Origin of the sequence: Streptomyces sp. NPDC007205 (assembly GCF_040634095.1) — a bacterium.
In the GTDB taxonomy this organism is placed as follows: Bacteria; Actinomycetota; Actinomycetes; order Streptomycetales; family Streptomycetaceae; genus Streptomyces.
Genome location: NZ_JBEYEW010000011.1, coordinates 111339 through 166577 on the forward strand (window position 1 = coordinate 111339; position 55239 = coordinate 166577).

Genomic DNA, 55239 nt, shown 5'->3' on the forward strand with positions numbered 1-55239 from the left:
AAGGAGGAGGTGCCGAGCAGCGCGGAGGCGGAGCCGGCGGCGTGCCGGGTGCGCAGCAGGGCGAGGGACTGGGCGTTGGGCAGGGTGATGCCCATGGCGGACATGAGGACGAACAGCGCGGCGGCGACGGGGGCGAGGCCCACCTCGCCGAGGGCGCCGGTGGACATCAGCAGCAGGGCGGTCGCGGCGAGCACGATCACCGTCAGCCCGGTGGCGAGGACTTTGTCCAGGGCGACCCGGCCGACCAGCAGCTTGCCGTTGACCTGCCCGGCGATCACCAGGCCGACCGAGTTCAGGCCGAACAGCAGGCTGAAGGTCTGCGGGGAGGCGCCGTAGATCTCCTGGACGACGAAGGGGGACGCGGATATGTACGCGAACAGCGCGGCGAAGGCGAAGCCGCCGGCCAGCATGTAGCCGGTGAACGGCAGGTCGGCGAGCAGCCCGCGCATCGCCCGCAGGGCTTCCCCGACTCCCCCGCCGTGCCGTTCGCCGGGCGGGAGCGTCTCCGGCAGCCGCAGCCAGACCAGCGCGGTGAGCAGGGCTCCGACCACCGTGAGGACGACGAACACCCCGCGCCAGTCGGTCACCCGCAGGATCTGCCCGCCGATCAGCGGGGCCACGATCGGCGCGACGCCGGAGATCAGCATCAGGGTGGAGAAGAAGCGGGCCATGGCGACTCCGTCGTACAGGTCGCGTACAACGGCCCGCGCGATGACGATGCCGGCCGCGCCCGCGAGGCCCTGGGCCAGGCGGAAGGCGACGAGGGTCTCGACGTTCGGCGCGAGGGCGCACAGGGCGGTCGCGAGGAGGTACACGGCGAGACCGGTGAGCAGCGGGCGGCGGCGGCCCCAGCGGTCGCTCATCGGGCCGACGGCCAGCTGCCCGAGCGCCATGCCCAGCAGGCAGGCGGTGAGGGTGAGCTGGACGGTGGCGGCGGGCGCGTGCAGGGACCGGGTGACCTCCGGCAGCGACGGGAGGTACATGTCCATCGCGAGCGGGGGTGTCGCGGTGAGGCCGCCGAGGACGAGGGTGACGAGCAGGCCGGTGCGGCGGGTGGCGGCGGCCGGTGGCCTGGCGGGGGCGGTGGAAACCTGTTCCGTCTCCGGTGGCGGTGCCGCCGCGTGCTCGGACATCTGTCCCTCCCTGGGTGTGACCGGCACCCATGCTCTCAGCTCGCACACACTGCCGTGGAACCCATGAGCGAGGGCGGGGCGACGAACGGCCGCCGTGACCGTGCAACCGCATGACGGACAGCGGATTCCGTATGACGGATGTTCGGCCTACGCTGCGGAACCATGGATGACAGGCAATCGAAGATCGCGGTGGTGACCGGTGCCGGCTCCGGCATCGGGCGGGCCGTCGCCGTGGAGCTGCTCGGGGCCGGCTGGTCGGTGGCACTGGCCGGCCGGCGCACCGAACCGCTGGAGGCGACGGCGGCGCTGGCCCCGGGGGCCGCCGCGCTCGCCGTGCGCACCGACGTGTCCCGGCCCGAGGACGTGGAGGCACTGTTCACGGCGACGGTGGAGCGGTTCGGCCGGGTGGACCTGCTGTTCAACAACGCGGGGATCAACGGTCCCCGTGAGGTCCCGGTCGAGGAGCTGTCGTACGACGACTGGCGGCACGTGGTGGACACCAACCTCAACGGGGCGTTCCTGTGCGCGCAGGCGGCGTACCGGCGGATGAAGGAGCAGGATCCGCAGGGCGGCCGGATCATCAACAACGGCTCGATCTCGGCCCACACGCCCCGCCCGCTCTCGGTCGCCTACACCACGACCAAGCACGCGCTGACCGGGCTGACCAAGTCGCTGTCGCTGGACGGGCGGCCGTACCGCATCGCGGTCGGGCAGATCGACATCGGCAACGCGGCCACCGACATGACGGCCCGGATGCAGGCCGGCGCACTCCAGGCGAACGGCGAGGTGGTCCCGGAGCCGGTGATGGACGTGGCCGACGTGGCACGCACCGTGCGGCACATGGCCGAGCTGCCGCTGGAGGCGAACGTGCAGTTCGCGACGGTACTGGCGACGGCGATGCCGTACATCGGGCGCGGCTGACCCCCCTTGCGCAAACGGGCTTCGAACATCCGCGGTATTGCGGCCGGTCGAGCACATATGCTCAACTCTCCTCCACAAGAGCTTCACAGTTGGAGCACGTGGATTCCGCAGACCATACCGAGGGGGGAGGCGACGGCCGTTCCACCGGGCCGGAGTTGGGGGCGGCCCCCGCGCGGGACGCGGGGTGCGCACCGGCCGGTGGAACGGCCGCCGCTTGTTTCAGCGCCGGTGCCGGCCGCCGCCCTGCGCCGCCGGTTCCTCGGCCCCCTGCGACGCCTCGGCCGCCGCGGCTGCCGCCACCGCCCTGCGCCGCTTCTTCATCACCAGCACTCCCGCCGCCGCCAGCAGCAGCGCCGTGCCTCCCGCGCCCTCCACCAGCCGCCCGGTGGACGGCCCGCCGGAGCCCGAGCCGGGCGCGCCGGCCGCCGCCCGTACCGCCTTGCGCGCGGGCGCCTGACGCGCGCTCGCCCCGCCCTCGCTGAGCGGATCGACCAGCGTGCCCACGGCCTGTGCCGAACGCCCCCGCCCGAAGCCCCAGTCGAGCAGCGCGGCGGTCTGCTCGTAGACGGCGTTGCTGCCCTCGGCGGGGTGCATGACCGTCACCAGCAGGGTGCGCCCGTCCCGGGTGGCCGCACCGGTGAAGGTGTTGCCGGCGTGGCTGGTGTAGCCGTTCTTGACGCCGATCAGGCCGTTGTACGTCCGCAGGCCCCACGCCCCGGTCAGCAGGCGGTCGGTGTTCTGGATCTGGAAGGTCTTCTTGCCGCCCGCCGGGAAGTCGGCGGTGCGCGTGCCGCAGTAGCCGCGGAAGTCGGGGTTCTTCAGGCCGTGGCGGGCGAACAGCGTGAGGTCGTACGCCGAGGAGATCTGGCCCGGGTGGTCGAAGCCGTCGGGGCTGACCACATGGGTGTCCAGGGCCTGCAGGTCCGCGGCCTTGGCCTGCATCTCGGCGACGGTCCTGGCGATGCCGCCGTTCATGTGGGAGAGCACGTGCACGGCGTCGTTCCCGGAGCGCAGGAACACGCCCTGCCACAGCTGCTCGACGGTGTAGGTGATGCCGGGCTTGATGCCGACCAGGCTGGAGCCGGCCGGGACGTCGGCGACATCGGCGTCCTTGACCGTGTACCGCTCGGCGCGGTCGAACTTCCTCAGCACGGTGTCCGCGAACAGCATCTTCAGCGTGGACGCGGGCGGGAGCCGCCGGTGCGCGTTGAACGAGGCGAGCACGTCTCCGCTGTCGTAGTCGGCGATCAGCCAGCTCTGGGCGGTGATCTTCTTGGGCAGCCCGGAGGCACCGCGCACCTGGACGCCGGAGCGGGCCAGCCGCTCGCCCCCGATGACGGTGGAGTCGACGGCGGCGGCCGCGGTGGCCGTGGACACGGGAAGGGCGGCGGCCGTCAACCCGAGGACGGCACGTCGGCTGAGCCGGGAACATTCACGCACCCGGGGACCGTACACCGCGCCCAGCAGGGGATTCTCTCAGGGCGGGCCGGTACGGTGTGGAATTTGCCGCGTTATGAAAATCCGATGAGTCACCCCTGTTTTCTCAACTCCCCGCGGTGGTCGAGTCCTCGGGGTGATGCGTACGCGCACCCCGGGCCGGTGTGGTGCGCGACCGGACAGGAGATCACCCCCGTGCGCCTCGCGATTCCCGCAGCCCGCCCGCCTATGCCTGGCCGGTCTCGAAGCGGGAGATCCGGCCGTCGTCCCGCACCGTGAAGGTCCACCTGGTGCGCATCTCACCCCAGGTGTCATTGCAGTAGCGGGCGAGCAGGGCGCGGCCGCCGGCGGACTCGTTGTCGACCTCCATGTGACCGTGGGAGGAGAAGATCTCCCGGTCGATCCAGTCGGCGAGGTCACGGTCGGAGCCGTCGTCGGCCATGGTCGCGTCGGGGGCGAGCAGGGCCATGAAGCCGTCGCGGTCATGGGAGTTGACGGCGTTCACGAAGGCCCGGACGGCCGGATCGCTGAGCTTGGCTGGCTGAATCGTCATGGCGCCAGGTTCACACCGCCCTCCGGGCCCCGCCACCCGAACGCCCCCCACGGCGGGCCCGCCGGTGTGAGAGCTGCGACGGTGGAAACGCGGGAGGAACCTGCCCCCGTCCGCCTGTCTGCATGGGAGTCACCGTGACCTGTTACGACCGACGCGATCTGGGCCTGCTGCTCCTCCGGCTGGGGACCGGCGGGGTGCTGGCCGCGCACGGCGCGCAGAAGCTGTTCGGCTGGTTCGGCGGGCACGGCCTGGAGGGCACCGGCCAGTTCATGGAGTCCGTCGGCTACACGCCCGGCAGGGCGAGCGCTACGGCGGCCGGGCTCGCGGAGGCCGGCGGCGGCACCCTGCTCGCCCTGGGCCTGGCGACCCCGGCGGCGGGCGCGGCGGCGGCCGGCGCGATGGCGGGGGCGGCGGCGGTCCACCTGCCCAACGGCTTCTTCGCCCAGGAGGGCGGCTACGAGCACGCGGCCAGCCTGGGCCTCGCGGCAGCCGGCCTCGGCGTCGCGGGCCCCGGCCGGCTCTCCCTCGACCACGCACTCGGCCATGTCCTCGACCGCGGCTGGATGGTACCGACGGCCCTCGGCGCCACGGCCGCGGCGACGGCGCTCGTCGTGGGCGTGCGCGCACGACGGGTGCGGGCGAAGAAGGAGGGCGAGCAGGAGGTGCTGTTCGAGGAGTAGCGGGATGATGCCGCCCCGGGACACCTGGGCGTCAAACGTCCTTTTCCCCTTGGATTGTTGGAAATACCCGCCTGATGAGGTATCAATATAGCCATATCATCGTGCGGTAACGCAGACGGTTCGGGGGTTCCGTGTGCAGCGCGACCTAGAAGTGAAACTCCTGCGCACGTTGCTGGCCGTCGTCACCGAAGACGGTTTCTCCCGTGCCGCACGGTCGCTCCATGTCACCCAGCCGACGGTCAGCCAGCAGATCCAGCGGCTGGAATCGATCGTCCAGGCCCCGCTGTTCCACCGCGAGAAGCGACCGCTGCGCCTCACTCCGGCCGGGCGGGAGCTGGTGGCGCACGCCCGGCAGGTCATCATGTTGAACAACGAAGTACTGAGTCGCGTGACGGCGATTTCCCGCCAGGAAACGAGCGGGGCCGCTCCACGGCCATGCGGATGAGCACAGGAACACCCGCCGCTCGGAACTCCGGAGGCGGCTGCGGCTCGACTGCGCGAAGAACTGTCCCGTAAATGATCTCCAGGGCGGGTGGCTGCCTGCTCGTGGGGGTGGTTACTGGGCGCCGTGGGGTGGGGCAGGGGCGGCGGTGATGCTGAGGCGTCAGTGCTGGTTGACCGGCCAGATGGCCGCCGGATCGCAGCGGGCCGGGCACGCCAGCAGGTAGACCTCGTTGCCCAGGAACAGCCAGTAGGTGTCGGGCCTGACGCTGTAGGGCTGTTCTGGCTGGCCGGGGTAGACAGCGAAGTCCCTCCCCTCGGGAACCTGGCAGACATACACCAAGTCCGCGCCGCATGCGCACGTGTAGTACTCGGGATCCTGCGCCCAGGACGGAGTACCGCCCACCTTGAAAGTCTGGGCCCCGACGGGGGTATCCACAAAGGGCCGCAGAGCCAGCGGCAGCGCGCACAAGGACGGTTCGGCTTCCGGGGCCGGCAGCGCCGCGGGGCTCTGAATCAGTACACGCCAGAACGGAGCCGGGTAGGGCGGCTGCGGAGCGACCCAGTACTTCGGTACGAGCCGGCCATCAGCAAGCTGGGCGTCGGACGCGTCGTTGTGCGCACGGCAGTGAAAGACAAGGAGGTGGTCTCCGCCGAAAGGCTCCAGGTCCCAGGGAATGTCGAACTGGAAGAACAGCGCCATCCGCTCACCACAGAAGCACTCGGGCCAGTCCTGGGCCTGGTCGAGGAAGGGCCAGCCTCCCACCGAGTTCCGCGCCGGACGGACCAGCGGTTCGGTTCCAACCTCGACCGCGTAAGCAGGCAGCACCGTCCGCATCCTCCTCGTATTGCGTTCGAACATCCGCTCAGCGTAATAGCGTCCTGTGCCAGCTGGTCGCGGATGAGATGGTCTTGATGTGGCTGGTGTGATCACGGCATCGGAGCCTTCTTGATAGCCCCCTTCACCTGGGTGAGCCCTCGCTTGTTCGGCAAGCTGGTGGGGCTGTTGCGGCGCGAGGGTGCGGACGTGGTCCGCAAGGGCCGACCGTGGGGCATTCCGCTGGAGGACCGGGCACTACTGGTCGCGGCGTACTGGCGGACAAACTTGACGATACGTCAACTCGCCCCGCTGTTCGGGGTGTCCAAGTCGGCGGCGGACCGCATCATCGATCACCTCGGGCCGATGCTCGCGCTCCAGCCCCGCAAACCGCCGCCGCACAGGTGAAGAACTGCCCGACTGGAAGCAGGCCCACAACAGCTCCCACCAACAGGTCCGCGCCCGCGTCGAACGCGCTGGAGTCCACCACACCATGCTCGGCATCGCTCGGATGTACAACCTAACCATTTACGGGACAGCATTTAGTGGCGGACGAGCGCCACAATGACCCCCGTGGGCGACGACATATCTCAGGACCCCTGGGCACAGAGGGTCTACCTGACCGTGCTGGCACGCGATGCCCGCTATGCGCTGGCAGCTCTGGAAGCCTTGGTCGGCCTCGCCCGAAGTTCTCCGGTACCGCCGGCCGCTTGGATCTGCGGTGGCGGAAGGCCAGGGGCGCCTATCTGCGAGATGCACTCGCCGTGCAAGACGAGTCCCCTTTGGCGGCCCGGGAGGTTCGAAACGGTAGCGAGCACTTTGATGAGCGCCTGGACGAATGGATCGTCCACCTTCCCCGCCCAACGCTTGAGGATCTGCAGGATAGCGCCATAACGGAGTTGCTGGACCTGAAGCTCATGGCTGAGGAGCTTCGCCGCATTCTGGCCAGAATCGAGACGCTTGAGCCTTCTGTCGCCGCGTTGTCGAATCCCGAGCTGGCGGCAACATTGGTCAGCCTTCCGCCTGTCCCAGTCATCCCGTTCGACGCTCCGGCCCAAAAGCCTGGCGGTGTCGAAGCGTGGCTGGACGAGCAGAGGCGGACCGATTCGCCACCGCCGGATCGCCACCCGGAACCGGAGAGACATAGGAGTAGCTGCAAAGAGTGAGCACGCCGCTCACTCCGCCACGGAACGCCCCGGCCAGGCAAGCACCTGCCGTGGCGCCCATACAGGGAGAAGGGCCTCTGACTGGTGTTTCTACTGGTCAGAAGCCCTGAGCGGCAGACGAGTCGGGCTGTACGCCGGGTTCTGTTCCCCGGTGTCCTCGCGGGCGCCGGGGCGACGGCCATCCATCTAGGGCCGGTGTTGCCACCGGCCTCGTGCGGTCTACCCGCGGACTCGGGCGGGCAGCCCTCGAACGTCCGCGCAGAGACACCGGAGTGTCTCCTTTTGACCTTGCTCCGGGTGGGGTTTACCTAGCTGCCCAGGTCACCCTGGGCACTGGTGGTCTCTTACACCACCGTTTCACCCTTACCGAGGACGAGATCCCCGGCGGTCTGCTTTCTGTGGCACTGTCCCGCGGGTCACCCCGGGTGGCCGTTAGCCACCACCCTGCCCTGTGGAGCCCGGACGTTCCTCGGGAAGCCCCCTAGGGGGACTCCACGCGGCCGTCCGCCCGGCTCGTCTGCCGTGTCGACCATGGTACCGGGCGCCGGGACCGGCGCGAGCCGGCGGCCGTGGCCAGGACCGAGCCGGCCAGGATGAGGGCGAAGGCCGCCAGGACCGTGGGGGTCAGCGGCTCGTTCAGGAAGACCGCACCCGCCGCCACCGCGACCGCCGGGTTGACGTACGTGATCACCGTGGCGCGGGTGGGACCCGCCTCCTTGATCAGTTCCAGGAACGCCACGAACGCCACCGCCGTGCAGAGCACGCCCAGGCCGGCCAGGGCCGCCAAGGCGGTGGAGGAGGGGACGGACGACGGCCGCGCCACGAACGCCACCGGGGCGTAGACCACGGCCGCCAGGGTCAGACAGGCCGCCGTCAGGTGCAGGGACGGGACCTCCTTCAGCCGGCGCGCGGCTATCAGCGGGGCGGTGGCGTAGCCCAGGACCGTCAGCAGCACCTCGGCCAGGGAGCGGGCGTCGCCACCGGTGAGGTGGGGAAGGGTCAGGACCGTCACCCCGGCCAGGCCCAGGGCGAGGCCCGTGATGCGGCGGGCTCCGAGGCGCTCGGTGTCGCCCAGCAGCCGGGCGGCGATCACGCCCACGATCGGCACGCCCGCGATCAGCAGCCCGGCCGTCGAGCTGGACAGGTGCCGTTCGGCGTCGGTGAGCGTGAACCAGGGAACGATGATCTCCAGACATGCGAAGGCCAGCAGGGGCCGCCAGTGGGCGCGTACGGTCCGGGACAGGCCGCCCTGGCGCAGGGCGAAGGGCAGCAGCAGGAGCGCGCCGAGCGCACAGCGGGTGAACACCACCACCGGCGGGGACACCTCGTCCACCGCCACCTTGATCATCAGATAGGGGATGCCCCAGATCACTCCCATGAGGGAGAACAGGAACCAGCCACGTGCAGTCATGCGGTGAGTTTCGGCCGTGTCCTCACCGGGTGTCTTGAACGCTGTTGCGAGGCGCCGCCGAGGTGACGCTGGTGCGGTACGCCGCCGGCGTCACCCCGAGCACCCGGCGGAACCACCGGGTCATGTGCGCCTGGTCGGCGAAGCCCACCAGGCCCGCCACCTCTGCCGGGCGCAGACCGGCCTCCAGCAGGCCCCGCGCCCTGCTCACCCGGTACTGGGCGAGCCAGGCGTACGGGGGCACGCCCATCGTCGTACGGAAGGCCCGCAGCAGCTGGTAGCGGGACAGGCCCAGGTCGGCGGCGAGGCAGGACAGCGCCGGGGGTGCCGTGAGCTCGTCGGCCAGGCGGTCGCGGACCGTCAGGGCGATCGTCCGCGCGCCGGGGACCAGGTCGCGTCCCGGTCTGGCGGTGGAGTGGCGGCGGGCCAGCGCGGTCAGCAGCCAGGGCAGGACCGACTCGGCCTCCAGGGGGTCGGGGCAGGAGCTGAGTTCGGTGTGGGCGCGGCGGAACGCGGCGGCGAGTCCGGGGTCGTCGAGGAGCGGCTCGCGGAAGTACGGCAGGCCGCCGAGGATGCCGTCGGTCAGCAGCGCCGGCTCGGCGTACAGGGCGCGGTAGGCGTAGCCGTCGGTGGCGTTGGCGGGGCCGCCGGTGTGCATCTCGCCGGGGTCGAGGACGACGATGGTGCCCGGTCCGGTGCGGATGTGGCCGCCCCGGTAGTCGATCACCTCGCAGCCGCCGACGCAGACGCCGACCGTGTACTCCTCGTGGGCGTGCGGGGCGTAGGTGTGCCTGCGGAAGTTCGCCGTCAGGAGGTCGAGCGGAGGCCCGCCGTGGCCCAGCCGGGCCCGCGTCCACAGCGCCTGTTCCGTCATCGGGCACCCCCTTGCCTGTCATGCGCTCATGGGTGCAACGCCGCCAGGCCCCGCTTCCATGCCGCGTCCGGGTCGGCGTCGGCCGTCAAGGTCCGTCAAGGCGCGTCAAGGCCCGTCCGTTCGAGCGCGGTGAAGGCGGTCTCCAGGGCCGTCCGGTGGTCCCGGGCCACCTCCTCCAGCGCATCGCCCGTCATCAGCCGGCGCACGGAGGCGGCGAAGACCGTCCGGTAGGCCGCCACGACCAGGGCCGCCAGCAGGTCCGGTCCGGGCGCGCCGCTCTCGGCGAGGGCGGCGGCCAGCGCCCGTTCCGCCTCCTCGACCCCCTCGCGGGCGCGGGCGCGCAGCGCCGGCGAGTCGACGACGACCCGCCAGAAGGGGGCGAAGGTCTCCCCCACGCCGCCGAGCGGGTGCCGCTCGGCGAGCAGGCGCAGCGCGAGGCCGCGCAGGGCGGTGAGCGGGGACTCGCCGGGTGCGCGGTCGCGGACCGCTCCGGCCAGGAGTTCGACGGCCTGCGGGATGCGGTCGAGGAACAGGTCCTCCTTGCGCGGGAAGTAGTTGAAGACCGTCATCGCGGAGACGCCCGCCGCCCGCGCCACCTCCGTGACCGTCACCGCGTCGAAGCCGCGCTCGGCGAACAGGCCCGTCGCGATGTCCGAGATCCGCTGCCGCGTCTCCCGCTTCTTGCGCTCCCTCAGCGAAGGTTCCTCGTCCATGCGAAAAGTATAGCCACCAAAAATTTTTAGTGACTATAGTCAGGGCCATGACGACGATGACCGAGTACGACGTGGTGGTGGCGGGCGCCGGGCCCGTGGGGCTCTTCCTCGGCTGTGAGCTGGGGCTCGGCGGGGCGCGGGTGCTGGTCGTGGAGCGGCTGACCGAGGTGGACGAGACGATCAAGGCGGGCGCGGTCAACGTCCCGAGCGCGGTTTCCTTCTACCGGCGGGGGCTGTTGCCCGAGCTGTCGGCGGTGTGGGAGGCGGCGCAAGAACGGATGCGCGCCTTCCGGGAGAGCGGCAGGCTCGGGGACTGGGGCAAGCTCCCGCCCAAGTTCGCCGGGCACTTCGCCGGGATCACCATGGACCCCGATCTGTTCGACGGCTCCGACCCTGCCTGGGCGGACGCCGGCCCCGCCGGCGGCATGGGGCTCGGCGTGCCCCAGGCCGAGCTGGAGCGGATCCTGGGCCGGCGGGCCGCACAGCTCGGGGTGGAGGTGCGCCGGGGCGTGGAGCTCACCGGCTTCGACGCCGGCGAGCAGGGGGTCGCCGTACACACCGGCGAGGGGACGATCCGCGCCGGCTGGCTGGTCGGCTGCGACGGCGGCCGCAGCACCGTCCGCAAGCTCGCCGGGTTCGACTTCCCGGGGACCGACCCGGAGATCACCGGCTATCAGGCGGTCGTGGAGATGTCCGGTGGCGAGCGGCTGGGCACGGGCTGGAACACCACCGAAGTGGGGACGTACGTCCACGGGCCGTTCCCCGGGCGCATTCTCAGCGTGGAGTTCGACGGGCCCCCGGCCGACCGCTCGGCGCCCATCACCGCCGAGGAACTGCAGGCCAGCCTGCGCCGGGTCGCGGGCGTTCCCGAGGCCACCATCGACAAGGTGATCACCGCCACCCGGTTCACCGACAACGCCCGCCAGGCCACCGACTACCGCAAGGGCCGGGTGCTGCTCGCGGGCGACGCAGCGCATGTGCACTCGCCGTTCGGCGGGCAGGGGCTCAACCTCGGCATCGGGGACGCGATGAACCTCGGCTGGAAGCTGGCCGCCGTCATACGCGGCACGGCACCCGAGTCGCTGCTGGACAGCTACACCGCCGAGCGGCACCCGATCGGCGCCTGGGTGCTCGACTGGACCCGCGCGCAGATCGCGGTGATGCGCCCCGACCGGCACGCCCGCGCCCTGCGCCGGGTGGTCACCGACCTGGCGCTGACCACCGCCGGCACGACGTACCTCGTCACGAAGATCTCCGGCATCTGGCAGCGCTACGACCTGCCCGGCGACCACCCGCTGACCGGCGCCAGCGCGCCCGACCTGGTGCTGGCCGACGGCTCCCGGCTCGGTGACCATCTGCACACCGGGCGGGCCCTGCTGCTCGACCTCGCCGACGACGCCGGACTGCGCGCCCGTGCCGAGGGGTACGGCGACCGGCTGGAGGTCCGTACGCTCGCCTGCCCGGACCGGCCCGAACTCAAGGCGCTGTTCCTGCGGCCGGACGGGTTCGTGGCCTGGGCCGCCGAGGACGAGGGCGGCAAGGGCCTGCCGGAGTCCCTGGAACGCTGGCTCGGCATGCCGTACGTCACCGCTTGACCCGGTCGCGACGTCAACGTCTGTACTGCTCCCATGCGGACCGGAGAACTCGCCGCCGCCGTCGGCGTCACGACGCGCACGGTGCGGCACTACCACCACCTGGGCCTGCGGAGCGCTGCCACTGTGCCGCAGGCGACGTCGGCCCCATAGCTCCGTTGGCCGGGCCGGGCCACTGGGGGCTACGCCCCCAGACCCCGCGGTCCCCCACCCACCCGAGTTCGGCTCGTTGGCCGGCGATGGCTCCCCGACGGCCGCCAGGGACCGCGAGATCCTCGCCCTGATCGACACCGGGGCGGCGCCCGAGGAGCGGGGGCGGCTGCTGAGCGCGCTGCGCGGCGTTCTGGACGATCCGGACGCCCTGGCGCGGACCCGCGAGGTGTACGCGCTGCTCGACGCGCTCGCGGACGCCGAACCGGGCGACCCGCGCGTGGCGGAGGCCGCGCGGACCCTGGCCGGCTGCATGCCCCCGGGACTGCTGCCGGCCGGCCCGGTCGACTCCGGCCATGCCGTCCTGCGCGCCCTGTACGCCGACTTCGCGCCCGCCTCGCCCGCCCAGGCCGAGGTGATCCGTCGTGCGCTCAATGTCCTTGCGGAGGAGGCGAGATGAGGATGCTGAAGGCACTGGGACGGCTGGCGGGGCACGACTTGCGGCTGTACACCAGCCTGGCGCTGCGGCTGGCCCGACGCACTCGGGGGACCGCCGGCGGGCGGGGTTTCGGGTACATGCGCGGGCAGGGCGCCACGGGTGGGGGCTGGCCCTCGTGTGCGTGATCGAGACGATCGGCGTGTCCTCGATGCTGCGCGACATGCCCACCGCGCACGACATCCTGCTCGTGCTGGACATCTACACCGTGCTGCTCGTCGTCGGCCTGCACGCGGCCTGCGCGGTCCGCCCGCACGTGCTGACCGGGGAGGCGCTGCGGGTGCGGTACGGGGTCCATGTGGACCTGCGGATTCCACTGGGCGCGATCAGGGCCGTACACCGCGAGACGCAGATGACGCACCGGCCGGCGGCCGACGTGCTGGACCTCGCGATCGGTTCCCAGACGTCGGTGCGGCTGGAGCTGGCGGAGCCCGTCACCCATCGGTCGCTCCTCGGCCGGCCCCGGCGGGTGCACACGGTGCGCCTGCACGCCGACGACCCCGGCACCCTCGTCCAGGCGCTCACGCGGGCCTGAACAGGGCCTTCGCCGCACGCGGGACCCCGGGGGCACGCCGTACGCTGTCGCGGAGGTCTACGTGAGGAGTATGTGTTGCTGGTCCTGCTGCCGCCCTCGGAAGGCAAGGCGAACGCGGGTGAGGGTGCCCCGCTGGAGCTTCGGTCGCTGTCGCTGCCGGGGCTGAGCCCCGCACGGGAAGCCGTGCTCGGCGAGCTGGTCGAGCTGTGCTCCGGCGCCGAGGAGAAGGCACGCGAGGTGCTCGGGCTGAGCGAGGGGCTGCGCGGCGAGGTCGCGAAGAACGCCGGGCTGCGCACGGCCGGCGCCCGCCCCGCCGGGGAGATCTACACCGGCGTGCTGTACGACGCCCTCGGCCTGGCCACGCTGGACGCGGCGGCGCAGCAGCGCGCGGCGGACTCGCTGCTGGTGTTCTCCGGGCTGTGGGGCGCGGTGCGGGTCACGGACCGCATCCCCTCCTACCGCTGCTCCATGGGCGTGAAGCTGCCGGGGCTCGGTGCGCTGGCCGCGCACTGGCGGACGCCGATGGCCGAGGTGCTGCCGGCAGCGGCCGGGGACGGGCTGGTGCTGGACCTGCGCTCCTCCGCCTATGCGGCGGCCTGGAAGCCGAAGGGCGAGGTCGCGGGGCGGACGGCGACCGTGCGGGTGCTGCACGCGCCGACCCGGAAGGTGGTCAGCCACTTCAACAAGGCGACCAAGGGCCGGATGGTACGGAGCCTGCTGACGGCCGGGGCCGCGCCGAAGGACCCCGCCGAGCTGGTCGAGGTGCTGCGGGAGCTGGGGTACGAGGTGGAGGCCGAGGCACCGGGGAAGGCCGGGAAGCCGTGGTCGCTGGATGTGCTGGTGGCAGAGGTCCACTAAGGGCATCACCCATGCCCCGGCGTTGCAGCATGTGCAACGTTCTTTGCGCATGCTGCATGTACTCGACACGATGAGGGCATGACCTCACCGCTGCCCTCCTCTTCGGCCGCCTCGGTACTGGATCTCGCGGCCGTCGTGCCCGTGGTGGCCGTCTCCGACGCCTCCGACGCGGTGCCGCTGGCGCGGGCACTGGTGGCGGGCGGGCTGCCCGCGATCGAGGTGACGCTCAGGACTCCGGCGGCGCTGGAGGCGATCCGCGCGATCACCGGTGCGGTGCCCGAGGCGGTCGTGGGAGCGGGCACGGTGATCAGCCCGGAGCAGGTGACCGAGTGCGTGGCGGCCGGGGCGCGGTTCCTGGTCAGCCCCGGGTGGACGGACGCGCTGCTGACGGCGATGCGGGCGTCCGGGGTGCCGTTCCTGCCCGGCGTCTCGACCACCTCGGAGGTGGTGGCGCTGCTGGAGCGCGGGGTGCGGGAGATGAAGTTCTTTCCGGCGCAGGCGGCGGGCGGCACGGCCTATCTGAGGTCCCTGGCCGGTCCGCTGCCGCAGGCCCGCTTCTGCCCGACCGGCGGGATCGGCCCGGCGACCGCGCCGGAGTATCTGTCACTGCCCAACGTCGGCTGTGTGGGCGGGAGCTGGATGGTCCCGGCGGACGCGGTGGCCGCCGGGGACTGGGCCCGGATCGAGGAGCTGGCGCGGGGCGCGGCGCGGCTCGCCGGGCTCAGGGACGCAGGTGGGACGTGTCGTTGAACAGCCGTACGCTCGCGTTGCCGTCCGCGTAGTACGCCACCGCCGACAGGGAGGCGGCGGACAGTTCCATGCGGAACATCGACTCGGGCGGGGCGCCGAGGGCGAGCCGGACGAGGGTCTTGATCGGGGTGACGTGGCTGACCAGCAGGACCGTGCGGCCCGCGTGGGCTGCGACCAGCTTGTCGCGGGTCGCGGCGATCCGGGTGGCCGTCTCGGCGAAACTCTCGCCGCCGCCGGTGGGGTGGGCCTCCGGGTCGGCGAGCCAGGCGTTCAGGTCGTCCGGGTAGCGCTCGCGGACCTCGCCGAAGGTGAGGCCCTCCCAGGCGCCGAAGTCCGTTTCCCGCAGGCCGTCTTCGATCGTCACCTCAAGGCCCAGGCGGGCGGCGACGGCGGCGGCGGTCTCGCGGGTGCGGGCGAGGGGGGAGGCCAGGACGGCCTGGACGGTGCCGCGTCTGGCGAGTGCCTCTGCGACTCGGTGGGCCTGTTCGCGGCCGGCGGCGGAGAGGGAGGGGTTGGTGCCGCCGCTGCCGGAGAAGCGTTTCTGGGGGGTGAGGGGGGTTTCGCCGTGCCGGAGGAGAACGAAGGTGGCCGGAGCCCCGAGGTCGGGGGCGCTGCTCCAGCCGGGCGTTGAGCGGCGCTCCTCGTCGGGGGTGTCAGACCCCTGCTCGCTGAGTGGTGCCGCTGCGGCAGCGGCAGCACTGCCCGCGGTCAGGTCGGCCTTGGACTCCGACGGAGTCCACTGTCCGCCCCTCGTCCCCGCGTCCATCGCCTCGTTGGCCAGGCGGTCGGCGTGTTTGTTCTGCGCGCGGGGGATCCACTCGTAGGTGACCTGGTCCGGCGGGAAGACCGACCGTGCCTCGGTCGCCAGGGGCTTCATGTCGGGGTGCTTGATCTTCCAGCGGCCCGACATCTGCTCGATGACCAGCTTGGAGTCCATGCGGACGTGGACCCGGGCCGACGGGTCGAGGGCGTGGGCGGCGCGCAGGCCGGCCACCAGCCCCCGGTACTCGGCCACGTTGTTCGTCGCGACGCCGAGGTACTCCGCGGCCTCCGTCAGGGTCTCCCCCGTCGCCGCGTCCCGCACGACCGCGCCGTAGCCCGCGGGCCCCGGGTTGCCCCGCGACCCGCCGTCCGCCTCGACGATGAACTCCCGCACCCCGAAAGCCCCTTACCGACTCTTACAGACCCGACTCGGCCGTACGCACCAGAATGCGGCGGCAGTTCTCGCACCGCACCACCGTGTCCGGCGCCGCCGCGCGGATGTCGCTCAGCTCGGTGATCGCCAGCTCCTGGCGGCAGCCCTGGCAGGTGCGGGCGTACAGCTTGGCCGCGCCGATGCCGCCCTGCTGCGCGCGCAGCTTGTCGTAGAGCTTGAGGAGGTCGGCGGGGACGGCGGCCGCCACGACCTCGCGCTCCTTGGTCACCGAGGCGGCCTCGCCGTCGATCTGCTCGAAGGCCGCGTCCCGGCGGGCGGTCGCGTCGTCGATCTTCGACTGGACGGAGGCGACGCGCTCGGTCAGCTCGTTCACCCGCTCCTGCGCGGCCTCACGGCGCTCCATGACCTCCAGGACCACGTCCTCCAGGTCGCCCTGCCGCTTGGCGAGGGAGGCGATCTCGTGCTGCAGGTTGGCCAGGTCCTTCGGCGAGCTGACCGCGCCGGAGTCCAGGCGCTGCTGGTCGCGGGCGGCGCGCTGGCGCACCTGGTCCACGTCCTGCTCGGCCTTGGTCTGCTCGCGGGCGGTGTCGCTCTCCTCGGTCTGCGCGGCGACGAGCAGGTCCCGCAGCTGGGTGAGGTCCTTGTTCAGCGAGTCGATCTCGGCGTGCTCGGGCAGCGACCTCCGCTTGTGCGCCAGTTGCTGCAGGCGGACGTCGAGGTCCTGGACGTCGAGGAGTCGGATCTGGTCGGCGGGCGCGGCGTTCAGTTGGGGGCTCCCATTAGCTAGTGGTGACGGTGGACGCCGCGTGGGCGGTCCAGGGGTCGGTGACCGTCTTGGAGACATGGACCCGGAGGTCCCAGCCGTGGCGGTCGGAGATCTCGTCGAGCTGGGCTGCGGCCAGCTCGCACCAGGGCCACTCGGTGGCCCAGTGCGCCGCGTCGAGCAGCGCGAGGGGGCTTTGGGCCACCGCCTCGGAGGCGGGGTGGTGGCGCAGGTCGGCGGTGAGGAAGGCGTCGACGCCGGCCGCGCGGACCTGGTCGAAGAGGCTGTCGCCGGAGCCGCCGCTGACGGCGACCGTGCGGACGACGGCGTCGGGGTCGCCGGCCACCCGGATGCCCTGCGCGGTGGCGGGCAGCCGTTCGGCGGCGCGCGCGGCCAGCTCACGGACGGTCAGCGGGTGGTCGAGTTCGCAGACGCGGCCCAGGCCCCGGCAGCCCTGCGGGTCGGTGGGGTCCGGCACGAGGGGTCGTACGACCCTCAGGTCGAGCGCGCCGGCGAGGGCGTCCGAGACTCCCGGGTCGGCGGTGTCGGCGTTGGTGTGGGCGACGTGCAGGGCGATGTCGTTCTTGATGAGGGTGTGCACGACACGGCCCTTGAAGTGGGTCGCGGCGACCGTGGTCGTCCCGCGCAGGTACAGCGGGTGGTGGGTGACCAGCAGGTCGGCGCCGAGCTTCACCGCCTCGTCGACGATCTCCTGCACGGGGTCGACGGCGAAGAGTACCCGGGTGACCTCCTGGCCGGGGTCGCCCACGACCGTGCCGACCGCGTCCCAGGACTCGGCCCGCTCGGCGGGCCACAGGCTCTCCAGCGCGGCGATGACTTCAGACAGACGGGGCACGAGGGAAAGGCTACCTGGCTGGTCTGCGGGCCGTACCGCATGCGCCGGGTCTGACCCCGCTCAGCACATAAGCACCGGTTTCCTCAGGTGAATCGCTTCTTCGCCACCCTTATGTGTGAAACGGCTGTCGGCCGGTCCCCCGCCTGTGCGTGCGAAAACTAGCTTCGTTCGCCGGAGGTGACCGAACGATGACGGCCTGTGCGATCGAACCCCCGTCGACCGGTGCGGAGGGCGGCGGGGCGGGGTGCGCCATCACGGCGGACGGCGCGTACGCGGCGCGGCTCGCGCGGGACGGCGAGTCGTGGTTCCCGGAGCGCTGGACGCTGGACGGCCCGGAGCCGTACGCGGTGCCGCTGCCCGGCAACCAGCCGGAGGAGCCCGGCACCGAGGTGCAGCCGCTGTCCGACGGCCGGGTGCTGATCCACCGGCTGGTCGAGCACCGGCACGCCTTCTCGCTGCTGTACCCGACCGGCCCCGGCACCGGTGAGCTGCCGCTGGGCGCGGTGGAGTGCCCCGTGCCCGGCACCCGGCTCACCCTGCTGCCGCCGGCGCCGGGGGGTGCACGGGCGTACGCCCTCGCCGTCGGCCCGCGCTCCAGCGTGGTGTGGCGGGTGGCGGGCGGCGCCTTCGGGCCCGAGCGGCTCGCCGAGGTGCCGGGGCGCTGCTCGGGCGGGGTCTGGCTGGACCGCGCCGGACGGATGCTGGCGCTGGACCGGGAGCTGGGCGGACCGGTCAAGACGGTCGTGGTGGACCTGGAGCGCGCCGAGGTGTCACCGCTGCTGCAGATCGCGGCCACGAGCCATGACCGGCTGCTGCTCGCGGACCCCGACAGCGGGCTGCTGCTCATCTCCTCCGACGCCCCCTCGCCGGGGGAGGAGCGATTGGGCTGGGGCGTGCTCGGCAGCATGCTGCCGGTCCGCTTCCCGGAGAGTCTGCGCATGCCGGACTGCGTGGTGACGCCGTTCGCGATCCAGCCCGGGCAGGTGCTGATGCCGGAGAACTGCGCGGTGGCGCTGCGCGTGGCCGGACCGGTCGGCAGCTGGGTGAGCCTCTGGCGGCCGGCCGGCCGGCAGGTGAGTCATCTCCCGGCGCCCGAGGGCTGGCTGGCCGGGGCCGGGGTGTGGACACGGGACGGGGTGCTGCGGCTGCCGTACGCCACGCGGGAGACACCGTGCGGCGTGGCGGAGCTGACGGCACCCAGGGGGGAGGCGGGAGGGCCGGCTGCCGTGGGGAGCGGTGTCGCCGGGCCTTCGGGGGGAACCAGGGGGTCGGGGGGCGCGGGCCTGGAGGGTCCGGTCCGGGACGGCACGGCGGCCGGGGCGCCCGAGGCGTCGCGGCCACCGGCGGAACCGGACCCTCCGGAGCCTGCGCACCTCCGGGCCCCGAAGCCGGTGGTGGCACGGCCGGTGCCGTTGCAGCAGGCGCCCCTGGGACGTCTTGTAACGAAATAGTGGCGGTTGGCGTGTGCGCCTGGATTGGGCCGGTGGTGTGTTGGTTACACTCGCCCGGCTGTACGAAAGATCATGTTGACGGGGTGAATACGTCCGATGAGCGACACCAGCACGAAGGAGCATCTGTCCACCGACTCCCAGGAGGCTGCCGGCCACGGCAGGCACCGGGGCCCGGTCTCGGCCCAGGAGAGCGAGACGGCTCCGCACGGCAGGCACCGGAGGCCGGCCGCGGAGACCGCGGAGACGGCTGCCTGACGGTAGCAGGGAGAGGGGGTGCCCGACGGGCACCCCCTCTTCGCGTTCTCAGCCCCGCTTGAGTCCCAGCACCTCAGCCGCCGCGAAGGTCTCCCCCGGCGGCCGGTCCGCGTAGTGCGGGGTGAGCAGCGCGTCGAGTTCGTCGTACGTGAACGTCTCCTGTTTGCTGTCGAACTTCGCCTGGATCCGCGGCCGTTCGACGACCGCGACCATGCCGCCGTGGACGACGAGCAGCTGGCCGTTGACCCGGGCGGCGGCGGGCGAGGCAAGGTAGCCGACGAGCGGGGCGACATGCTCGGGGGCCAGCGGGTCGAGGCCGGTCCCGGGCTCGGCGAAGCCCGCGAAGACGTCCTCGGTCATCCGGGTCCGGGCGCGCGGGCAGATCGCGTTGGCCGTGACGCCGTACCGGGCGAGGGCGAGGGCGGTGGAGGTGGTCAGGCCGACGATTCCGCCTTTGGCAGCCGCGTAGTTGGGCTGTCCCGCCGATCCGGCGAGGAACGCCTCGGAGGAGGTGTTCACGATCCGCCCGTACACCGGCCCACCAGCCGCCTTGGACCGCTCCCGCCAGTGCGCGGCGGCGAAGTGGGTGGTGTTGAAGTGTCCCTTGAGGTGGACACGGATCACCGAGTCCCACTCGTCCTCGGTCATGGAGAACACCATGCGGTCGCGCAGGATGCCCGCGTTGTTGACGAGGATGTCGAGCTTGCCGTACGCGGTGATCGCCGACTCGACCAGTTCTCGGGACTGCTGGAAGTCGGCGACGTCCCCGGTGTGCGCGAGGGCCCGGCCGCCTGCCGCCCGTATGTCGGCGGCGACCTCCTCCGCGGGGCCCGCCGATGCCTCGCCGGACCCGTCCCGTCCGGGCTGCCCGTAGTCGTTGACGACGACGGCGGCGCCGAGCCGGGCGAGTTCCAGGGCCTCGGCCCGGCCGAGTCCGCGTCCGGCGCCGGTGACGACGGCGGACAGTCCGTCAAGTGGCAGTGACATGCGCGGAGTCCGTCCTCAGATCTCGATGCACGTACGCAGGGCCGTCCCGGTACGCATCTGGTCCAGTGCCTCGTTGATCCCGGCCAGCGGCACCCGGTGGGTGATCATTCCGGCGAGATCGACGCGGCCCGCCCGCCACAGGGCGATCGTGCGCTCGTAGGAGCGCAGCACGTCCCCGCCGCCGTACATGGACGGCAGGATCCGCTTCTCGTCGAAGAACAGCTCGAACATGTTGAGCTGCAGGAAGTCGTCCATGGCGCCGGCGCCGACCACGACCAGGGTGCCGCCGCGCCGGGTGTTCTCGTACGCCGTCCGCGCGGTGGCGGACCTGCCGACGACCTCGAAGACGTAGTCGAAGCCCTCGCCGCCGGTGACCTGCTGCTTGGCGTCGGCCAGCTGCTCCGGGGAGACCGCCTTCGTGGCACCGAACCTGAGCGCCGACTCGCGCCGGGAGGCGACCGGGTCGACGGCGACGATCTCGGCGGCGCCCTTCAGCCGCGCCCCCTGTACGGCGGAGATGCCGACACCCCCGCAGCCGATGACGGCGACCGACGAACCGGCCTCCACATCGGCCGTGTTGAGGGCGGCGCCGAGTCCGGTGGTCACCCCGCAGCCGATCAGCGCGGCGATGTCGAAGGGCACGTCCTCGGGGATCGGCACCGCGCAGCCGGCGTCGACCACGACCTCCTCGGCGAAGGTGCCGGTGCCGGCGAAGCCGAATACGTCTGAAGCGCTGCGGCCGGAGCGCCTGAAGTTCGGGGTGCCCGCGTTCATGAACCCGGCCAGGCACAGCTCGGTCTGCCCGCGCCCGCAGGCCGGACACGCACCGCAGGCGGGCAGCCAGCACAGGACGACCCGGTCGCCCGGCTTCAGCCCCCGCACCCCCTCCCCCACTTCGAGGATCTCGCCCGCGCCCTCGTGGCCGGGCACGAACGGCGCGGGCTGCGGCAGCACCCCGTTCATCGCGGACAGGTCCGAGTGGCACAGCCCGGTGGCCCGCATCCGGACCCGGACCCTGCCGGGGCCGAAGCCCACCGCCTCGACGTCGTCGAGGACCTCCAGCTTTTCCTGGCCGATCTCGTGCAGTACGGCTGCGCGCATGGTGCGGCTCCCCTCGGTACGGGTTTCAGGAGTGCTCTACGACGGTGTCGGCGAGGACCGGCGCGTCGCCCCTCCCCCACGCTCGGCCTCCCTCGCGCGGCGGGACCCCCCGCACGGCGCTCACGGCCACCCGCACCCGGCCCTCCTCGCGCCACATGCGGATGCGCAGGGTCTCTCCCGGATACACGACCCCGGCGAACCGGGTGGTGTACGACCGCACCCGGCTCACATCACCGCCGAGCAGCGTGTCGACGACCGCCTTGAGCGTGATGCCGTAGGTGCACAGCCCGTGCAGGATCGGCTTGTCGAAGCCGGCGCGCCGGGCGAACTCGGGGTCGGCGTGCAGCGGGTTCCAGTCGCCGGAGAGGCGGTAGAGGAGGGCCTGGTCCTCACGGACGAAGCGTTCGACGGTCTCGTCGGGTTCCCCGGCGGGAGGTTCGAGGCGTGTGGAGGGGCCTCGGTCGCCGCCCCATCCGCCCTCTCCCCGCACGAAGATCTGGGCGTCGTTGGTCCACAGCGGTCCGTCGGCGTCGGCGACCTCGGTGCGCAGGACCAGGATCGCGGCCTTGCCCTTGTCGTAGACGGCGGCGAGCCGGTGGGTCGCGGTCGCCGTGCCCTCGGCCGGGATGGGGCGGTGGATCTCCAGCGTCTGTCCGCCGTGCAGCACCTTGGCGAGCTCGACCTCCACACCGGGCATGGACAGCCCGCTGATCACCCCGGGTGCGCCGGAGCCCGCGACGGTGGCGAAGCTCGGCAGGACGTGCAGCCGGGACTCCAGGGTGTAGCGCAGCTCGTCGGGGTCGGTGGCGGGGATGCCGGCGCCGATGCCGAGGTGGTAGAGCTGGACGTCCTTGGTGGTCCAGGCGATCTCACCGGTCCGGGGTTCGGCCGCGAGGGCTTTCGCTGCGTCGATGGGCATACGGCTCCTGACACTGGCGGTTCGCTGGGCTGGTGGTTCAAGACCCCGGTGCGGACGTCCGCACCGTCGGCCGCACCGAGGTCGCTACGGGCCGATCTAGAACGCGTTCCAGTCCGGCGCCCTCTGTATAGCCCAGCGCTCCTGAGTTGGGAAGACTCCTGACACTGTGTCAGGTACGGTCCGGCAGTGACATTTGTACTGCCGGAGTCGGTACAGCCGCATCTGCCGGAGGCGGGCCCGGATTCCTAACGTCGTAGGCATGACACAACGGGGATACGCCTCCACCGGTGTGGCGAACCTGGCTGCGCGCCCTGTCGGTGTACACCCCCACGCACCGGTTCGCCCAGCTGGGCACCGCGGTAGCGCAGGGGCACGCACCGGGCGCCGGTGCCATCATCGTGCTGACGGCCTGGCTGATTCTGTTCGGTTCGTACGCTGTGCTGTCGTACCGCCGTCGGGCGGGGACCATCTGACCGGGGGGAAACAGAGATATGACGTGGGTACGGGGAATCCGGTGCCAGATACAGGCCCTGCGGGCCGAGCGGCGCCGGTGGAAGGCCGAGCACGATCACTTCGTGGCCGCTCAACGGGCCGCCCGTAAGCAGTGCAGGGCGGCGGACGTCGACCATCCGGGCCCGCCGCCCACCGGCTTCACCCTGCTGCCGTGGCTGCTGATGGGGATGGGATCCTTCTCCAACCTCCTCCAGGGCAAGACCCCGAACCCGTGGGTCGGCGGTCTGGGCCTGCTGGCCTTCAACTCCCTCTACATCTACGTCACCTTCCGGTCCTTCCGACGGGAGAAGCGCGAGGCGGTCTCCACCCGGGTGGCGCTGCTCCTCATGGGCCTGGTGACCACGGGTCTGGCGCTCGGCTACGGGGGCAGCTGGCTGTTTTTCTTCCCGTTGCTCGGCCTCGCCGTGGGCGCCGCCCTGCGCGGGCCGTGGCTGGGCCGCACCGGCCTGCTGCTGACGGTGTACGCGGCCTGTGTCTCCGCCGTCCGGGGCGGCTGGGGGGACGCGACCAACATCGGCTACGCGACCTTTCTCTCCAGCATGGTGACCGCCGCGATCCTCGGCCTGTCCGAGGCCGTTCGGGAACTGCGCGCCGCCCGCGAGGAGCTGGCCCGGCGCGCGGTGGAGAAGGAGCGGCTGCGCTTCTCGCGGGATCTGCATGACCTGCTCGGGCACACCCTGTCGGTGATCGTGGTGAAGTCGGAGGCGGCCCGGCGGCTGGCTCCGCGCGACATGGAGGCGGCGCTGGGCCAGATCACGGACATCGAGTCGGTGGGCCGGCAGGCGCTCACCGAGATCCGCGAGGCGGTGACCGGCTACCGCGAGGGCAGCCTCGCCACCGAGCTCACCCGGGCCCGTTCGGCGCTGTCCGCGGCGAGCGTGGAGCCGGTGGTGCGCCAGTCCGGTGTGCCGCTCGAACCGCAGACGGAGGCGCTGCTGAGCTGGGTGGTGCGCGAGGCGGTCACCAATGTGGTCCGGCACAGCGACGCGGGCCACTGTGAGATCACCGTCGAGAGCGGCACCGAGCAGGCCCGGCTCTCCGTGACCGACGACGGCAGCGGCAGGCCCGTGCGCCGGCCCGAGCAGGGCATCGGCGGCACGGGGCTGACGGGGCTGACCGAGCGCCTCGCGGCGGCGGGCGGCTCGCTCACGGCCGGCCCGTCGCCGCGCGGCGGTTTCACGGTGACCGCCGAACTGCCGGTGGCGTCGGCGGAGTTCGCGGACGCTGCGGCTACGGCGCCCAGGGCGAGCTGACCGCCCAGCTGACGTCGTCGGTCCAGGACGTGCTGCTGTCGAAGTCGCTGGAGCCGCCGTCACTCGCTATGTAGAGGTTGTAGGCGTAGTGGCGCAGGTATCTCGTCGGGTAGTTGTACGAGGCGAACGAGGTGCCGGTGCCGCTCTTGCCGGTCTGCGGGCAGAAGGTGGCGTCGGCCCGGAACTGGGCGGTGCCGTCCATGGGCTGCCGGTAGAGCTTGTAGTTGTAGTGGCGCAGGTAGTCGCCGGGGTAGTTCCGCGACTCGAAGGAGACGCAGGAGCTGCTCGCGAGCCCCCGGCGCACGATCCAGGTCGCGTCGTTCTTGTCCAGGCCGGAGCTGCTCGGCGTGATCGGGGAGAGGACACCGGCGTCGTCCTGGTGGCGGACGTAGTCGCTGGTGCAGCAGGAGGTGGTGGCGCGCAGGGAGATCTCCGAGCCGGGCTTCAGGGTGCCGGTGCTGCCGGTCGCGCCGCCGTAGCCGGCGGAGACGATGTCGGCCTGGACGGCGTTGTCGGCGGCGTCGGTCGGGATGCCGGAGGTCATGACGCCCTCGAAGAAGGAGCCGATGGAGCCGTTGCTGTTGTCACCGCCGGTGCCGAGGACGATCGCGCCCTCCTGGTGCATCGGCGTGTATCCGCTCGTGGTCGGCTCACCTCCGGAATAGGTGGTCGTAAGCCCACCGGACTGGGCATTTCCGTATTTCAGCGCGAAATGGTTCTGCCCGTTGTTCTTGAGCAGCGCGGTCACGAAAGGCAGCGGTCCGGTGCCGGTGTCGGAGGTGTTCTTGCTGTAGCCGGCGTCGGACTGGAACAGCCCGTTCTCCAGGTCGGCCTGCACCCAGGGGCCCTGTCCGTAGCAGGGCGAGAACCAGCACTCGGTGCCGAAGTTGATGGCGTCCATGTGGCCGTTGCCGGTGTCCTTGTTGTTGGTCTCGGCGTTGCCGTAGTCGAAGCAGCAGCGGTTGTTGACGTGGGTGCCGGACGTCACCATGTACATCCCCTCGGCCTGTCCGTTCACGGCGACGCCCGAGGTGGAGTCGTTCCGGTAGCCCATGCCGGCGGAGATCTCCAGGCCGTAGACCTGATGGCCGCCGACGGTCACCGGAAGCGCGTCGGCGGGCGCCCCGACATCGGCCGCGCCGGCGCCGCCCGCGCCCTCGACGGTGAGGTCGTTGTGCCGGGCGGACTGGTCGTAGATCTCGGTGATGATGCAGGTCGTGCCGGAACAGAAGGAGTCCTGGGCGGCCGCGTCGGCGTAGCCGCCGGCGGACAGCACCCCGATGTCGGTCCTGGCCCCGTCCGAGGCGCGCCGCACCTGGTAGAGCGGGCCGTTGTACGACCCGTACAGCGCCCGGACCAGGCTGTGCGCGGCGACGCAGGGGGTGCCCGCGGAGGCGTAGATGTCACAGGGCAGCGAACCGGCCGCGGCGGCCTGGGGCGCACCGGCGCCGAGGAGCAGTGCGGCGAGGGTCGCGCAGACCGCGAGGACGGACAGGGCGGCGCTTCTCAGCCGCCGGGGGCCGGTGTGGGGGGAACTCATGGGCACGGAGCACCTCGGATTCTCGGTCGATATTTCGGACAACGTTCGACCGAAATACCGAACCTATTCGACGGAGGAAATTACGCGGATTCCTGGAAATGCAGGGGCGATTGTTTGAGCACCCCGCAGAGACCGTCAACCCCCGCCGCAGGGGACCATGCCAAGTCTTTAATCGAGGGCGTCCGGGGCAGCACCCCGGCGACGGGCACGCGTCTCCCGGTCCGCGTAGTCGCCGGCGTGGCGGACGCGGCGGTGGGCCAGGGGGCACGGCCGTAATCTGAGCCCATGAACGAGATGCCCCGGGAGCACCGGACCGGCAAGTCCATTCGGGTGCTGCTCGCCGAGGATCAGGGCATGCTGCGTGGTGCACTCGCCCTGCTGCTCGGTATGGAGGAGGACATCGAGGTGGTGTCGCAGCTGGGCTCGGGAGACGGCATCGTCGACGCCGTGCTCACCCACCGGCCGGACGTGGCCCTGCTGGACATCGAACTGCCGGGCATCAGCGGGCTGGACGCGGCGGCCGAGCTGCGGGAGCAGGCGCCCGACTGCCGGGTGCTGATCCTCACCACCTTCGGCCGGCCCGGCTATCTGCGCCGGGCCATGGAGGCCGGGGCGGCCGGGTTCCTCGTCAAGGACGGGCCCGTGGAGGAACTGGCCGCGGCGATCCGGCGCGTGCTCACCGGGGAGACCGTCGTCGATCCGGCGCTGGCCGCCGCCGCGCTCAGCGCCGGACCGAGTCCGCTGACGGCCCGTGAGTGCGATGTGCTGAAGGCGTCGGTGGACGGGGCGACGGTCGCCGACATCGCCGGCACGCTGCATCTGTCCGAGTCCACCGTCCGCAACTACCTGTCCTCGGCGATCGGCAAGACGGGCACCCGCAACCGGGCGGAGGCGGTGCGGGAGGCCCGGCAACAGGGGTGGCTGTGACCGGACCGGCCGGGCCTCCCGCCGGCTCCGCCTGTCATCGCGTCACTGCAACGTCCTTGTACGCGGTGCCCTCCGGTGCGACGCACGCGAACCACTTCACCCCCGGATAGCCCGCGGCGGACACGAGCGCCGGGCGGGGCACGTCGTGCTCGTAACCGACCGGGCCGCTCTTCGCCCTGGTGGTCGTGCCGTCCTTCCAGGTGCAGGTCACCTCCCGGGCGGTCTCGGCGACCTTGCCGACCACCAGGTGGTCCCATGTGGCGCTCGTGTCGTCCAGGGGGTTGCTGGCCGACTCCAGGTCCTTGCCCGAGAGCCGCTCCAGCTTCTCCCCGGAGTCGTACATGATCGGCCGGAGGGGCTGGTCGCCGAACTTCCGGGTCACGAAGAACGACGTCTTGCCGATCAGGTCGGCGGGCTTGGCGACGGCGGCCGTCAGATACAGCTCCTCCATGGCGACGTACTGCCGCTCCGCCTCGGCCCCGTTCTGCGGCGCTCCCCAGACCTGGACGTCGACGTACCAGGTCGTGCCCTTGTACCGGCCGCGCGACAGCTGGGTCTGCTGCGGCTCGTACACATGCCGTGCCGCGGGCGAGGTCGGTTCGGCCGCCATGTTTCCCCGCCGGTCCCCGTGACCGCCGCCCGGCAGGCCCGTCACCGCCAGCGTCGCTCCCGTCGACCCCGCCAGCACCACGGCCGTGGCCGTCGCCACCGCCCAGCGGCGGGCTCTGCGGCGCCGACCGCCGCGGATGACCTCCTGGACAGGGGCTATGCCGATCTCGACCTCGTCCGCGGCGTCCGCGAGCAGGAGGGCGATGTCCGTCTGCGTCATGTCGGTCATCTGGTGGTTCTCCCGGTCCGCGCTCATCTACTTCCGCCCTCCGTGCGTCACCGTCTCGGCCAGTCCCGGTATGGCCCGGAGTTTCGCGATGCCCTTGGCCGCGTTGCTCTTCACCGTGCCGACCGAGCAGCCCATCGCCTCCGCCGCCTGGGTCTCCGTCAGGTCCTCCCAGTAGCGCAGGACCACCGCCTCCCGCTGCCGCACGGGCAGTTGGGCGAGCGCCTTGAGCAGCGCACCGCGGTCGTCGGCCTGCGCGATCCGGTCCCCCGTGTCGGCCACCTCGTGCACCAGGCCCGAGTCGTCCTTCGGGGCCAGGAACTCCTTGAGCCTTCTTCTGTGTTTGCGCGCATGCAGGTTGAGCATCACGCGCCGTACATACGCCTCCGGATCATCGGCCGCGCCGACCTTGCGCCAGGCGACATAGACCCGCTCCAGCGTGGACTGGACCAGGTCCTCCGCGGCGTGCTGCTCCCCCGTGAGGAGAAATGCCGTACGCATCAGGCGCGGCCAGCGGCCGGCCACGAAGCTCTGGAACTCCTCGTTCCGAGCGTTCTTCCCGTCCCCCATGGGCACCTCCCTAGATGCCAGAAAGAGTCCATGGGACGCCCGGACCGTTGCCTCACCGGGAGGAAGTCGTGGAAATTCTCCGCGGCAACCACAGCAGCATCAGCACCGCCCCGCCCAGCAGCACCGCCGTACTGGCCCGGAAGGCCAGCGCGTAGCCGTCCGTCAGCGCCTCGGGGCCATGGCCGCTGCCCGTGCCCGCCGCGGCGACGGTCGACATCACGGCGAGTCCGAGCGAACCGCCCATCGTGCGCGAGGTGTTGACCAGCCCCGACACCACCCCGGCCTCGCCCGGCGCCGCACCCGACGTGGCGAGGGAGGCGAGCGGCGTCCCCGCCAGCCCCGCGCCGAACATCATCAGGATCCCCGGGATCATGATCCCGGTGACGTACGCCCCGTGCGCGCTCATCGTCGACTGCCAGCCGAAGCCCGTCGCGGCCACCAGCGTGCCCAGCGCCGCCACGGTCCGCGCGCCCGCCTCCCGCATCAGGCGCGGCGCCAGCTTGGAGCCGACGACCACGGACAGCGAGCTGGGCACGAGGGCGACCCCGGCCTCCAGCGGCGAGTAGCCGAGGACGTTCTGGGCGTAGAGCGTCATGAAGTACCACATGCAGAACATGGCCGACCCGGAGACGAACATCGCCGCGTTCGCCGCGGCGACCGAGCGCAGCCGCAGCAGTCCGAGCGGCATCAGCGGGGCCGCCGTACGCGCCTCGACCAGCAGGAACAGGCCGATCAGCAGCAGCCCGGCGAGCAGTGGCAGCAGCGTGGCGGCGGCCGTCCAGCCCTCCGCCTCCGTCTGCGAGATGCCGTAGGCCAGCGTCGCGAGGCCCGCCGTCACCAGCAGCGCGCCCGGCAGGTCCAGGCGCCGCCCGTCACCGGCCCGGCTCTCGGTGAGCCAGCGCACCGAGCCGGCCAGCACGAGCGCACCCACCGGCACGTTGATCAGCAGCACCCAGCGCCAGGACAGCAGGTCCACGAGCGCCCCGCCGACGAGCCCGCCCGCGGCCCCGCCCCCGGCGCCGACCGCGGTCCAGGTGGCGATCGCGCGGGCCCGCGCCGCCCCCTCCGGCACCGCGGAGGTCAGCAGGGTCAGCGTCGAGGGGGCCAGCACCGCCGCGCCCAGCCCCTGCGAAGCCCGCGCCAGCAGCAGCTGCCAGCCCTCCTGGGCGAGGCCGCCGCCCAGCGAGGCCAGCGTGAACAGGCCGAGGCCGACGAGGAACATGCGCTTGCGCCCGTACAGGTCGCCGGCCCGGCCGCCGAGCAGCATGAACCCGGCGAAGGCGATGGCGTACGCGTTCACCACCCATTGCAGGCCCGACGGGGTCAGGCCGAGGTCGCTGCGCATGGACGGCAGGGCGACGTTCACCACGGACACGTCCAGGACGACCAGGAACTGTCCGGCACAGGCGAGCGCCACCACCAGCCAGGTGGGCACGGTCGTACGGCGGGATATGACGGGTGTGGTGTCGGGGGCTTCCAGCATGGGTGTCATGCTCTCAACCCGGTTACGGTCCTTGCACCGGCATTTCGGACCACCGGCGTCTCCCACCGGCGTCTCCCGCCGACGCGCCACGGGTGACATCACGTCAGATCCCCATGAACTGGTCAAGGATTCATTAGAAGCCCGAAGCAACGGAATAGTTGCCTGTGCATACGAGGTTTACCCGGCACTTATGTACACGGGAGGCCTCACTCAATGACCCACACGACGACCGGCCAGCCGCCCCGGAGGGCGAACGGCGCCGTGGTCCCGGTGCTCGCCTTCGCGGGCATCGTCGTCGCGGTGATGCAGACCCTGCTCGTGCCGGTCATCAAGGACCTGCCGCAGCTGCTGGACACCGCCCCCTCCAACGCCACCTGGGTGCTGACCTCGACCCTGCTGTCCGGCGCCGTCGCCACCCCGATCATGGGCCGGCTCGGCGACCTCTACGGCAAGCGGCGGATGCTGATACTCAGCCTGGCCGTGATGGTGGTCGGCGCCCTGGTCAGCGCGCTCACCAGCCAGCTGCTCACCATGATCGTCGGTCGTGCCCTGCAGGGCTTCGCCATGGGCGCGATCCCCCTCGGCATCGGCCTGATGCGCGACATGCTGCCGCGCGAGAAGCTCCCCTCGGCCATGGCGCTGATGAGTTCCTCGATCGGCGTCGGCGGCGGCCTCGCGCTGCCCGCCGCGGCCCTGGTCGCGCAGCACACGAACTGGCACGCCCTGTTCTACGGCGCCGCCGGCCTCGGCGCGCTCGCCATCGTCCTCACCCTCCTCGTCGTCCCCGAGTCCCCGATGCGGGCGGAGGGCTCCTTCGACCTGCTCGGCGCGCTCGGCCTGTCCACCGGCCTGGTCCTGCTCCTGCTGCCGATCACCAAGGGCAGCGACTGGGGCTGGTCGTCCGGTACGACGCTCGGTCTGTTCGCCGCGTCGGTCGTGGTCCTCCTCCTGTGGGGCCTGTACGAACTGCGCATCCAGGCGCCCCTGGTCGACCTGCGCACCACCGCACGCCCGGCCGTCCTCTTCACCAACCTGGCGTCGATCATGGTCGGCGTGGCGTTCTACGTCGTCTCGCTGGTCCTGCCCCAGCTCCTCCAGCTGCCGAAGGCCACGGGCTACGGCCTCGGCCAGTCCATGGTCGTCGCCGGCCTGTGCGTGGCGCCGCTGGGCCTGACGATGATGTTCACGGCGCCGGTCTACGCCCGCCTGTCCGCCAAGTACGGCCCGAAGACCACCCTCATCATCGGCCTGCTGATCATCGCGATCGGCTACGGCGGCGGCCTCGGCCTGATGGACGCGGCCTGGCAGACGGTCGTCACGTCCGTGGTCCTCGGCGCCGGCATCGGCCTGGCCTACTCCTCGCTGCCCGCGCTGATCGTCGGCGCGGTGCCGGCCTCGGAGACCGGTGCGGCGAACGGCCTCAACACGTTGATGCGGTCCATCGGTACGTCGGTGTCCAGTGCCGTCATCGGCATGGTGCTGGCCAACACGGCGCACCACGTGGGCGGTATCGCGATCCCGACCATGCACGGCTTCCGGGTGTCCTTCCTGATCGCGACGGCCGCGGTGGCGGTGGGGCTGGTGCTGGCGCTGTTCCTGCCGAAGGCGGTCCGCCCGGCTCAGCAGCCTCAGCGGCCTCAGCTTCGGGCCAGCAGCGAGGAAGACGCTGTGCTGGAGCGGGTGGAAGAGGCGCTGCGGGGGTTCCGGGGGCGGGTTCTCGGTGCCGATGGCACGCCGGTCGCCCGGGCCAAGGTCACGCTGATCGACCGGCGGGGGCGGCAGGCCGGCGCCACGGTGTCCGCGGAGGACGGCAGTTACGCCCTTGCCGTGCCGGCTCAGGGGGCGTATGTGCTGGCCGCGAAGGCCTCCGGGCATGGGCCGCTCGCTTCTTCCGCGACGCATTCCGGGGACGAGCGGGCTGTCGATCTGGATCTTTCGTTGCCCGGGGAGGTCGTGAGCGCCTAGGGGGTCTGCGCCCGGGGCGCCATCCGCACCCCCGGTCACATGAGTGACCGGGGGTGCGGCAGCATGGGCGGCCGGAACAGTCGTACGACCGGAAGGCGCCCCATGACCGCCCCCTCCCCCAAGCCCGAGATCCTGGCCGCGTTCGAAGGGGCCAAGGGGTTCATGCCCGTGGCTGAGGGGCTGGCGCTGTATGCGGCTGCGGTGGAGGCCGGGGGGCTGGGGCTGCCGTTGCTGGAGGTCGGCACGTACTGCGGGCGGTCCACCGTGCTGCTCGCCGACGCGGCCCGTGCCGCCGGGGTCACGGCGCTGACCGTCGACCACCACCGGGGCAGCGAGGAGCAGCAGCCGGGCTGGGACTACCACGACCCGGAGACGGTCGACCCGGAGGTCGGGTTGATGGACACGCTGCCGGTCTTCCGCCGGACGCTGTTCAAGGCGGGTCTGGAGGACCACGTGGTCGCCGTCGTCGGGCGCTCCCCGCAGATCGCGGCGATCTGGAACTCCCCGCTCGGTTTCGTGTTCATCGACGGCGGCCATACGGACGAGCACGCCACCGCCGACTACGAGGGCTGGGCACCCCATGTGGCCGAGGGGGGCCTCCTCGTCATCCACGACGTGTTCCCGCACCCCGAGGACGAGTTCACCGGGCAGGCGCCGTACCGGGTGTATCTGCGGGCTCTGGAGTCGGGCGCGTTCACGGAGGTCTCGGTGACCGGCTCGCTGCGTGTCCTGCGTCGAACGCGCGCGGGGATCTGAGGCCCCGGTTAGAGTCACAGACGTGTCGTACCTAGGCCCGGAGTTCGATTCCCCCCAGCCCCGCCCGTCCCGGCGCCGCCCGCTGACCGTGGCGCTCGCCGTGCTGGTGCCCGGCGCGCTGCTCGGGTGGGTGGCGTACGAGGCGGTGGGCGGCGGGGGCGGGGCCTCCGCGGCCCCGGGCGCCCGCGGCGGCTCCGCCGTGTCGTCCCCGGCGTCCTCCTCGCCGTCGGCCCCGTCCGCCTCTCCTGCGGACGGCGGCAAGCAGACCTCGGGGGCGGCGCCCGCGGCCGGTCCGCTGAAGGGCAAGGTCGTCGTCGTGGACCCGGGGCACAACCCGGGCAACTTCCAGCACACGGCCGAGATCAACCGCCAGGTGGACATCGGGACGAACTGGAAGGAGTGCGACACCACCGGGACGTCCACCAACGACGGTTACACCGAGGCCCGGTTCACCCTCGACGTCGCCCACCGGCTGCGCACGCTGCTGGAGCAGCAGGGCGCCACGGTGAAGCTGACCCGTGACGGCGACAGCCCGGCCTGGGGGCCGTGCGTGGACGAGCGGGCCCGGATCGGCAACGCCGCGCACGCGGACGCGGCCATCTCCATCCACGCCGACGGCTCCGCCGAAGGCAACCGCGGCTTCCACGTCATCCTGCCGGGGCCGGTGCACGCCGGTGCCGCCGACACCCGGCCGATCGTCGACTCCTCGCACGACCTCGGTACCCGCATCGCCGGCACCTTCCTGCGCGACACCGGTGAGCCGCCGTCCAACTACCTCGGCGAAGGTACCGGTCTCGTCACACGTACGGACCTGGGCGGTCTCAATCTGTCAACGGTTCCGAAGGTGTTCATCGAGTGCGGCAACATGCGCGATAGCAAGGACGCGGCACTGCTGACCAGCGGAGCCTGGCGGCAGAAGGCCGCGCAAGGGATCTCTGAGGGAATCGTGAGTTTCCTGCGCGCGTCCTGACCGGCGGGCGGAACCGGCCGGACAGGCGGATCTTGCGGACGGTAGTGTCTACCGACGACGAGACGACTTACGAAGGACCTTTGAAGTGAATATCCGCTCCCTCACTAGAGGCGACGGCGCGGTGATCGGAGCAGCGGTGGTGCTGTTCATCGCGTCGTTCCTCACCTTCCAGAGCTACTCCTTTCTCGGCGCCTCCGCCAGCGGGAATGCGTGGGACGACCTGGGCTTCGGCCTGGGCATCTACATGGGCGCGGTGATCGGTGCCGTCCTCATCGTCGTCAACCGCTGTCTGCCGCAGCAGCGCAAGGTGCTCGGACTGGACCTCAGCCAGGTCGGCGCCGCGTTCTCGGTCCTGGCGGCCTGGTCGCTGCTGTGGACGCTGATCGACACCCCGGACGGTTACGACGCCGGCGCGGGCCTCATCCTCGGTTTCATCGCCGCTCTGGTTCTCGCGGGCGCCGCCATCGCCACCCCGCTGGTCCCCGCCCTCCAGGCCGCTCTGCTGCCGGCACCCAAGCCGGTCGCGCCGCAGCCCTACGGCGCCCAGCCGCCCGGTGGTTACGGCTACCCGGGCGCTCCGGCCCAGCCCTACGGCGGCCAGCCGCAGGCGGGCCAGCCGTTCGGGCAGCAGCCGCAGGGCGGTCCGGTGCCGACGGCGCCGACGGCCGCGGCGCAGCCGGCTCCCGCGGACTTCTCGCCGTTCTGGTTCGCCGTTCCGGTCGCCCGTCCGCTGTTCGCGGAGGACGGCTCGCCGACCCCGATCGCCGAACTGGCGCCGGGCACCTGGTACCTGGCGGTCGAGCAGCGCGGTGCCGCGCTGGTCGCGCAGACCCAGGACGGCCGCCGTGGCGTGCTCCAGGACACCTCCGGCATCCAGCGCGGCTGACCGGCCGCACCCCGCCGCAGCGACGGCCCCCCGCCCTTCCGGGTGGGGGGCCGTTGTCGTACAGTCGGCTCCCGACCGGTGAACTGACGGATCGTCAGGAGGCAGGGCTATGCGGCTGGGTCTCGCACTCGGGTACTGGGGACGCGGTCCGGACGCCGGTCATGTGCCGCTCGCCCAGGAGGCGGAACGGCTGGGCTACGACTCGGTGTGGACGGCGGAGTCCTGGGGGTCGGACGTCTTCACCCCGCTCACCTGGATCGCCGCGCGCACATCGACGATCAAGCTGGGTACGGCGGTCGCCCAGATGGCCGCACGTTCGCCGGCCACCACCGCGATGCACGCGCTCACCCTGGACCACCTCTCCGGCGGCCGGATGATGCTCGGGCTCGGCCTGTCCGGGCCGCAGGTGGTGGAGGGCTGGTACGGCCGCCCGTTCCCGAAGTCGCCGCTGACCGCGACCCGGGAGTACGTGGACGTCGTACGGCAGGTGCTGCGGCGTGAGGCGCCGGTGGAGGTGGACGGGCGGTTCCATCCGCTGCCCTACCGGGGGCCGGACGGCACGGGGCTCGGCAAGCCGCTGAAGCCGATCACGCATCCGCTGCGGCCCGACCTCCCCGTCCTGCTCGGCGCCGAGGGGCCGGGGAACGTGGCGCAGACGGTCCGGATCGCCGACGGCTGGCTTCCGCTGTACTGGTCGCCGAGCCGGCCCGAGGTGTACGGGGACGCCGTGCGGAAGGTGCCGGAGGGGTTCGTGGTGGCTCCGCTGGCCCGGGTGAAGGTGTGCGACGACGTGGCCGAGGGGCTGCTGCCCGTGAAGGCCATGCTCGGCTTCTACATCGGCGGGATGGGGCACGCCTCCCGCAACTTCCACGCCGGCCTCATGGCGCGCATGGGGTACGAGGAGGAGGCGCGGCGGATCCAGGAACTGTTCCTCGCGGGCCGGCGGGAGGAGGCGGTGCTGGCCGTACCGGACGCCTTCGCCGACGAGATCTCGCTGATCGGCCCCCGGGAACGCATCGCCGAGCGGCTGGAGTTGTGGCGCAGGGGCCCGGTGACGGACCTGCTGGCGCTCTCACCGGACCCGCACACCCTCAGGGTGCTCGCGGAGCTGAACTCCTAGCTAGCTGCCCTTGGCGAGCTGGGACGCCGAGGGCACCTGGTCCTTGACCGGGGCGCCGGCGCTCGCACCCGCGTGTTTGACGTTGCCGATGACGTCGTTGAAGGAGGAGGCCGCGTCGGTGTCACCCTTGCGCAGCTTGGACGGCAGGTTCTTCAGGGCGTCGATGCCGGCGCCGAGCGGCGCGAGCGCCTTGGCGAGCGCCGGGTCGCCCTGTGCGTTCTTCCGGGCCGCCTTGAGCCGGTTGTAGGCGAAGGCACCGGCGAGACCGGCCTTCACCAGGGCCGTCCTGCGGCCCTTGGCGCCCTTCTTGAACGTGCCGGCCTTCCACGGCTTCACGATCCACTGGTAGGTGGCACCGGCCGCGAGACCGGCGTCGATCACGAAGCGCGTCTTGGCGAACTTGCGCCGCTGCGCGGAGGTGGTCGGGGTGGGGGCCCCGGTGGCGGGAACGGCCTGGACCCCCGTGATGTCCTTCGTACTGGCCTTCTCGACGGTCTCCTCGCTGCCGCCGCAGGCGGTGGCGCCGGCCAGCAGGGCGCAGCACAGCGTGAGCGCCACGCAGAGGCGCCGTATCGGTACGGGCACGGAGGTCCTCCGGACTGTCCTCCCCGAGCGACTGCTTCCTCCGGCAGCCTCACCCGTGTCGGCGGGTTCGGCCACCCGGCGGCAGCCGTCCGGGTTTCACCGTCCCCCGCCCGGCAATCCGGAAGGTATGTCCCCTCGATATCGCAACGGAGCGAATCAGGCCGGGACGGTCATCGCGGTCGTCGCCGACATCATGGCCCTGATCCTCGGCCTGTGGATCCTGATGTACCTGCTGGACGCGAACCGGGCCAACAGCCTGGTCCAGTTCGTCCACGACGCCGCCGCATGGCTGGCGGGCTGGTCGCACGACCTGTTCACGTTCAACGAGGCCTGGGCCCGGGTGGTCGCCGGTTACGGCCTGGCGGCGGTCGTGTACCTGTTCGTGGGCCACGCCGTCGCCAACCGCATGCACCGGCACTGAGTCCCTGGGCTATCCGCAGCAGTCGGGGTCCAGGCCGGTCGGCAGGTGTTCGCCGCCGAAGACCGCACACGTCGCCTCGTGGCCGCCGAGCGCGGCGACGGCGAGGAGGAGGGAACCGGCCGTCCAGGTGGTGAGCTCCTGCGGCCAGACCGCGTCGTCCTCGAAGACGTAGCCCGTCCAGTACAGGCCGCTCCCGGGGTCGCGCAGATGCTGGATGGACTGCAGGATCGCCAGGGCGCGGTCCGACTCCCCCATCGCCCACAGGGCCAGGGCGAGTTCGCTGGACTCGCCGCCGGTGACCCAGGGGTTGGGCACCACGCAGCGCACTCCGGCGCCGGGCACGACGAACCGGTCCCAGGACTCCTCGATGCGGGCCTTGGCCTCCTCACCGGTCAGCGCGCCGCCGAGGACCGGGTAGTACCAGTCCATCGAGTAGCGCTCCTTGTCCAGGAAGCGCTCCGGGTGGCGGCGGATCGCGTGACGGAGTGCTCCCACCGCCAACTCCCAGTCCGGCTGCGGCTCTTCACGCTGCTCGGCGATGGCGAGCGCGCAGCGCAGCGCGTGGTGGATCGAGGAGCTGCCGGTGAGCAGGGCGTCCGCGGTGGGCGTGCCGTCGTCCTCGCGGCGCCAGCCGATCTGGCCGCCGGGCTGCTGGAGTCCGAGCACCCACTCCATGGCCGCGTAGACGGTCGGCCACATGCGGTCCAGGAAGGTGTCGTCGCCGGTGGACAGGTAGTGGTGCCAGACGCCTACGGCCACGTAGGCGACGAAGTTGGACTCGCGGGCGCGGTCGGTGACGTCGTCGTGGGCGCCGTCGGCGTAGGCGGCGTACCAGGAGCCGTCCTCGTTCTGGTGCCGGGCCAGCCAGCTGTACGCCCGCTCGGCGGCCTCGTGTTCGCCGGCCGCGTCCAGGGCCATCGCGGCCTCGGTGTGGTCCCACGGGTCCAGGTGGTGCCCGCGGAACCACGGGATCGCGCCGTCCTCCCGCTGTACGGCGAGGATGCCGGCGACGGTCGCGGCGGCCTGCCCGGCGGTGAGGACCCCGGGCAGGACGAGGTGTTCTGTCCGGGGAGTGGTCACTTGGCGGCCACCTCGGACACCTCGGAGGTCTCGGACAGACGCGGCAGGTGCGGCTTGGTCGCGTAGACCACGAAGCTCTTGCCGATCAGCGGGTTCAGCGCCTGCTCGGCGACCCGCGTGGCGAGCGGCTTCTTCATGATGTCCCAGACCAGCAGCTTGTGGTACGCCCGCACCGGCAGCGCCTTGTCGTTGTCGACGCCGAACGCGCACTTCAGCCACCAGTACGGCGAGTGCAGGGCGTGCGCGTGATGGCTGCCGTACGGCTTCAGGCCGGCCTCGCGGATCTTCGCGACCAGTTCGTCGGCCTTGTAGATGCGGATGTGGCCGCCCTCGACCTCGTGGTAGGCGTCGGACAGCGCCCAGCAGACCTTCTCGGGGCCGTAGCGCGGCACGGTGACGGCGATACGGCCGCCCGGCCTGAGCACGCGGACCATCTCGGCGAGCACCCCCTTGTCGTCGGGGATGTGCTCCATCACCTCGGAGATGATGACGACGTCGAAGGACTCGTCCGGGAAGGGCAGGGCCAGCGCGTCGCCCTCCATGGCCGTGGCGGTGGCACCCTCCGGTGCTTCCCCGGCCTCCTTCATCGCCGCGAACCACTTGGCGACCTCGCGGATCTCCTCGCCGTTCTGGTCGAGGGCCACGACCTGGGCGCCGCGCCGGTAGCACTCGAAGGCATGCCGGCCGGCCCCGCAGCCGAGGTCCAGGACTCGGTCGCCGGGGGCGAGCGGGAACCGGGAGAAGTCGACGGTCAGCACGTGGCCCTGCTTTCGGGGTAGACGCCGGTGTCACTCGTCGAGGTCACGGGCGCGACCTTCGTCGAGGTCACGGAAGCAACACTCGGTGCGGCCGTGGAGCGGCCGGGTATCGGTGCCGTGGAGCGGCCGGGTATCGGTCCCGTGGAGCGGCCGGGTATCGGTCCCGCGGAGCGGGCGATGGCCTCGCGGTAGTGGGCCACGGTTCCTTCCGCGGCGCGGGCCCAGGTGAAGTGCCGCAGCACCCGCTCACGGCCCGCACGGCCGAGCCGTACCCGCAGCTCACGGTCCCCCAGCAGCCGGCCGAGTCCGGCGGCCAGCGCCCCCGCGTCGCCCGGCGGTACGGCCAGGCAGGTCTCGCCGTCGCGTCCGGCGACCTCGGGAATCGCGCCGCCGGTCGTGGCGACCAGCGGGGTGCCGGTGGCCATGGCCTCGGCGGCGGGCAGCGAGAAGCCCTCGTACAGCGAGGGCACACAGGCGACCTCGGCCGAGCGGATCAGGTCGACCAGTTCGGCGTCGGAGATGCCCTTGACGAACTCGACGGCGCCTTCGAGGCCGTACCGCTCGACGGCCGCCGCGACCGGCCCCTCCTCGGGGCGCTTGCCGACGACGACGAGATGGGCGGCCGGGTGCTCGGTGCGCACCTTGGCCAGCGCCTCCACCAGGAACACCAGCCCCTTGAGCGGGACATCGGCGCTGGAGGTGGTGACGATCCGGCCCGGCACCTCGGGTACGGCCGGATTCGGCGCGAACAGATCGGTGTCGGCGCCGATGTGGACGACGTGGACGCGGTCGTCGCGTACGCCGAGGTGGTCCACGATCTCCTGCCGGGAGCTGCCGGAGACGGTGAGGACCGAGGGCAGCCGGCGCGCGACGCGCTTCTGCATACGGGTGAAGGCGTACCAGCGGCGCACCGAGTAGCGGCGCTGCCAGCTGTCGGCCGCGTCCAGCTCCAGCTGCCGGTCGACGGTGATGGGGTGGTGGATCGTGGTGACCAGGGGCGCGCCGATGTCGCCGAGCAGGCCGTAGCCGAGGGTCTGGTTGTCGTGGACGACGTCGAACGCGCCGCGCCGGGCGCGCAGATGGCGGCGGGCGCGCAGCGAGAAGGTCAGCGGTTCCGGGAAGCCACCGGTCCACATCGTCGCGACTTCCAGGGCGTCGATCCAGTCCCGGTACTCGTCGCGCCCGGGGGTGCGGAAGGGGTCGGGCTGGCGGTAGAGGTCGAGGCTGGGCAGTTCGGTCAGGGTGAGTCCGGGACACCCCTCGTCGAGGACGGGGTACGGCTGGGAGCCGATGACCTCGACGCGGTGGCCGAGCCGGGCCAGCTCGCGCGAGAGATGCCGGACGTAGACGCCCTGGCCGCCGCAGAACGGGTTCCCCTTATAGGTGAGGAGCGCGATGTCGAGCGGTCGCTCGCCGTCGGCTGCGGGCTCCTCCTGGGCACCCGCATCCCGGGCCTCAGCGGTCACTCCGTGCCCCCTTCTGCCTGCACTGTCCCGCGAGACTACGACGGGACGCTAATCTAGAACAAGTTTCAGACTTGATCGTTCAAGAGGCTCTGAATCTACCGGCAGGTAGGGGCACAGTGAGCAGTGGATCAGGTGATTCACGCCACGGCGCGTCGCCCTGCCATGCTGTCTGATCACGTGCCCCACAGACGCCTTCACCGACTGTCACGGAACGGGACCCATGCCTGCGGACATGCCTGCGGAACCCAGGGGGGAAGCCAGTACGGTCCGGCCCTCGTCGTCGCTCACCGAGCGCCAGGAGGCCCGCCGCCGCCGGATCCTGCACGCGAGCGCCCAGCTGGCCAGCCGGGGCGGTTTCGACGCCGTACAGATGCGCGAGGTGGCGGAGTCCTCCCAGGTCGCCCTGGGCACCCTCTACCGCTACTTCCCGTCCAAGGTGCACCTGCTGGTCGCCACCATGCAGGACCAGCTGGAGCACATGCACGGCACGCTGCGCAAGAAACCGCCGACGGGTGACACGGCCGCCGAGCGGGTGGCGGAGACCCTGATGCGGGCCTTCCGCGCGCTGCAGCGCGAACCGCACCTGGCCGACGCGATGGTCCGCGCGCTGACCTTCGCCGACCGCAGTGTCAGCCCCGAGGTCGACCAGGTCTCCCGCCAGACGACGGCGATCATCCTCGACGCGATGGGGCTCGACCACCCCACGCCCGAGCAACTCTCCGCCGTCCGCGTCATCGAGCACACCTGGCACTCGGCCCTGATCACCTGGCTCTCGGGCCGCGCCTCCATCGCCCAGGTGAAGATCGACATCGAGACGGTGTGCCGCCTGATCGACCTGACGGAACCCGGCACCCATCCGTGATCACCGCCGCCTCCGCTGCCGCAGGGCGTCCAGGAGCCGGCCGAGCACCGTGAGCGCGGCGGTACGGCGGGCCGGCCGACGGGACCATACGGCGGGGAGTACGACGCCGACGTAGACGGCGAGGAAGACGAGGGTGGCGAGGAGGAGGGGGAGCTGGGCGTTCATGGTGTTCCTTCCCGGACGAACGGCCAAGGCCTGGTGCGATGACGATGGCGCCCGGGAACGCCGACCTGGCCGAACTCCGAATCCCGCCGAAGTCCCGGCGAAAGGCGCAGGTCAGGCCGTACGCTTTGGAGACGTTTGCTGAACGGCACCGAAGGAGCGGGGAGTTGGCAGCAGCAGCGCCGGGTCCGGCCGGGGAGTTCTGTGCGAGGCTCGGGCGTCTGGTGCGCGCGTGCCGGGTACCGCAGGTGGACGTCGCCGCGAGGCTCGGCCTCGGTGCCGGTTCGGTTTCGGCACTGCTGAACGGGAATCGGCGCAAGGCCCCGGAGTGGGAAGCGGTACGGGAGATCGTGCTCCTGTGCGCGGAACGGCATGGCCGGGGCCCTTTGCCCGGGGGGTTGCGGCTGGATGTGGAGTGGTGGCGGGGGCGGTACGGGGAGGTGGAGGAGGCGGTCGAGAGTGCGCGGGGGCACGTCCGTCGCCCGAACACCGGGAGCTCGGCGCCAACTCCCGTATCCTCAACGGCGCTTGACGTGAGCGGCTGCATGAACATGCGGTTCGACGAAGCGGTCCGCCTGTTAGCCGGCGGCCGGCCGGGGCTGAGGGGCGCTGCCGAGGCGCTGTCGGCCCCAGGTCTGGAGGGCAGGGGCTCGCCGCGGATCATCGATGTCCTGCTGGACGGCTTCCCCGAGCGGGTGCGTGCCGCGCACGGCGTACCGCGCTGCGCGCTCTTCCAAGCTGCCCGGATGGTGTTGGTGGCTACGGCGCTGGTGCGGTCCGGGACGGACAAGCTGAGCCAGGACGGGGCGCGACTGGCCGAGGATCTGGTGAACGGGGCGGCCCGGACCCAGATGCGGACTCGGCGCGGCATACCGGCTGAAATGTTGGTGCTGCCGCGCACCTGGGGGCCGGCACCCGCGCGGGAGCTCACCGATCACTATGTTCAGCTGGCCCGCCCGCTTGCCGCGGCCTGCCCGGAGTTCGCGCTGGCGGTCGGCCTCCGCGCCGGCATCGAGAAGGGCACGGAGGACGGCGACGGAACCGGGCTGGCCAAACTGGGAGCGATGCTCGCCCGGTTCGCGGGACAGGCGAACGATGCCGGCTCGACCCGCTCCCGCCTGAACGACCCGATCGCCGAACTCGGCTCGCGCGGCCCCCGGCTGCCGAGTCTGGCGGACGGTTACGTCAACCCCCGCTTCCGGCTGGCCGGGCCGGATCTCGCAGAGGGGTCGACGGACAAGGTCGCCTCGGACAAGTGGTGGGAGGAGCAGCGCGTTCAGGACGACATCGAGCGCTTCCTCGCCGCCTACCTCATCACCCTCCCCGCGCTGGGCGCGCCCCTCGTGGTGCTCGGGCATCCTGGTGCCGGAAAGTCCCTGCTCACCAAGCTGCTCGCCGCCCGGCTGCCGGCCGCCGAGTACCGCCCACTGCGGGTGGAGCTGCGGCGCACCCCTGCGGAGGCTGCCCTCCAGGCCCAGCTGGAGCACGCACTGGAACAGGAGACGGGACGGGCGGTCAGCTGGCCGGACTGGTCCGAGTCCGTGCCCGGAGCCATCCCGGTCCTCCTGCTCGACGGTTTCGACGAACTGCTCCAGGCGGGCGCCCAACTCCTCGATTCCGCCCGGCAGTGGCGCTATCTACGGCAGATCGAGCAGTTCCAGAAGCGCGAGGCGTCGCAGGGCCGCCCGCTGATCGTGATCGTGACGAGCCGAACCGTGGTCGCGGACCGCGCGCAGCTCCCCACCCACAGTCCAGTACTGCGACTGGAGCCGTTCGGTGAGGCGGAGATCGAGCACTGGCTGGCCATCTGGAACACCACGAACGCCCCCTATTTCGCAGAGCACGGCCTGCACCCGCTGGCCCTCGGCCCCGTCCTCCAGCACGCGGAACTCGCGGCCCAACCGCTGCTGCTGATGATGCTCGCCCTGTACGACACGGTCACCGGCGACCTGCACCGACTACGCTACGAGAGCATCAACCGTGCCCAGTTGTACGAGCGGCTGCTCACGCGGTTCGTCCGCCGCCAGGTCGTCAAGGACGGCCCGCTTCCGGTGGCCGAGCAGGACGCCGCGATCGAACGCGAGCTGCACCGCCTGTCCGTGATCGCCCTCGGCATGCTCCACCGCGGGACCCAGGCCATCACCGGCGAGCAGGCGGACGGTGATCTGCGCACGCTGGCCCCGGAGGCGTCCGGCCAGGAGCCGCATGGCGCCGAGCCGCTGTTCGGCCGCTTCTTCTTCGTGCACGAGGCGCAGGCCGTGGTGAGCGACCAGCACCTGCGCAGCTACGAGTTCCTGCACGCGACCTTCGGCGAGCACCTGGCGGCCCGGCTCATCGACCGGGCGCTGCGAAAGCTTGCGGAGTCCGAAGCCGTGGACGACGGTGAGCTGTACGCGCTGCTGTCCTTCACCCCGCTCACCGACCGGGCCCAACTGGTGCAGAACCTGCGCGACATGTTGGCAGGCTGGCCGGCGGACGGACACCGCGACCGGCTCCCCACGCTGCTGGCCGGCCTGTTCAGGGCGGCGCAGTGGGACCCTCCGTACCGCACCGACCCGGGCCACGCACCGACAGCGGCGACCATGACGTACCGGAAAGCGGTGTACGAGGCGAACCTGCTGCTGATCGCGGTTCTGGCGGCGGGCGAGGTGTACGCGTCGGCGCTGCTGGAGTCCGCCGATCTGGTCGACGGGTGGCGGCGGCGAGCGATGCTCTGGCAGTCCCAGCTGTCGGCGGAGTCCTGGGACCTGCTGTCCTCCACGCTGCACCTGGAGCGCTGCGGGCGGGAGGGCGAGCCGGACCTGCGGATCGGTACCCGCCGGGTGCCGCTCGTCCAGCACGAACTCAGCTGGCAACTCGGCGTCCCCGACGTGCCGTCCGGCTCTCGGCACATGCTGCCGGAGGAGGGCGCCCCGTCCGACATCTCGGACACGGTGAGGCGAGTGATGTTCGTCGGCGACCGCGACGCCGAGCTCCTGTTGCACGCCGCGCACCCGCTCCTGCACCAGTTGCCCAGCACACTCCGGTCGTACGAGCTGGACGAAGACGGTTTCGCCCGGTCGGCGGCGCACTCGCTCATGGCCCTGCTCAGCCGGGACTGGTACGACCCAGCCGTACTGCCCGACCTGTACGCCAGGTGCCTGCGCCATCTCGGGCACCTGCCGCAGCATGGGGCAGAGCCCTATCTGGAAGCCGTGGTCCGTCAGCTGGGGCAAGACGCACAGGACCTGCCGGACCGATCACTCCTTGCCGTGGCCCGTCAACTCTCCGGTGTCCTGGACAGCGGCATGTTCCTCACCGCGGCGGGCCAGCGGTCGCTCCTGGACTTCGTGCACGCCGTCCTCGGCAGGGGCGGTCCTCAGCTGGCCGAGGCGCTCAACACCCTCCAGATGAGGGTCTACGCGTCCGCGACCGCCGCCGAAGACGACGACGAGGAGTACCTCAACCTCCTGCTCCGGCTGACCAGGTTCGGCAGGAGCAGCGGTACTTGGGAGGGGCAGTTCCCCGTGCCACGGGGCGCGGCGGCCGTGCACCTTCTCGACGGTCTCCTCACGCGGCTCGACCTCAGGGAGACCGCCGCCCGCCACCCGTCAGCCGTGGTCGACCTCCTCCGCCTTGCCGCCGACCTCGGCCTGGACGACTGGCTGGCCAAGAACGCGGCTCGCATCCTCGCCGCGCTCTCCGCGCCGGCGTTCGCCCTGCTCCGCCCCACCGACCTCCACTACCTCCGAGCGGCTCTCCCGGACGGTGCATACACGGCCGAGTTCACGAAGCTGGAGCTGGTCTGGAGGGAACGTCACCTCACTCCTCCGGCGGGAACACCGGCTCCCCGCTCTCCAGCAGGGTGATCAGGATGGCCTCCACCGGGCAGCCCTCCGCCGCCTCCAGGACGGGTTCGCCGGCGTCGGTGTCCGCCCGCACCGGGTGGGACTGGCGGGCGGAGTCGAGGCGGAAGGCGTGCGGGGCGTGGTGGAGGCACTGGGCCGAGCCGATGCACAGCGACCGGTCGACCTCGACGTGCCAGCGGTCGCCCATGCTCACGTCCCCGCCGGCAGGTGGATCATCTTGTGTTCGAGGTAGGCGCCGAAGCCCTCGGGGCCGAACTCCCGGCCCAGACCGGAGTTCTTGTAACCGCCGAACGGGCCCAGCATGTCCAGGCTGAAGGTGTTGACCGAGTAGGTGCCGGTGCGGACCTGCCGGGCGACCTCGATGCCGTGCTCGACGTCCGCCGTCCACACGCTGCCGGACAGGCCGTAGTCGGAGTCGTTGGCGATCTTCACGGCCTCGGGTTCGTCGTCGTACGGGAGCAGGCAGATGACCGGGCCGAAGATCTCCTCGCGGGCGATGCGCATGGCGTTGTCGACGTCGCCGAAGAGGGTCGGTTCGACGTACCAGCCCCGCTCCAGACCCGCCGGCCGGCCACCGCCGGTGAGGATCTTGGCGCCCTCCTCCTGGCCGATGCGGATGTAGTCGAGGCTGCGGCGCTGCTGCCGCTGCGCGACCAGCGGGCCGACCTGGGTCGCCGGGTCCAGTGGGTCGCCGACCTTCAGCGCGCTCCCGGCCGCCGCGAAGGCGTCGGCGAACTCGTCGTAACGGGCACGCGGGAGGAGGATGCGGGTCTGGGCCACACAGGCCTGCCCGTTGTTCATCCAGGCCGCCGGGACGATCCCCGACACCGCCGCCTCGACGTCCGCGTCCGGCAGGACGACCGCCGCCGACTTCCCGCCCAGCTCCAGCGTGACCCGGGTGAGGTTGCGGGCGGCGACCTCCATCACCCGCTTGCCGGCCGCGACCGAGCCGGTGAAGGAGACCTTGTCGATGCCGGGGTGGCCGGCCAGGTACTCGCTGACCTCGCGGTCGGCGGGGAGGATGGAGAGCACACCCTCGGGCAGGCCGGCCTCGCGGGCGATCTCACCGAGGAGATAGGCGTCCAGCGGGGACTCGGGGGACGGCTTGAGTACGACAGTGCAGCCGGCCAGCAGCGCGGGGGCGAGCTTGGCGGCGGCGACGAACTGCGGGACGTTCCAGGGGACCACGGCGGCGACGACACCGACCGGTTCCCGGCGGACGAGGATCGGGCCGAGGACGCCGTCCCTGCGCTCCTCGTAGGTGAGGTCCCGCGCGACCCTGATCGCCGCGTCCCACACCATCATCGCGCCGAGCGCCTGGGCGAGGACGCTCCAGGAGTACGGGGAGCCGTTCTGCGCGGAGATCACCCGGGCGATCTCCTCGTGCCGGGCGGCGATGGCGTCCTTGATCCGGGTGACGACCCCGATCCGCTTTTCGAGCGTCGCCCGCGGCCATGGCCCCTCGTCGAATGCGCGGCGCGCGACGGCCACGGCCCGGTCCACGTCCTGCCGCGAGGCGTGCGGCACCCGGCCGATGACCTCCTCGGTGTGCGGCGAGATCACCTCGATGACGTCCTTGCCCAGCGGATCGGTCAACTCCCCGCCGATGAACAGCTGTCCGTGTTCCACGAGCTCGGTCATGGCCTGCCGCCTCCCGCCGCAGCGCTGTTTCTGACGCTGTTTCAGAACTGATATCAGTTCTAGTTACCATGGGCAATGGCCGTGGGTCGGAGAGGCCGGAGGGGTGGAGGGCCGATGGTGCGGACATGCGAGCACGGCGGAGGCGTACGGTCCGTGGCGGTTCCCATCCCGGACAACCCCCTCGGCCACACGCTGGTGTACGTGGTGGACACCGACCGCGGCCCGGTGCTGGTCGACACCGGGTGGGACGACCCGGGCTCCTGGGACACGCTGGCGGAGGGGCTGCGCGTCTGCGGCACCTCGGCCGGCGAGATCCACGGCGTGGTGATCACCCACCACCACCCCGACCACCATGGTCTGTCGGGCCGGGTGCGCGAGGCATCGGGCGCGTGGGTGGCGATGCACGCCGCCGACACCGCGGTCGTACGGCGCACCCGGGAGGCCCGGCCCGAGCGCTGGTTCACCTACATGAGCGCCAAACTCGCGGCGGCCGGCGCCCCGGAGGAACACCTCGCACCGCTGCGTGCCCCCGGCACCCCTCGGACCCTGCCCGGCCTCTCCCCCGCCCTGCCGGACCGGGAGATCGTCCCCGGCGAACTCCTCGACCTGCCCGGCCGCAGACTGCGCGCGATCTGGACCCCGGGCCACACTCCCGGCCACGTCTGTCTGCACCTGGAGGAGGAGCACCCCGGCCAACTGCCGGGCAACGGACGGCTGTTCAGCGGCGACCACCTGCTTCCGCGGATCACCCCGCACATCGGTCTGTACGAGGATCCCGACGACACGACCGTGACCGACCCCCTCGGCGACTACCTCGACTCCCTGGAGCGGGTCGGCCGGCTCGCCCCCGCCGAGGTCCTGCCCGCACACCAGCACGCCTTCACCGACGCGCCCGGCCGGGTACGGGAGCTGCTCGACCACCACGATGAGCGCCTGGCCGGCCTGCTCACCCTGCTCGCCGAGCCGCTCACCCCCTGGCAGCTCGCCGAGCGCATGGAGTGGAACCGCCCCTGGGCCCAGATCCCCTACGACTCCCGGAACATCGCGGTCTCCGAGGCCGAGTCCCATCTGCGCCGCCTGGTGAAGCAGGGCCGCGCGGAGCCGCTGGCGGGGAGCGAACCGGTGGCGTACGTGGCCGTGTAATCCGGTGACGTACCGCGCGGTGTGATCCGGTCGCATCTCGTGGGGCGTCCCTGTTGGACGGGTGCATGGACTGCAGCTGGGAGTGGCCCCCGCCGGGGGGCTGGCGCCGGGCCGCCCGTCCAGCGAAGGCCGGCTGAGGGCCCGCGGGGGCCGGTCGGGCTCAGCTGAGTCCGCGCTCTGCGGTGATGATCATTTCGGCGAGGTCGGCGAGCGTGGCGAGCTGTCGGGCGTTCATCTGCGGGGCACGGGCGGCGAGTCGGATGAGGCCGCTCTCGCGCAGCCGCACCAGCGGGTCCGCCTCGGCCTCCAGACTCTGCAGCACCGGCCGCAACGCCTCCTGCAGCGCCTCCGGTTCGTCGGCGGTGAAGAAGCCGGCGGGCAGGCCGAAGAAGCGGCGCAGCCGGTCGGTGTGCTGCAGGCCCGGCATCCCGCTCTTGCGCCATTCGCTCAGCCACTGCCGGCTGGTCCCGGCGATCCTCGCCAGCTCGTCCAGCGAATACCGCTTGCCGTCGGGCCGGCGACGGGTCTCGCGGATGAAGTCCAGCCGCTGGCGCACCCGTCCGGCCAGAGAGGTCTCCGGTGCCCGCCCGCCGGCGAGCAGTTCGACGACGACGCTCACGGGGATGCCCGTGCGATGGGACAGGTCGGCCACGTCGAGGACTTCCGGCAGCCGGCCGGGCCGGCCGGTCAACTCGCCGAGCCGGTCCAGGACAGCGGCCAGCGAGGCGTAGGCGTCACTCACCGAGGTCCCCCCTGGGCGTGTCGTCCGTTCGGCGGCTGGGCTGACGGCGAGGCTACCCGGTCACTCGTTCGCGGACCAGACGGGACAAGACTTCCTGCCGAAGATGGCAGGAATCGTTGACAGTTGAGGGTGCGACGGGTGAGGATCACGACACAGAGAGCAAGATTCGACCCGCCCGGGTCCCTTCAGACCCGCCCCGGGTGCCGTCTATGGGGGAGCGGCATCCGGGGTGTTTCTCTGTCCCGCTCCTCCTGCGAAGGTGGTGCGCCGATGCCGCAGCCCGTCCTTCTGCTCGGGGCCGGACGGCCCGCACACGGCGGATACCCACTGGCGCGGATCGCCGCCGTACGCCCGGTGGTGCTGGCCGACACCTCGGCGCCCGGCTGGGCACGGCCGTTCCTGTCCGGCCATCTCGCGGCCGACCCGGCGCACGAGACGGAGACCGCCGAGACGGTGGCGCGGTACGCCGCCCGGCACCCGGTCGCCGGCGTGCTGACCTGGAGCAGGGCGCATCTGGCTCTGGCCGCGCGGATCACCGGACGGCTCGGCCTGCCGGGCCTGCCGTACGAGACGGCCGCCGTCTGCGCCGATCCGCCCGCGTTACGGGCGCTGCTGCTCCGGAACCGGTTGGTGCCCGCGGGGCCGGAGGACACGCAGGAGCCGCTGGTGTCCGCCGAGGCCGTCGTCCTCGACGACGAGGTCCGCATCGCCGCGCTGACCCGTACGACGTCGCTGGGGCATTCCGTCCACGCTCATGACGCCCTGCTGCACAACCGGTTCGTGCGGCGGACCGTGGAACGCACGGTGCGGGCGCTCGGCCTCAGGCACGCCGTCACGCACGTGGGCCTGCGACTGACCGAGCGGGGACCGAGGGTCACCGGTGTCTCGCCGCATCTGCCCGGTGACCTGATCCCCTGGCTCGTGGAGCGGGCGACGGGGGTGGACCTGGTGGGTGCGGCACTGGCGCTCGCGTGCGGGGCGGTGGCGGATGTGACACCCACGCGGCAGCGGGCGGCGGCGATCCGGTTCGCCGACGGCGCCTGCCGGCGGGCTCCGCGGGAGTACTGGGTCGTCGAGGGCGCGGATGCCCTGGAGTGCGAGCGGGCGTTGGATGCGGCGTAGCGGGTGGGCAGCGGGCGCCTTGGGAGTGCGGGTGGGGAGGGGGCGCCTTGAGGGTGCGGGTGCGCGACGGGCGCCTTGGGAGTGCCGGTGCGCGACGGGCGCCTTGGGAGTGCCGGTGCGCGACGGGCGCCTTGGGAGTGCCGGTGCGCGACGGGCGCCTTGAGGGTGCGGGTGCGCGACGGGCGCCTTGAGGGTGCCGGTGCGCGGCGGGCGCCTTGAGGGTGCCGGTGCGCGGCGGGCGCCTTGGGAGTGCCGGTGCGCGGCGGGCGCCTTGGGGGTGCGGGTGTGCGGCGGTAACGCCCCGGCCGGGTCACCGTCGTTCCAGCGTCAGGCAGGTGCGGGAACCGGTGGGCCGCACCCGCGGTGGCGGACAGCCGTGCTGTCGTACGTACGCCATCGCGGCGCCCTCGGGGACCGCGTCACCCCGGCGGCCTCCCCGGCTCCGTCATGGCCGTGACCCTGGTCACCGCCACCGTGTGCCCACAGCCACCCCTCAGCTCGCGCGGGGCTGCCGGTAAAGTGGCGGCGTCGTCATCACACCCGTACGGGGGGAAGCCGGTGCAATTCCGGCGCTGACCCGCAACCGTCAACCATCCCGAGCATGGTGAGCCGGAATGCCCCGTACGGCACGTTGACCGGCTTGTGTGCGTCGGCCGCCCGTCGCGCACGGCACCGTCGAGGTTTACGGAGCCGAGCCGCCCGGGGCCCACCCGCGCGCTGCCCGGCTCCCCGCAGGGAGAGGCAGTCGCCGACCATGAACGTCCGCCGCAGTGCCGCGGCTCTCGCCGCCGTAGGCGTGCTGGCCGCCGCCGCACCCGCCACGGCCGCCGGCCCGTCCCCGTCTCCGAAGGTCGCGATCCCCTCGGGGCTGTACGGCACGTCCGACCCGACCTACGACGGCGTGTGGCGCCAGTCGCTGACGCTGATCGCCCAACGGACCCTCGGCTACCGTCCGGCCACGCAGGCCGTGGACTGGCTCGCGGGCCAGCAGTGTGCGAGCGGCGCCTTCGCCGCCTTCCGCGCCACCCCCGCCAAGGCCTGCGACAGCAAGGTCATGGTGGACACCAACAGCACGGCCGCCGCCGTCCAGGCCCTGAAGGCGGCCGGCGGCCACGACGACACCGTCGGCAAGGCGGTGACCTGGCTGAAGTCGGTGCAGAACAAGGACGGCGGCTGGGGCTACCTTCCGGCCGGGGCCAGCGACGCCAACTCCACCTCCGTCGTCATCGGCGCGCTGACCGCGGTCGGCACGGACCCGGCGAACGTACGCAAGTCCGGCAAGTCGCCCTACGACCTGCTGGCCGCCATGTCCCTCCGCTGCGACCAGGACGGCGGCGGTGCCCTCGCCTTCCAGCCGGACAAGAAGGGCAAGCTGGCTGCCAACGCCGACGCGACGGCGGCCGGGGTGCTCGGCGCGCTCGGCAAGGGATTCGTCGCGCAGGCCGGCAAGGCACCCGCGCACGCCGCCTGCACCCGGACCGACCACCCCACCCCCGCGCGGGTGGCGGACAACGCCGGCGCGTACCTGGCGGCGGCCGTCGCCAGGACCGGGCACCTGCAGTCCGTGCTGCCCGGCGCCAAGGACCAGCCGGACTTCGGCAACACGGCGGACACGGTCGTCGCGCTCGCCGCGGACGGGCGCACCGAGCAGGCGAAGGCGTCGTACGCCTGGCTGGAGAAGAACGCCTCCCAGTGGGCGGCGCAGAGCGGTCCGGCGGCGTACGCCCAACTGATCCTCGCCGCGCACGCGGTGGGCGCACAGCCGGGTGACTTCGGCGGCACGAGCCTGGTCCGGTCCCTCAACGCACTGGGCCCCGCCCCGCAGATGGCGACCGAGCAGAAGGAGAAGACGAAGTCCGACGGCGGCTCGGGCCTCGGTGTCTGGTGGGTCGTCGGCGTCTGCCTCATCGCGGGCATCGGCGTCGGTTTCCTGCTCAGCGGCCGGAAGAAGAAGCGGCCGTGACCGCGGTCCGCCGTGCCGCGAGCCTGCTGGGCGCCGCGCTCGTCCTGTTGGCCGGGACCGGGCAGGCGCACGCCGCCGGCTACCGCTACTGGTCCTTCTGGGAGCGGACGGGCGGACACTGGGCGTACGCCACGCAGGGCCCGTCGGCCGTCCGTCCCGACGACGGCGCCGTGGAGGGCTTCCGGTTCGCGGTGAGCGCGGACTCGGCGGACGCGAGCCGGCCCCGCGGCGCGGCGGACTTCGGCACGATCTGTGCGGGGACGCCCGCCACGTCCGGTACGAAGCGGGTGGCTCTGGTCCTCGACTTCGGCACCGCCGCGGACGCGCCGTCCGGCGAGACACCGCCGGCGCGTCGCACGGCGTGCGCGCGGGTGTCTGCCGACGCGACGACGGCGGACGCGCTGGCCGCGGTGGCCAAGCCGCTCCGGTACGACACCAACGCGCTGTTGTGTGCGATCGCGGGGTATCCGAAGAGGGGGTGCGGGGAGCAAGTGGCCGCCGGCCAGAAGCCAGGGGAAAAGAGCGGCGGTTCGGAAAGCGGCCCCTCGCTGGGGCTGCCGATCGGCGCGGGTGTCGTCGCCCTGCTCGCGGGCGCGGCGGTGTGGCAGTCCCGACGGCGACGCGATGACTCCGTCTGACTGCGGCCCGGTGGGGGCTGAGCGCGTCCACGCGGCGGCAGCCGCCGACCGGATACAGCCCCGCGCCCGTTCGGGGAGCTCCCCCGGCCGGGGAAGGCGCCGAGCACAACTGCACCCCGGTGCCTGGTGGCTCTGGTCGTTGAGCCTCGGTACCGCCGCCACCCGCACCACCAACCCCCTCCTCCTCGCCCTCCTGATATCCGCCTCCGCCTACGTCGTGGCAGCACACCGCACGCCCACCCCCACCTCCCACGCCTACACGGCCTTCGCCAGGCTCGCCCTCGCCGTCCTCCTCATCCGCCTCCTCTTCGCGGTGGCGCTCGGCTCCCCGATCCCCGGCACCCACACCCTGCTCACCCTCCCCGAAGTCCCGCTCCCGCACTGGGCACAGGGCATCCGTCTGGGCGGCAAGGTCACCGCCGAGGCGCTCGTCTTCGCCGCCTACGACGGGCTGAAGCTGGCCACCCTCCTGATCTGCGTCGGCGCGGCGAACGCGCTCGCCAGTCCCACCCGGCTGCTGAAATCCCTGCCCGGCGCGCTGTACGAGACCGGCGTCGCCGTGGTCGTCGCCCTCACCTTCGCCCCGCACCTCATCGCCGACGTCCAGCGCCTGCGCGCCGCCCGCCGCCTGCGCGGCCGCCCGGACCGGGGCCTGCGCGGTCTGCTGCAGGTCGGACTGCCGGTGCTGGAGGGCGCGTTGGAACGCTCGGTCGCGCTCGCCGCCGCGATGGAGGCCCGCGGCTACGGCCGCACTGTCGAGGTCCCCGCCCGCGTCCGCCGTACGACGGCCGTACTCACCCTCGGCGGCCTGCTCGGCGTGTGCGCCGGGACGTACGGGCTGCTCACCGCGGAGGGCGGCGCATACGGCATCCCGCTGCTGCTCGCGGGTGTCGCCGCCGCGCTCGCGGGTCTGCGGCTCGGCGGCCGGCGTTCGCTGCGCACCCGGTACCGGCCGGACCCGTGGGACGCGCGGGCCTGGCTGGTCGCCGGCTCCGGTGTCGCCGTGGCCGCGCTGCTCACGCTCGCCTCGGCCCGCGACCCGGAGTCCCTGCACCCCGGTGTCGTCCCCCTGATCGCCCCCACCCTGCCCCTGTGGCCCGCCGCGGCGGTCCTCCTCGCCCTCCTCCCCGCCTTCGTCGTACCCCAGGCCCCCAAAGCCCCCATGGCCCCCAAGGAGCCGTCGTGATCCGCTTCGAGGATGTCAGCGTGACGTACGACGGTGCGGCCGAACCCACGGTCCGGCGCGTCGACTTCGAGGTGCCGGAAGGCGAACTGGTGCTGCTCGTCGGCCCGTCCGGGGTGGGCAAGTCGACCGTGCTCGGCGCGGTGAGCGGTCTGGTGCCGCACTTCACCGGCGGCACCCTGCGCGGCCGCGTCACGGTGACCGGCCGGGACACCCGCACCCACAAGCCGCGCGAACTCGCCGACGTGGTCGGCACGGTGGGGCAGGATCCGCTCGCCCACTTCGTGACCGACACCGTGGAGGACGAACTCGCCTACGGCATGGAGTCGTTGGGGCTCCCCCCGGGCGTGATGCGGCGCCGGGTGGAGGAGACCCTCGATCTGCTGGGCCTCGCCGGACTGCGCGACCGCCCCATCGCCACCCTCTCCGGCGGACAGCGGCAGCGGGTCGCGATCGGCTCGGTCCTCACCCCGCACCCGCAGGTACTGGTCCTGGACGAGCCGACCTCGGCACTGGACCCGGCCGCGGCGGAGGAGGTCCTCGCGGTGCTCCAGCGCCTGGTGCACGACCTGGGCACGACGGTCCTGATGGCCGAGCACCGCCTGGAACGCGTGATCCAGTACGCCGACCGGGTCGTGCTCCTGCCGGGCCCCGGCGAACCTCCGGTCGTCGGCACCCCGGCAGAGGTGATGGCCGTGTCCCCCGTGTTCCCTCCGGTGGTCGACCTGGGCCGCCTGGCGGGCTGGTCCCCCCTCCCCCTGACGGTACGAGACGCCCGCCGCAGGGCCGCCGACCTGCGAGAACTCCTGGCCCCAACCGTCGCAGCCACGGGCAGTCGTGCCGCTGGGGCGGCGCGGGCGGGCGATGGGGGTTCCCCCGCTCGGGCGAAGCCGGGAGTGGGGGAGGTATCCGGCCGGCGCCGGCAAGCGGACCGACCCCCGGCCGGCTCCATCCGCCGGCGCCTCTTCCGTCGCCGCCCCACGCCCGCACCGGAACCCCGGCAACCCCACATCGCCGAAGTGCGCTCCCTCTCCGTCCGCCGCGACCGCATGGACGCCCTCCGGCACGTCGACCTGACCGTCACCCCCGGCGAGACCATCGCCCTCATGGGCCGTAACGGCGCCGGAAAGTCCACCCTGCTCAGCTCCCTCGTCGGACTGGTCATCCCCACGTCCGGCGCCGTCACCGTCGGCGGAGCCATCCCCCACCGCACCACCCCCCGCGACCTCGTCCGCCGCGTCGGCCTCGTCCCGCAGGAGCCACGGGACCTCCTCTACGCCGACACGGTCGCCGACGAGTGCGCGGCGGCCGACCGGGACGCGGGGGCCGAGCCCGGCACCTGCCGAACCCTGGTGTCCGAGCTGCTGCCGGGGATCACGGACGACACACACCCCCGCGACCTGTCCGAGGGCCAGTGCCTCGCGCTCGCCCTCGCCGTCGTACTGACCGCCCGGCCGCCCCTGCTGCTGCTCGACGAGCCGACGCGCGGGCTGGACTACGCGGCCAAGGGCCGCCTGGTGACCGTGCTGCGCGGACTCGCCGCCGAGGGGCACGCGATCGTGCTGGCCACGCATGACGTGGAGCTGGCGGCCGAGATCGCGCACCGGGTGGTGCTGCTCGCCGAGGGAGAGGTGATCGCGGACGGGCCGACGGCGCAGATCGTCGTCTCCTCGCCGTCCTTCGCGCCGCAGGTGACGAAGATCCTCGCCCCGCAGCAGTGGCTCACCGTGGCCCAGGTACGGGAGGCCCTCGGATGAGCGCCGCACGGCCGGGCGCCGTACGGCCGAGTGCCACTCGGCCGACAGCCACACGGCTGCACGCCGTCCGGCTCGGCCCCCGCTCGCTCGCCGCGCTGGCGCTGGTCAGCGCGGTCGGCGTGGTCGCCTTCTGCTGGCCCTTCCTCGCCCCGCCCACCTCGCAGCTGAGCGCCCACGCGCAGGACGCGCCCTGGCTCTTCGCGGGCCTGCTGGTGCTGCTGGTCGCGGTCGTGGCGGCGACGATCTCCGAGTCGGATCTCGGGCCGAAGGCCGTGGCCATGCTGGGCGTGCTGGCGGCGACGGGGGCCGCGCTGCGGCCGATCGGCGCGGGTACGGCCGGGATCGAGCCGATGTTCTTCCTGATGGTACTCAGCGGGCGGGTGCTGGGGCCCGGCTTCGGCTTCACGCTGGGCTCGGTGACGATGTTCGCGTCCGCCCTGCTCACGGGCGGGGTCGGGCCGTGGCTGCCGTTCCAGATGCTGTCGATGGGCTGGTTCACGATGGGCGCGGGGCTGCTGCCGGGGCCGGTGCGGCTGCGGGGGCGCGGCGAACTGCTGCTGCTGGCCGGTTACGGCTTCCTCGCCGCCTTCGCCTACGGCACGGTGATGAATCTGGCGGGCTGGCCGTTCATGGGCGCCTCCGCCTCGGACATCTCCTTCGACGCACATGCCTCCGTCCCTGCCAACCTGGCCCGTTTCCTCGCCTACTGCCTGGCCACCTCGCTCGGCTGGGACCTGGGCCGGGCCGTCTGCACGGTGGCGCTGACCCTCGCTCTCGGGCCGGCCGTGCTGCGCGCGCTGCGCCGGGCCACCCGGCGGGCCGCCTTCGAGACCGCGGTCACATTCGACGAGCGCGATGGGTGAGCCGCCGTATCCGCACGGTGTGCGAGACGGTGAAGCACCCCACATGACGCAGGTCACCTACGATCCGGGGCCGTAGCCCTAAATGTCTGATACATCCCTTCCGGCACCCCCGCTGACCTGCACATTGAGAGCCACGCCACAGAGGCGACGATTCCCGGCGATCCGGCCACAACTA

The 55239-nt window shown here is 72.2% G+C and carries 52 protein-coding genes, 1 other RNA gene, 4 pseudogenes and 1 riboswitch (1 of these 58 cut by a window edge); of the genes and pseudogenes, 31 read left to right on the forward strand and 26 right to left on the reverse strand.

Translation table 11 applies throughout. The features are described 5' to 3' along the window. Positions 1–1133, reverse strand: partial view of a multidrug effflux MFS transporter gene (locus ABZ624_RS20170; RefSeq protein WP_360090359.1) — the 5' portion only. 178 nt of this gene lie to the left of the window's left edge; 1133 of the gene's 1311 nt are visible here — the first part of the coding sequence; the start codon lies at positions 1131–1133; its stop codon lies off the left edge, out of view. Positions 1134–1295: 162 nt separating this feature from the next. Between ABZ624_RS20170 and ABZ624_RS20175 the strand changes: the two genes are divergently transcribed. Continuing rightward, positions 1296–2054 (forward strand): SDR family oxidoreductase, encoded by a 759-nt coding sequence (locus ABZ624_RS20175; RefSeq protein WP_360090362.1) that lies wholly within the window; start codon positions 1296–1298, stop codon positions 2052–2054. A gap of 219 nt (positions 2055–2273) precedes the next feature. Here ABZ624_RS20175 and ABZ624_RS20180 read toward each other — a convergent pair whose 3' ends face one another. Together ABZ624_RS20180 and ABZ624_RS20185 are read right to left on the reverse strand one after the other, a co-directional pair. Beyond that, a complete protein-coding gene (locus ABZ624_RS20180) occupies positions 2274–3494 on the reverse strand; it encodes a serine hydrolase (RefSeq protein WP_360090365.1) in 1221 nt (406 codons plus the stop codon). Between the two features lie 223 nt (positions 3495–3717). Continuing rightward, entirely contained in the window at positions 3718–4044 is a 327-nt protein-coding gene (locus tag ABZ624_RS20185; RefSeq protein ID WP_360090368.1) for a nuclear transport factor 2 family protein, read from the reverse strand. Between the two features lie 134 nt (positions 4045–4178). Here ABZ624_RS20185 and ABZ624_RS20190 point away from each other — a divergent pair, with 134 nt between their 5' ends. Next, positions 4179–4724 carry a DoxX family membrane protein gene (locus tag ABZ624_RS20190; protein ID WP_360090731.1) on the forward strand — a complete coding sequence of 182 codons (546 nt, stop codon included), beginning with the start codon at positions 4179–4181 and terminating at the stop codon, positions 4722–4724. 151 nt (positions 4725–4875) lie between these two features. Continuing rightward, complete coding sequence (locus ABZ624_RS20195; RefSeq protein ID WP_360090371.1) at positions 4876–5169, forward strand: LysR family transcriptional regulator; 294 nt, start codon at positions 4876–4878, stop codon at positions 5167–5169. Between the two features lie 159 nt (positions 5170–5328). Here the strand turns inward: ABZ624_RS20195 and ABZ624_RS20200 are convergent, their stop codons facing one another. Next, complete coding sequence (locus ABZ624_RS20200; RefSeq protein WP_360090374.1) at positions 5329–6027, reverse strand: hypothetical protein; 699 nt, start codon at positions 6025–6027, stop codon at positions 5329–5331. A gap of 55 nt (positions 6028–6082) precedes the next feature. Between ABZ624_RS20200 and ABZ624_RS20205 the strand changes: the two are divergent. Both ABZ624_RS20205 and ABZ624_RS20210 read left to right on the forward strand, forming a co-directional pair. Beyond that, positions 6083–6550: pseudogene (locus tag ABZ624_RS20205) on the forward strand (transposase family protein). A gap of 196 nt (positions 6551–6746) precedes the next feature. Continuing rightward, the gene (locus ABZ624_RS20210) at positions 6747–7148 is read left to right on the forward strand and encodes a hypothetical protein (protein WP_360090377.1); all 402 of its coding nucleotides are present in this window, start codon (positions 6747–6749) and stop codon (positions 7146–7148) included. Positions 7149–7262: 114 nt separating this feature from the next. On the opposite strand, the gene rnpB is transcribed toward ABZ624_RS20210, so the two are convergent. The 4 genes and pseudogenes from rnpB to ABZ624_RS20230 form a co-directional block, all read right to left on the reverse strand. Continuing rightward, positions 7263–7664: RNase P RNA component class A (gene rnpB / locus ABZ624_RS20215), an RNA gene on the reverse strand. A gap of 115 nt (positions 7665–7779) precedes the next feature. Next, positions 7780–8559 (reverse strand): annotated as a pseudogene (locus tag ABZ624_RS20220) (DMT family transporter); the annotation flags it as partial. A 22-nt stretch (positions 8560–8581) separates the two neighbouring features. Continuing rightward, a complete protein-coding gene (locus ABZ624_RS20225; RefSeq protein WP_360090380.1) occupies positions 8582–9430 on the reverse strand; it encodes an AraC family transcriptional regulator in 849 nt (282 codons plus the stop codon). 95 nt (positions 9431–9525) lie between these two features. Next, the gene (locus ABZ624_RS20230) at positions 9526–10143 is read right to left on the reverse strand and encodes a TetR/AcrR family transcriptional regulator (RefSeq protein ID WP_360090383.1); all 618 of its coding nucleotides are present in this window, start codon (positions 10141–10143) and stop codon (positions 9526–9528) included. A gap of 47 nt (positions 10144–10190) precedes the next feature. Here ABZ624_RS20230 and ABZ624_RS20235 point away from each other — a divergent pair, with 47 nt between their 5' ends. From ABZ624_RS20235 to eda, 6 genes and pseudogenes are all read left to right on the forward strand, one after another. Continuing rightward, entirely contained in the window at positions 10191–11738 is a 1548-nt protein-coding gene (locus ABZ624_RS20235) for an FAD-dependent monooxygenase (protein WP_360090386.1), read from the forward strand. Between the two features lie 33 nt (positions 11739–11771). After that, positions 11772–12345, forward strand: a pseudogene (locus ABZ624_RS20240) (MerR family transcriptional regulator). Then, entirely contained in the window at positions 12342–12509 is a 168-nt protein-coding gene (locus ABZ624_RS20245) for a hypothetical protein (RefSeq protein ID WP_360090389.1), read from the forward strand. The pseudogene ABZ624_RS20240 and the gene ABZ624_RS20245 overlap by 4 nt, the downstream one beginning before the upstream one ends. Beyond that, a complete protein-coding gene (locus ABZ624_RS20250; protein ID WP_360090392.1) occupies positions 12506–12916 on the forward strand; it encodes a hypothetical protein in 411 nt (136 codons plus the stop codon). Before ABZ624_RS20245 ends, ABZ624_RS20250 begins: the two co-directional genes overlap by 4 nt. 75 nt (positions 12917–12991) lie before the next feature. Continuing rightward, positions 12992–13774, forward strand: coding sequence for a peroxide stress protein YaaA (yaaA, locus tag ABZ624_RS20255; RefSeq protein WP_360090395.1), 783 nt, complete (start codon positions 12992–12994; stop codon positions 13772–13774). 78 nt (positions 13775–13852) lie between these two features. After that, complete coding sequence (gene eda / locus ABZ624_RS20260) at positions 13853–14524, forward strand: bifunctional 4-hydroxy-2-oxoglutarate aldolase/2-dehydro-3-deoxy-phosphogluconate aldolase (protein ID WP_360090398.1); 672 nt, start codon at positions 13853–13855, stop codon at positions 14522–14524. Here eda and ABZ624_RS20265 read toward each other — a convergent pair. Genes ABZ624_RS20265 through ABZ624_RS20275 form a run of 3 tightly spaced genes read right to left on the reverse strand, consistent with a single transcriptional unit; the run spans position 14496 to position 17299 of the window. Further along, positions 14496–15680, reverse strand: a complete 1185-nt coding sequence (locus tag ABZ624_RS20265; RefSeq protein WP_360090401.1) for a bifunctional RNase H/acid phosphatase — start codon at positions 15678–15680, stop codon at positions 14496–14498. The genes eda and ABZ624_RS20265 overlap by 29 nt on opposite strands. A 22-nt stretch (positions 15681–15702) precedes the next feature. Continuing rightward, on the reverse strand, positions 15703–16446 hold the full coding sequence (locus tag ABZ624_RS20270; RefSeq protein WP_360090734.1) for a C4-type zinc ribbon domain-containing protein: 744 nt from the start codon (positions 16444–16446) through the stop codon (positions 15703–15705). A gap of 13 nt (positions 16447–16459) precedes the next feature. Continuing rightward, positions 16460–17299, reverse strand: a complete 840-nt coding sequence (locus ABZ624_RS20275; RefSeq protein ID WP_360090404.1) for a Nif3-like dinuclear metal center hexameric protein — start codon at positions 17297–17299, stop codon at positions 16460–16462. A gap of 188 nt (positions 17300–17487) precedes the next feature. Between ABZ624_RS20275 and ABZ624_RS20280 the strand changes: the two genes are divergently transcribed. Both ABZ624_RS20280 and ABZ624_RS20285 read left to right on the forward strand, forming a co-directional pair. Further along, positions 17488–18750: a hypothetical protein gene (locus ABZ624_RS20280; protein WP_360090407.1), complete on the forward strand. Its 1263-nt coding sequence runs from the start codon at positions 17488–17490 to the stop codon at positions 18748–18750. A 96-nt stretch (positions 18751–18846) separates the two neighbouring features. After that, a complete protein-coding gene (locus tag ABZ624_RS20285) occupies positions 18847–19005 on the forward strand; it encodes a hypothetical protein (RefSeq protein ID WP_360090410.1) in 159 nt (52 codons plus the stop codon). Between the two features lie 48 nt (positions 19006–19053). On the opposite strand, the gene ABZ624_RS20290 is transcribed toward ABZ624_RS20285, so the two are convergent. Genes ABZ624_RS20290 through ABZ624_RS20300 form a run of 3 tightly spaced genes read right to left on the reverse strand, consistent with a single transcriptional unit; the run spans position 19054 to position 22012 of the window. Further along, positions 19054–19992, reverse strand: coding sequence for a 3-oxoacyl-ACP reductase (locus ABZ624_RS20290; RefSeq protein WP_360090413.1), 939 nt, complete (start codon positions 19990–19992; stop codon positions 19054–19056). Positions 19993–20007: 15 nt separating this feature from the next. Beyond that, positions 20008–21093 carry a Zn-dependent alcohol dehydrogenase gene (locus ABZ624_RS20295; RefSeq protein WP_360090416.1) on the reverse strand — a complete coding sequence of 362 codons (1086 nt, stop codon included), beginning with the start codon at positions 21091–21093 and terminating at the stop codon, positions 20008–20010. Between the two features lie 25 nt (positions 21094–21118). After that, on the reverse strand, positions 21119–22012 hold the full coding sequence (locus tag ABZ624_RS20300) for a MaoC/PaaZ C-terminal domain-containing protein (RefSeq protein WP_360090419.1): 894 nt from the start codon (positions 22010–22012) through the stop codon (positions 21119–21121). Between the two features lie 287 nt (positions 22013–22299). On the opposite strand from ABZ624_RS20300, the pseudogene ABZ624_RS20305 reads away from it, so the two are divergent. After that, positions 22300–22485: pseudogene (locus ABZ624_RS20305) on the forward strand (ABC transporter permease); the annotation flags it as partial. 18 nt (positions 22486–22503) lie between these two features. Beyond that, the gene (locus tag ABZ624_RS20310; protein WP_360090422.1) at positions 22504–23778 is read left to right on the forward strand and encodes a sensor histidine kinase; all 1275 of its coding nucleotides are present in this window, start codon (positions 22504–22506) and stop codon (positions 23776–23778) included. On the opposite strand, the gene ABZ624_RS20315 is transcribed toward ABZ624_RS20310, so the two are convergent. After that, entirely contained in the window at positions 23756–25318 is a 1563-nt protein-coding gene (locus tag ABZ624_RS20315) for an alpha-L-arabinofuranosidase B (protein WP_360090425.1), read from the reverse strand. The genes ABZ624_RS20310 and ABZ624_RS20315 overlap by 23 nt on opposite strands. A gap of 285 nt (positions 25319–25603) precedes the next feature. Here ABZ624_RS20315 and ABZ624_RS20320 point away from each other — a divergent pair, with 285 nt between their 5' ends. Next, positions 25604–26245: a response regulator transcription factor gene (locus ABZ624_RS20320; protein WP_360090428.1), complete on the forward strand. Its 642-nt coding sequence runs from the start codon at positions 25604–25606 to the stop codon at positions 26243–26245. A gap of 34 nt (positions 26246–26279) precedes the next feature. On the opposite strand, the gene ABZ624_RS20325 is transcribed toward ABZ624_RS20320, so the two are convergent. From ABZ624_RS20325 to ABZ624_RS20335, 3 genes are read right to left on the reverse strand one after another with little or no spacing between them, the layout of a single operon-like run. Continuing rightward, the gene (locus ABZ624_RS20325) at positions 26280–27110 is read right to left on the reverse strand and encodes a hypothetical protein (protein ID WP_360090431.1); all 831 of its coding nucleotides are present in this window, start codon (positions 27108–27110) and stop codon (positions 26280–26282) included. After that, the gene (locus ABZ624_RS20330; RefSeq protein ID WP_360090434.1) at positions 27111–27650 is read right to left on the reverse strand and encodes a SigE family RNA polymerase sigma factor; all 540 of its coding nucleotides are present in this window, start codon (positions 27648–27650) and stop codon (positions 27111–27113) included. It abuts the gene before it with no gap. Positions 27651–27702: 52 nt separating this feature from the next. After that, complete coding sequence (locus tag ABZ624_RS20335; RefSeq protein WP_360090437.1) at positions 27703–29142, reverse strand: MFS transporter; 1440 nt, start codon at positions 29140–29142, stop codon at positions 27703–27705. A 204-nt stretch (positions 29143–29346) separates the two neighbouring features. Here ABZ624_RS20335 and ABZ624_RS20340 point away from each other — a divergent pair, with 204 nt between their 5' ends. The 5 genes from ABZ624_RS20340 to ABZ624_RS20360 all read left to right on the forward strand — a co-directional run bounded on the left by ABZ624_RS20340 (position 29347) and on the right by ABZ624_RS20360 (position 34830). Next, positions 29347–31098, forward strand: a complete 1752-nt coding sequence (locus ABZ624_RS20340) for an MFS transporter (protein WP_360090440.1) — start codon at positions 29347–29349, stop codon at positions 31096–31098. Positions 31099–31200: 102 nt separating this feature from the next. Beyond that, positions 31201–31854 carry a class I SAM-dependent methyltransferase gene (locus ABZ624_RS20345; protein ID WP_360090443.1) on the forward strand — a complete coding sequence of 218 codons (654 nt, stop codon included), beginning with the start codon at positions 31201–31203 and terminating at the stop codon, positions 31852–31854. Between the two features lie 22 nt (positions 31855–31876). Continuing rightward, entirely contained in the window at positions 31877–32824 is a 948-nt protein-coding gene (locus ABZ624_RS20350) for an N-acetylmuramoyl-L-alanine amidase (protein ID WP_360090446.1), read from the forward strand. A gap of 85 nt (positions 32825–32909) precedes the next feature. Next, the gene (locus tag ABZ624_RS20355; RefSeq protein ID WP_360090449.1) at positions 32910–33710 is read left to right on the forward strand and encodes a DUF5336 domain-containing protein; all 801 of its coding nucleotides are present in this window, start codon (positions 32910–32912) and stop codon (positions 33708–33710) included. A gap of 109 nt (positions 33711–33819) precedes the next feature. Next, positions 33820–34830 (forward strand): LLM class F420-dependent oxidoreductase, encoded by a 1011-nt coding sequence (locus tag ABZ624_RS20360; protein WP_360090452.1) that lies wholly within the window; start codon positions 33820–33822, stop codon positions 34828–34830. Here the strand turns inward: ABZ624_RS20360 and ABZ624_RS20365 are convergent, their stop codons facing one another. Then, positions 34831–35415, reverse strand: coding sequence for a hypothetical protein (locus ABZ624_RS20365; protein ID WP_360090455.1), 585 nt, complete (start codon positions 35413–35415; stop codon positions 34831–34833). It lies immediately after the preceding gene. A gap of 127 nt (positions 35416–35542) precedes the next feature. Between ABZ624_RS20365 and ABZ624_RS20370 the strand changes: the two genes are divergently transcribed. After that, positions 35543–35836, forward strand: a complete 294-nt coding sequence (locus ABZ624_RS20370) for a hypothetical protein (protein ID WP_360090458.1) — start codon at positions 35543–35545, stop codon at positions 35834–35836. A 9-nt stretch (positions 35837–35845) separates the two neighbouring features. On the opposite strand, the gene ABZ624_RS20375 is transcribed toward ABZ624_RS20370, so the two are convergent. From ABZ624_RS20375 to ABZ624_RS20385, 3 genes are read right to left on the reverse strand one after another with little or no spacing between them, the layout of a single operon-like run. After that, positions 35846–36916, reverse strand: a complete 1071-nt coding sequence (locus ABZ624_RS20375) for a prenyltransferase/squalene oxidase repeat-containing protein (RefSeq protein WP_360090461.1) — start codon at positions 36914–36916, stop codon at positions 35846–35848. Further along, entirely contained in the window at positions 36913–37674 is a 762-nt protein-coding gene (locus tag ABZ624_RS20380; RefSeq protein WP_360090464.1) for a class I SAM-dependent methyltransferase, read from the reverse strand. The genes ABZ624_RS20375 and ABZ624_RS20380 overlap by 4 nt, the downstream gene beginning before the upstream one ends. Beyond that, positions 37668–39140, reverse strand: a complete 1473-nt coding sequence (locus tag ABZ624_RS20385; protein ID WP_360090467.1) for a glycosyltransferase family 4 protein — start codon at positions 39138–39140, stop codon at positions 37668–37670. The genes ABZ624_RS20380 and ABZ624_RS20385 overlap by 7 nt, the downstream gene beginning before the upstream one ends. 232 nt (positions 39141–39372) lie before the next feature. Between ABZ624_RS20385 and ABZ624_RS20390 the strand changes: the two genes are divergently transcribed. Beyond that, positions 39373–40002 carry a TetR family transcriptional regulator gene (locus ABZ624_RS20390; protein WP_360090470.1) on the forward strand — a complete coding sequence of 210 codons (630 nt, stop codon included), beginning with the start codon at positions 39373–39375 and terminating at the stop codon, positions 40000–40002. On the opposite strand, the gene ABZ624_RS20395 is transcribed toward ABZ624_RS20390, so the two are convergent. Beyond that, positions 40003–40167, reverse strand: a complete 165-nt coding sequence (locus ABZ624_RS20395) for a hypothetical protein (protein ID WP_360090473.1) — start codon at positions 40165–40167, stop codon at positions 40003–40005. Between the two features lie 542 nt (positions 40168–40709). On the opposite strand from ABZ624_RS20395, the gene ABZ624_RS20400 reads away from it, so the two are divergent. Then, positions 40710–44012: a hypothetical protein gene (locus ABZ624_RS20400; RefSeq protein WP_360090476.1), complete on the forward strand. Its 3303-nt coding sequence runs from the start codon at positions 40710–40712 to the stop codon at positions 44010–44012. On the opposite strand, the gene ABZ624_RS20405 is transcribed toward ABZ624_RS20400, so the two are convergent. Together ABZ624_RS20405 and ABZ624_RS20410 are read right to left on the reverse strand one after the other, a co-directional pair. Then, a complete protein-coding gene (locus ABZ624_RS20405; protein ID WP_360090479.1) occupies positions 43966–44199 on the reverse strand; it encodes a ferredoxin in 234 nt (77 codons plus the stop codon). The two genes, ABZ624_RS20400 and ABZ624_RS20405, sit on opposite strands and share 47 nt — an antisense overlap. A 2-nt stretch (positions 44200–44201) precedes the next feature. Next, on the reverse strand, positions 44202–45653 hold the full coding sequence (locus tag ABZ624_RS20410) for an aldehyde dehydrogenase (protein WP_360090482.1): 1452 nt from the start codon (positions 45651–45653) through the stop codon (positions 44202–44204). A 114-nt stretch (positions 45654–45767) separates the two neighbouring features. Here ABZ624_RS20410 and ABZ624_RS20415 point away from each other — a divergent pair, with 114 nt between their 5' ends. Then, positions 45768–46796, forward strand: a complete 1029-nt coding sequence (locus tag ABZ624_RS20415) for an MBL fold metallo-hydrolase (protein ID WP_360090485.1) — start codon at positions 45768–45770, stop codon at positions 46794–46796. Between the two features lie 160 nt (positions 46797–46956). Here the strand turns inward: ABZ624_RS20415 and ABZ624_RS20420 are convergent, their stop codons facing one another. Continuing rightward, positions 46957–47538, reverse strand: a complete 582-nt coding sequence (locus ABZ624_RS20420; RefSeq protein WP_360090488.1) for an XRE family transcriptional regulator — start codon at positions 47536–47538, stop codon at positions 46957–46959. Positions 47539–47808: 270 nt separating this feature from the next. Here ABZ624_RS20420 and ABZ624_RS20425 point away from each other — a divergent pair, with 270 nt between their 5' ends. The 6 genes from ABZ624_RS20425 (at position 47809) to ABZ624_RS20450 (ending at position 55064) form a co-directional block, all read left to right on the forward strand. Then, entirely contained in the window at positions 47809–48660 is an 852-nt protein-coding gene (locus ABZ624_RS20425) for a hypothetical protein (RefSeq protein ID WP_360090490.1), read from the forward strand. A 548-nt stretch (positions 48661–49208) separates the two neighbouring features. Then, positions 49209–49280: riboswitch (cobalamin riboswitch) on the forward strand. 134 nt (positions 49281–49414) lie between these two features. Beyond that, positions 49415–50623, forward strand: coding sequence for a prenyltransferase/squalene oxidase repeat-containing protein (locus tag ABZ624_RS20430; RefSeq protein WP_360090493.1), 1209 nt, complete (start codon positions 49415–49417; stop codon positions 50621–50623). Then, positions 50620–51261 (forward strand): SCO2322 family protein, encoded by a 642-nt coding sequence (locus ABZ624_RS20435; RefSeq protein ID WP_360090496.1) that lies wholly within the window; start codon positions 50620–50622, stop codon positions 51259–51261. Before ABZ624_RS20430 ends, ABZ624_RS20435 begins: the two co-directional genes overlap by 4 nt. Further along, positions 51248–52447, forward strand: coding sequence for an energy-coupling factor transporter transmembrane component T (locus ABZ624_RS20440; protein WP_360090499.1), 1200 nt, complete (start codon positions 51248–51250; stop codon positions 52445–52447). The genes ABZ624_RS20435 and ABZ624_RS20440 overlap by 14 nt, the downstream gene beginning before the upstream one ends. Next, positions 52444–54201, forward strand: coding sequence for an ATP-binding cassette domain-containing protein (locus ABZ624_RS20445; protein ID WP_360090502.1), 1758 nt, complete (start codon positions 52444–52446; stop codon positions 54199–54201). The genes ABZ624_RS20440 and ABZ624_RS20445 overlap by 4 nt, the downstream gene beginning before the upstream one ends. Then, complete coding sequence (locus tag ABZ624_RS20450; protein ID WP_360090505.1) at positions 54198–55064, forward strand: ECF transporter S component; 867 nt, start codon at positions 54198–54200, stop codon at positions 55062–55064. The genes ABZ624_RS20445 and ABZ624_RS20450 overlap by 4 nt, the downstream gene beginning before the upstream one ends. Positions 55065–55239: the final 175 nt, after the last annotated feature.

What these genes read in the sequence shown, in the direction of transcription:
- ABZ624_RS20440 (WP_360090499.1), top strand. Translation starts at nt 51,248, where the DNA reads ATGACTCCGTCTGACTGCGGCCCGGTGGGGGCTGAGCGCGTCCACGCG.
- ABZ624_RS20340 (WP_360090440.1), top strand. Translation starts at nt 29,347, where the DNA reads ATGACCCACACGACGACCGGCCAGCCGCCCCGGAGGGCGAACGGCGCC.
- ABZ624_RS20315 (WP_360090425.1), bottom strand. Translation starts at nt 25,318, where the DNA reads ATGAGTTCCCCCCACACCGGCCCCCGGCGGCTGAGAAGCGCCGCCCTG.
- ABZ624_RS20330 (WP_360090434.1), bottom strand. Translation starts at nt 27,650, where the DNA reads ATGGGGGACGGGAAGAACGCTCGGAACGAGGAGTTCCAGAGCTTCGTG.
- eda (WP_360090398.1), top strand. Translation starts at nt 13,853, where the DNA reads ATGACCTCACCGCTGCCCTCCTCTTCGGCCGCCTCGGTACTGGATCTC.
- ABZ624_RS20235 (WP_360090386.1), top strand. Translation starts at nt 10,191, where the DNA reads ATGACGACGATGACCGAGTACGACGTGGTGGTGGCGGGCGCCGGGCCC.
- ABZ624_RS20450 (WP_360090505.1), top strand. Translation starts at nt 54,198, where the DNA reads ATGAGCGCCGCACGGCCGGGCGCCGTACGGCCGAGTGCCACTCGGCCG.
- ABZ624_RS20285 (WP_360090410.1), top strand. Translation starts at nt 18,847, where the DNA reads ATGAGCGACACCAGCACGAAGGAGCATCTGTCCACCGACTCCCAGGAG.
- ABZ624_RS20415 (WP_360090485.1), top strand. Translation starts at nt 45,768, where the DNA reads ATGGTGCGGACATGCGAGCACGGCGGAGGCGTACGGTCCGTGGCGGTT.
- ABZ624_RS20295 (WP_360090416.1), bottom strand. Translation starts at nt 21,093, where the DNA reads ATGCGCGCAGCCGTACTGCACGAGATCGGCCAGGAAAAGCTGGAGGTC.
- ABZ624_RS20395 (WP_360090473.1), bottom strand. Translation starts at nt 40,167, where the DNA reads ATGAACGCCCAGCTCCCCCTCCTCCTCGCCACCCTCGTCTTCCTCGCC.
- ABZ624_RS20300 (WP_360090419.1), bottom strand. Translation starts at nt 22,012, where the DNA reads ATGCCCATCGACGCAGCGAAAGCCCTCGCGGCCGAACCCCGGACCGGT.
- ABZ624_RS20185 (WP_360090368.1), bottom strand. Translation starts at nt 4,044, where the DNA reads ATGACGATTCAGCCAGCCAAGCTCAGCGATCCGGCCGTCCGGGCCTTC.
- ABZ624_RS20410 (WP_360090482.1), bottom strand. Translation starts at nt 45,653, where the DNA reads ATGACCGAGCTCGTGGAACACGGACAGCTGTTCATCGGCGGGGAGTTG.
- ABZ624_RS20405 (WP_360090479.1), bottom strand. Translation starts at nt 44,199, where the DNA reads ATGGGCGACCGCTGGCACGTCGAGGTCGACCGGTCGCTGTGCATCGGC.
- ABZ624_RS20290 (WP_360090413.1), bottom strand. Translation starts at nt 19,992, where the DNA reads ATGTCACTGCCACTTGACGGACTGTCCGCCGTCGTCACCGGCGCCGGA.
- ABZ624_RS20230 (WP_360090383.1), bottom strand. Translation starts at nt 10,143, where the DNA reads ATGGACGAGGAACCTTCGCTGAGGGAGCGCAAGAAGCGGGAGACGCGG.
- ABZ624_RS20310 (WP_360090422.1), top strand. Translation starts at nt 22,504, where the DNA reads ATGACGTGGGTACGGGGAATCCGGTGCCAGATACAGGCCCTGCGGGCC.
- ABZ624_RS20245 (WP_360090389.1), top strand. Translation starts at nt 12,342, where the DNA reads ATGAGGATGCTGAAGGCACTGGGACGGCTGGCGGGGCACGACTTGCGG.
- ABZ624_RS20320 (WP_360090428.1), top strand. Translation starts at nt 25,604, where the DNA reads ATGAACGAGATGCCCCGGGAGCACCGGACCGGCAAGTCCATTCGGGTG.
- ABZ624_RS20430 (WP_360090493.1), top strand. Translation starts at nt 49,415, where the DNA reads ATGAACGTCCGCCGCAGTGCCGCGGCTCTCGCCGCCGTAGGCGTGCTG.
- ABZ624_RS20225 (WP_360090380.1), bottom strand. Translation starts at nt 9,430, where the DNA reads ATGACGGAACAGGCGCTGTGGACGCGGGCCCGGCTGGGCCACGGCGGG.
- ABZ624_RS20175 (WP_360090362.1), top strand. Translation starts at nt 1,296, where the DNA reads ATGGATGACAGGCAATCGAAGATCGCGGTGGTGACCGGTGCCGGCTCC.
- ABZ624_RS20400 (WP_360090476.1), top strand. Translation starts at nt 40,710, where the DNA reads ATGAACATGCGGTTCGACGAAGCGGTCCGCCTGTTAGCCGGCGGCCGG.
- ABZ624_RS20325 (WP_360090431.1), bottom strand. Translation starts at nt 27,110, where the DNA reads ATGAGCGCGGACCGGGAGAACCACCAGATGACCGACATGACGCAGACG.
- ABZ624_RS20345 (WP_360090443.1), top strand. Translation starts at nt 31,201, where the DNA reads ATGACCGCCCCCTCCCCCAAGCCCGAGATCCTGGCCGCGTTCGAAGGG.
- ABZ624_RS20280 (WP_360090407.1), top strand. Translation starts at nt 17,488, where the DNA reads ATGACGGCCTGTGCGATCGAACCCCCGTCGACCGGTGCGGAGGGCGGC.
- ABZ624_RS20370 (WP_360090458.1), top strand. Translation starts at nt 35,543, where the DNA reads ATGTCCCCTCGATATCGCAACGGAGCGAATCAGGCCGGGACGGTCATC.
- ABZ624_RS20335 (WP_360090437.1), bottom strand. Translation starts at nt 29,142, where the DNA reads ATGACACCCATGCTGGAAGCCCCCGACACCACACCCGTCATATCCCGC.
- ABZ624_RS20360 (WP_360090452.1), top strand. Translation starts at nt 33,820, where the DNA reads ATGCGGCTGGGTCTCGCACTCGGGTACTGGGGACGCGGTCCGGACGCC.
- ABZ624_RS20390 (WP_360090470.1), top strand. Translation starts at nt 39,373, where the DNA reads ATGCCTGCGGAACCCAGGGGGGAAGCCAGTACGGTCCGGCCCTCGTCG.
- ABZ624_RS20425 (WP_360090490.1), top strand. Translation starts at nt 47,809, where the DNA reads ATGCCGCAGCCCGTCCTTCTGCTCGGGGCCGGACGGCCCGCACACGGC.
- ABZ624_RS20200 (WP_360090374.1), bottom strand. Translation starts at nt 6,027, where the DNA reads ATGTTCGAACGCAATACGAGGAGGATGCGGACGGTGCTGCCTGCTTAC.